A 57671-nucleotide genomic window follows, 5' to 3' on the forward strand; every position below is an offset into this window, starting at 1 on the left:
TGCTGGACATTATGATGCCCAACAAGAATGGGATAGACACCTGCAAAGAGATCCGCAAACTGCCCGAGTTTAAAGAAACCATGGTATTGTTCCTCACCGCCCTGAATGATGAGAAAAGTGAGATAGAAGGGTTGAATATGGGAGCAGACGATTACATTGCCAAACCCATTAAACCCAAGTTGCTGGTGAGCAGGATCAATGCATTGTTCCGCCGCCTCAACAAAGTGGAAGAGCAGCAGATGCATTTGGGCGACCTGATCATTGACCGCGAAAAATTCACCGTTACTTATAAAGGTGTAGAGATCATCCTCGCTAAAAAAGAATTCGAACTGTTACAATTACTGGCATCCAAACCGGGCAGGGTATTCCTCCGCAACGAGATACTCAACCAGGTATGGGGTACAGAAGTGATCGTAGGAGACCGTACCATTGATGTACACATCCGTAAGATCCGTCAGAAATTAGGTGTTGACCTGATCACAACCGTTAAAGGTGTAGGTTATAAGTTCGAAATGTAATACCCCTTCTTCTTTCTTTCTGTTCTTGTGTGCAGCTCTCCCGGGGCCGGGTGATAGTGTTTGATTATGGCAAATAAAAAATTTGAGTTAATTTCCCGGTATTACAATCTTTACTCACTCTGGAGTATGTTCAAAGCAAAAAATCTTTCACCGCAAAAGCTTGCTGCCTTTACAGCACTTGTGCTTTCACTTATCATGGGATTAGGTTGCCTCATCCTGGAGGTAGGTATCCGGGAAACCCTGATCGCTTTCGGCCTTACCTTCCTGATAGCTTACTACCTGTATCTCTATACGTTACAGAACTTTATTTACCGCAAGATCAAACTGATCTATAAATTCATTTACCAGACCAAGGCATCCAAAAGGGAAGACTTCTTCAACAAGAACATCCTGCCCCTGAAAACGATAGACGAGGTAAGTGAAGACGTGGAAAAATGGGCATCCCAAAAGAAGGAAGAACTGGAGAACCTGCGCAAGAACGAAGCGTTCCGCAAGGAGTTCCTGCTGAACCTCTCCCACGAACTGAAAACCCCCATCTTTGCCGTACAGGGTTATATCCACACTTTACTGGACGGCGCTATAGACGACCCCGCCGTGAATAAAATGTTCCTGAAGAACGCCACCAAGAATATCGACCGCCTCTGCAGGCTGATAGACGACCTGGATGAGATCTCCAAGCTGGAAAGCGGGGAAATGACCATCAACAAGGAAGTGTTTGTGATCCAGGACCTGGTGAAGGATGTGTTTGATACCCTCTCCCTGAAAGCCAACCAGAAAGAGATCAAATTCAGCATCAAAAAAGGATGCGAAGCCCCCATACACGTTTCGGCAGACAAAGAAAAGATCCGCCAGGTGCTCATTAACCTGATAGAGAATTCCGTTAAATATGGCAAACAGGAAGGGCAGACCATTGCCAGCATCTACAATATGGACGGCAGACGGGTGCTGATAGAGATCTCGGATTCCGGCATTGGCATGGCAGAAGAGCACCTCCCCCGCGTATTCGAACGTTTTTACCGTACAGACCGTGCCCGCAGCAGGGATATTGGCGGTACCGGTTTAGGCCTGGCCATTGTGAAACACATTGTGGAGGCGCACGACCAGACCATCAATGTACGCAGTAAGATAGAAGTAGGCTCCACCTTTGGATTTACCCTGGAACTGGGCCGGGAAAGTTAATTTGTTCCTCCTGTAACTATTAGCCGGGCCGTTGCGTTTTATAGAACAATTCCAGCAGCTATGAATAGAACTTTATGCCTGGTGGCCCTGTCGTTTGTATTGCTCGCAGCCTGTAAGAAAGATAAGAAAACAGACACACTTCCGCCCCCTACCATTTACGATCAATGGATCCTGCATCTTACGGCACAGCCTTTTGCCACGGACACTACCTGGAAGCTGGTGAGGTTCCCGGCGGAAGTCACCTCCTTTGTGCTGACAAACAATGGCAAATACATTACGCAAAAGTATCCTGATAAAATAACGGAAGGCACTTATACCATAGCTGATTCTGCGAATACCAATATAAAAGTACTCACCATCTCCAACGAAGGCGAACCCATTAAACTCTATATTCAACTGCTGCCCTCCGGCGAGCTGCAAATGGACGATGAATCGATCAAAAATATGGCACCCGGATACGTCCGCAGGAGGTTCGGAAGGATTAAGGTGTGCAGTGTAACGCTATAAGTATGAAAAAGATCTATTATTTAGCCCTCAGTGCCCTGCTCTTTGCAGCCTGCTCAAAAGATGAAAAGGAGGCCCCTCCGCAGCCACGGGTTAACAATACCATATATGGTCAGTGGGACCTACTGGCTACCACACAGCCTTTTTCCGCAGATACTGCCTGGAAATACATCAGGCGGGCGGAAGACCTGACTTCTCTTCTTCTTTTCGAAAATAAAAACTACATTTCTTATAAACATCCGGACAAACAGATCCGGGGCAGTTTTACTGTCAGCGATTCAGCAGGTACGAACATCAAAAAGGTAACCCTCTCAAATGAAGGTGAACCCATCACCCTGTATCTTCAATTGTTTGAATCCGGGTTGTTAAAAGTAGATGATGAAACGGTAAAAAATGAAGCACCGGGATATGTGAGCAAGCGGTTCGGGCGCAGGGTGTTTTGTACGATCCTGCAATAATACAAGCATTCCCTATGAGATCTATTTTACTTTTTACCACGCTGCTATTCATAACAGGCACTGGCTGCAAAAAATCTAAAACCGCGGGGCCGATGGATATCCTGCCGGGGAACTGGGAACAAAAAAACGAGTATTTCCGTTTTGAGCCGGCAAATATTGTTTATAGTTTCAGGATAGACAAGTTCTTTACCCGTAAAATAACCGGAAGCACGCAGCGTGAGCAATCCGGCACTTTCCGGGCACACTACATCTCTGATGACCACAAGATCATAGAAGTGATCCTTACCGGCGATCAGGGCGATGTTTTAGATTCATTTACGCTTGAAATGGTTTCGGTTAATGAGTTCAAGTTATACCGGATCAGTACAGGCCCCGGCCCCTCGGCACAATCCATACTGTTACGCGCAAAATAATCCCTTAAACCAATTATATGAAACACATTGTACTATTTGCTACGTTCCTGATCCTTGCCGGCACTGCCTGTAAGAAATCTAAAAAAGACGTAACATCCGATTTCCTGCGTGGTAAGTGGGAAGACGGGTTAATGTCCCTGGCTCCGCAGGCAGCCTACACTTTCAGTTCAGGCAGTAGCTATACCTGGTTTCCCGGAGGAACTGCTACAACAGAAACAGGTACTTACCAACTCAAAACAACCACTACCCAGAATGTTTTTGAGTTACGCTTAACAAAAACAGGCACAACTACTCCTGATGTGGGAACACTGGAAAAGATTTCCAATACCCTCATCAAAGTAACGGTAAACAATAAAACCAGAACATTGATGCGCCTGCAATAATTTGCGCTCCTAAATTACGTGTATGAAACCTCTTTTACTCTTTATGCTGGTTGTTGCAGGTGTTTCGTGCATTGCCTGCAAAAAATCTAAAAAAGCTGACCTGGTAACGCCTGACACGCTCCTGGGCGTTTGGCAGCAGGCTTCCGTTGGTATTATCTTCCGGGCAGACAGCACTTATACAGAGAATCATGGAGGTTTTGTGGGATCAAAGTACGGAAAATTCAGCACCCGCATTACAGACAGCTCTGCGCATATACTGCAAACGATCGTTACCTGGAATGGATATGGCACCAGGGATACCTTCCTCATCAGGATCGCTTCCTCCAACAGGCTGGTGATCACTCATGGGCCATCAACCATGGAGTATACGCGTTACCAGTAATGTTAAGTTTAAGAATTAATGTAACTCCCCAATAAATAGCCCGTTTTAAAGTGGTATCAATAAACCACTTTATGAAAAGGAACTTACTCATAGTTCTGATTGCTTTTGCTGCCTGCAAAAAAGATAATGCTACTTATGATGGTTCTCTCAACGGACGTTGGGAATTAAACGCATTGTCTGAACCTTATGCCATAGACAGGGCCTGGAAGCCGGTTCCAGCTGCTGACAGCAGTATACTGATCCTTAGATCCAATGCTACTTACTCCTTTACCAGGGGTAATTATTATGCATCCACAGGAACTTTTACAGTAACGGATTCAACCGCAAATATTAAGATCCTCAGGTTAACGGGCGACAGTTTGTTTATTGACCGGGGAAGGCTCTTTATTGAAAGGTTATCCGCTAAGGAATTCAAAATGGATTATAACCCCGGATGGTGTGGAACAGGTTATACCAGCAGGAAATATGAAAAGAAGGATTAGAACCGGTATTGCAGCCGGGCTGTGAATACATTATCATCCACATCAGAAGTGAATCCCTCCAGCGAGGTACTTTCGTTCCACACCCTGTCGAACCAGAAAGTGGCTTTCATGTTCTCATTAAAATATAACACATAACCAGCGCCAAAGGTATCGTAACGGATATCCGAAGCGCTGATGTGTGTACCGGGATGCCCGATCAGTTTTCCTTGGATATGCGTGTTGGGATCATACCAGTCGTATTTCAATACCAGCTGATGTTTGGCGCTGCCGAGGTGTTGCAGGAAGCAAAAATAAGCGCCATCAAAATCCCTGATATATATCGGTGCTAAAACATTCCGTTCCATGGGGATCACCCCCGGTGTTTCCGTAGTGCCGTAGGTTGCTGTTTGCGTACCTCTGATGTATTCCGCTCTGAATTGCGTAGAACCGTGCGTGTTAGGGATCAGCAATTGTGCGTCTGCACCATAATAATGCCGGGGCGCTATCCTCCCTACATTTGTTTCCGCGGAATCTACCGTAAAATCATCTTTCACATCCACCATGGTATATCTCACTTTGGTGAACTGCTCCATGCCGCCGTACAATACAGAAGCGCCTGCAGATAATAACCAGCCGCTGTGATTAATATCCATCGGCTTCAGGGCTACTCTTGCTATCAGGTCCTTATGACTGTCAAAGTCTGCGGGTCCGGCAAGGCCCTGGCCATTGAACATACCTATATCCACTTTGAGTAAATGTAAGGGATGTGATTTCTGGCGGGGTTCAAAGGTGAGCATGGCTCCCATGTCCCGTTCGCTTTTCATGAGGATCTGGCTCATGCGGCCACGTTCCGGCGCTTCCCTGTCTCCGGAAGAAAGGTTCACCTCATATCCGAAAGGCCGGGCAAACATCCCCATGGTCAATGCCGCCACATCCCATTTTCCATCAAACACCCGGCCCCAGAAGTCCCGGATGTTCACGCCCCTCTCCGTGCCATCAAACTGGAATACGAACTGTACGGTAGGGAGGTTCCTTTTATTGAAGTGGGCATAGTCGAAACGCACGCGGCCGCGGCGTAACATAAAGCGGTTGTTCACTTTAGCTGGGAAATCCCCGCCGGCATAGCTTTCAATCCCTTTGCCGGAAGCAAACTGGAACTGGGGTTGCATATATCCGCTGATCCTCAGATGGTCAAATTTCTTATAGATGGAGATCATGCCTTTGCCCAGGTTGGTAGTGGTATCTATCATGTCCATCAGGAACTGCCCGCGGGCTGCAGACGCACACATTATAAGAAAAATTACCCCCAGGAAGCGGACTTTCAGCATGAAAAAACCATTTAGAAACGGCAAAAATACGTTTCCTGTGCTAAAAAGAAAAAACCGTTCCGGCATATGCCGGAACGGTTAGAATCAATTATTGCTAAACGAAGTGTACTTACAGCAGATTAGTAAGACGCGTTCTTAGGATCGAAGTTAGTCCAGGTGTTGATCCAGGTATCAGCTACATCCAGTGCACCAGCGTAAGTTACTTTGGTGAAGAATGCATCAGTTGATTTACCTGCAGTGAAAGCACCTTTTCCGATCAGCGGAGAACCAGCAACAGGGCGAACATCAATATCCGCGTAGCTCGCAGCCAGGCCGCTTACTTTTGCAAATTTATATTGATCAACAGTATTGTAAGTTGTATCATTCACACGGTCAGCAGTCATGAACCAGGTTTTGAGATTGAGGGTGCCGGCAACCAGTTTCACTTCCAGTTTATTAGCAGAAGCAACACCTACGAAAGTATTACGGATATCCAGTTCTGCAGCAGTAGCCAGCGCAGATTTATCACCATCTATCAGGATACCGGTAGGGAAACCAGCGATCACAGAGTTATAGATAGACAGGCGGGAGTTCAGGCGGATATGTGCACCACGGCGGAACACGTTATTGGTTGGAATGTCCGTACCGTTATTGATAGCCCATGGTCCGAGGAAAGTGAAGTTAGAGAAAACAGGTGCAGTGAAAGGTGTATTATCTGTACCGTTTGCATCGTTATCAGATTCGAAACCATTGGAAGCGCCTGAAGAGTTGTCTTTATCAGAGATGTCCTTATCGCGGATAGAGATACCGAACTGTACACGGCCGGTAAAACCATTATCTGTATCAAAATCATCATCCAGGCCACGGAAAGCGATCAGGTGTTTTGCATTCACGTTACCACCGAACCACTCGAAAGAATCGTCGCCACCATATGAACATTGGATATAATCGATCACAGTTCCTTTACCAACACCTACAAAAGTAAGACTGTTGAGCTCTGAGTTGGCTATGCTGGACAATGCGATACCTGCAAACTCGATACGAACATATTTCATCACACCGGAGTTATCGTTATCATCATCGCCACCACCAACGATATCATCTTTCAGGGTAGCTACTTCATCAGGGCTGAAACCTTCCAGCAACCTTCTGTTAGCTACACCATCAATAGAAGTGTTCACTTTTGCTTTACCTAATAAAACCACACCACCCCAGTCAGCATAGTTCCTTGCACCTGCAGCCTGGTTAGAAGTAAATACGATAGGTTTTTGAGCAGTACCTTCAGCCATGATCTTAGAACCGCGGGTGATGATCAATACTGCTTTGGTACCTTTAATACCTTTGATAACCACACCTGGCTCAATGGTCAGTACAGCTGAATTCTTTACTAATGTAGCACCGGAGATGTAATAGGTTTTACCGGTTTTCAATGTTCTGTTGGCTTTGATCTCGCCTCTCAGTGTATCAGATTCTCCACCGCCCGGGTTAGGAAGCGGGTTATTGTTTTTTGAACATGCTGAGATGATCAATGTTGCAAATACTGCTAAAGCAACCAGGCTTTTTTTCATAATAATTTCTTTATTTAAAGTTCAAAAGTCCAAACGGCAGATTACTTCAATGTTAACTGTTCTTTAAGCTTGTGTTAACAAACCGGATCAGAATTTATAGCTGAAAGACACGCCCAGGTTGGTTCCGAAGTTAAATTTATTGATAACCAGGTCCTTTGATGCGTCATATTTCTTATCTCCGTTACGCTCCCAGTAGTAGATGCCTTTGCTGCTCAGGATATCTGATGCGGTCAGTTTCAGGTCTGCATTTTTGAAGATGCGTTGTGTGATCTGGAAGTCAAGCAATGGGCGTGGGTTTTCCCAAACATCCGGGAAGTCTGCATTACCTACCTGGGCAATACGTTTGCCGATCACGTTGAAGAGAACAGATGCATTGGTACCTGCTTCAGGTGCATCAAACTGGATACCGGCATTCACTACATAGGGGCTCTGGCCCTGCATTGGCCTGTTCCTTGTGCCTACAAATCCTGCAGGAAATTTCACTTCACTCTTGATCAATGCGGCGTTGGAGAATACAGTCAGCCTTTCCAGGAAACCACTTTTGATAAAGCCCAGGTTCTTACGGAAATCCAATTCAATTCCAAGGCTGGTAGCGCTCTTGGCATTCTGGTAAGAGAAGAAAGGCGCACCTTGTTGTGTTTCGTAGTTTGTTTCTATGGGAGTATCAAAATATTTGTAGAACACACCTAAAGTAAGCACCTCTCCTGCTTTAGGATAGATCTCATAGCGGGCATCCACATTGGTGATCTTGGAACGGGTAAGATCAGTACGGCCAAATACCAGACCGTTCCTTTCAAAATCGTAGAAACTGAAAGGAGAGATCTCCCTGAACTCTGGGCGTGCTACTGTTTGAGAAGCAGATACCCGGATGTTTGTTTTACTATTAAGGAGATAAGTAAAGTTCAAAGAAGGCAATACATCTGTTGAGGAGTTCTCAACAATCGGAAGATTGGGAGACTGCAGGTTCTGCAGGAAGTATTCTACCCTTGCACCCCATACCAGGCGGATCTTTTCACCGATCTGGTTATCGAACTGAAGGAAACCTGCACCCAGGTTGGAATAAGCATTGTAGCTGTCTGAATTACTGGTCAGATCGTCCAGGTAAAATTTATCGGCACCATAGTTCTCTTTAGCCAGGATCTTATCCGGGCTCAGGAAAACGAGGTTATCTGCTGCACTACCACGGATAATGGCCAGGGCCCTTGCGCGGAAGATCCTGTCTTTCCGCTGGAACAATCCGCCCACTTTGATCTGCTGCTGGTTACCGCCCATTTTGAATGTTTTCGCGATATCTGCAGAACCTCCAAATGTGTTCTCATCCAGGTTGGAGTAAAAACGGCCGGCATTACGGGGAGAACCTGTATTTGCGGGAATGTTGGCGAAAAATTCACTGCCATTCACAGATGAATATTTTAACCTTCTCAGATCAGGCACGTCCTGGTTCAGCAAAGCTACGTTTGCATTCCACCGGATACGGTAATTACCTGCTCTCAGGAAGTGATCCCCTATCAGTTGTGAGTTGTATAAACGGTTAGATGTAAAGGCTAATTCCTGGCTCCTGATCAGGTTACGGGCATCCGCATCAATATCCGCACCGTTACGCAGTGTTGTCTGGTCATTACTGTTGATGCTGTAAGAGTTCTTCCAGCTGAACTTTGATTTACCGATCCTGTAAGTAAGGTTGGCGATACCACCCAGGAGGGTATTCTGCGTGCTTACGAGGTCGTTATATTCAAAACGGGGAGAACCATCCAGTTCATACAGGTTACGGTTGATGTCTATCAAACGGTTTTGTTTATTGTAGCTGATAGAGAATACGCCACCAAATCCTTTTGAAGAACTTTGCTTACCTCTGAATCCTGCGCTCACCTGGAAGTTGGTGTTCATGGGAGCATTTTTGCTATTGGCACTCCATGTATCATTCAGATACTGGCCAAATTCCGCTCTGGCCGCTGCTGTGTAAGAACGCAGGTCCGCTGTGCTGGGGAATGCGGTGTTCAACTTACGGGTACCATCATCCAAACCAAAGATATCCAGGCCACCTCCTTTATAAGTGTGGAAATCCTTACCAATGGTTTTAGTATTAAAACCGCTTCCGATGGTGAAGTTCACGAAGTTATCGTCCGGAACATCTTTTGTATTGATCTGTACAAGGCCACCTGCAAATTCACCAGGCATTTCAGGTGTGGCAGCTTTGTTGATCACAATGTTATCTATAATAGAAGAAGGGAAGATATCGAATGCGAAAGTTTTACGGTCAGGCTCTGTGCTGGGCAGCAATGCGCCGTTAATAGTAGCCTGGTTGTAACGATCCGCCAGCCCCCTTACTACCAGGAATTTACCATCCTGCATAGAAGCGCCGGAAACCCTTTTCAGTACCTCACTGGTATTGCGGTCCGGGGATTTTTTAATGGATTCAGCAGATACAACCTGTGCAACAGTGTTGGTATTCTTTTGCAGGGTTAGTAATGCATTCAATGTTTCAGTACGGGCAGAACCCTGTACTACAAATTCTTTCAGGTCCTGGGATTTAGGTTCATCCAGTACAACATCCTGGTTGGCGGCAGCTCCGTTTTTAACAACCACATCCGCAATGGATTTGGTTTGGTAGCTCATCAGCTTATATAATAAGGTATAGGTTCCGGGAGTAAGATTAATGGTATAACGTCCCTCAACATCTGTAACACCACCCAGGCTTGTACCCTGAACTAATACTGTTACCCCTATCAGCGCCTCTCCTGTTCTTTTGTCTGTAACTTTACCGGTAACTCTTCCACCGGTTTGGGCTGAAACACCCATACAAAGTAATAACAAGGCTAATACCTGTACAACGATAATATTACGTTTCACGTGCTTTGATTTATGCCGCAAAACTACCGTGGGGTTATTACGCCAATGTTAAGCCAGTATTACCAGAATGTTAAATGTTAAGAAATTATTAAAGAATTATTAACAACGGCAAGCGCCTTATAGGGTGCGATATGGTGAACAACAATAAGCTATAAATAATGAATTAATTGAAGATATGGTTTCCGGTGTTTTATCAGTTTGGTAACATTGAAAACTAAACCGCGCGGTTCTGTTGATTAGATCCTCTTGCCTGTTTAGCCAGCAGCTCTAAAGAAATATCCAGTTGCTTTCCTGTTTCTCCTTCACTGCATGGCGTGATCTGGAATAAACGGATGCTTTTATTCGTAAATGGTTTGGAATCTTTGTTGCACAGTTCCATGGAAAAGTTGAATTTCTCTTCCAACTCTTCTTCGAACTCCCGTAAACTGAGTGTTTCATCGATCGGGTGTTCAACCATGGCTTCATTTTCCAGTCCAGCTTCTTTTAAAGTATCAAACGTATTGGCCAGGGAGTGGTGGATATATACCGCCACATTACAATGGAGCAACCGCTGAATCTGCATCTGTAACAAGGAAATGGTCATTAATGGATGTAACTTGAGCGTCTTCATCATATATTCTTACTGGTTCCCCAAACTTACTGTTTAACGGTTAATTAAACATTAATGAGAGGTTACGTTATTGTGAATTAAATATTAACAACTGATTGACTATTAAGGCATAGGACTGCGACAGGGTAGCATAGGTATCCATTATATATAACCTTGAGAATTAACTTGCAGGGAAAGTGATCACGCGGGCAGCTCCCCAATCCAGTATACCTTCTTCCTCTTCTTCAGTAGCTGTTACTTTTTTATCTGCGTGCTGGTAAAGCGTCCATGCCCCCTGGTTGTATTCCAGCGAGGTAAGGTTTTCCACCCAGTCTCCCGAGTTCAGGTAAGTAACGGTTTTACCATTCGCCGCCATCTCTTTAATGATCGGCTGATGGATATGCCCGCAGCAAACCACATCAAATTCTTTATCCGCTGCAATATCCGCTACGGTCTGCTCAAAATCTGATATGAACTTCACGGCCTGCTTTACACTATCCTTCACTTTCTTTGAAAACGACATCTTTTCCCGGCCCATTCTTTCCAGCAGGTGATTCACCAGGCGGTTGAGGATGATCAGGATATCATATCCCTTTCCTCCGAGCTTGGCGAGCCATTTGGAGTTTTTCATGGTCACGTCATATACATCCCCATGGAAAAACCAGTGGCGTTTACCATCCACATCCAGGATCAGTTTATTATCGATCACAAAATTGCTGAGGTTGAAACCGGCATATTTCCGCAAAGCCTCGTCGTGGTTCCCGGTGAGGTAATACACTTCGGTGCCCTTTCCGATCATTTTCAGGATGCGGCGGATCACTTTGGTATGGGATTTTGGGAAGAATCGCTTGCTGAATTGCCAGATATCGATGATATCACCGTTGAGGATGAGGATCCGGGGATCTATTGAATCCAGGTAATTTACCAGTTCCTTTGCGTGGCAGCCGTAGATCCCAAGGTGTACATCGGAGATCACGACTATATCTAATGGGCGTTTATCGGACATTTTTCTGTTATAAGTGAACCACTTGCACCGTTTTCAAACTATTTTGATATATAATTGTTAGATTATATGAAAAAGCTAAATTTCACGGTATAGGAGGTGTTGTAGGCAATTGATTTCCTTATGCAAAGGAAAATTTGCTATATTACTTTTATATTAATACAGTGTTACCAAATTATTAATTCTCACTTTTTTTTGGCTCCTATACCTGCTGAAGGCTATTTTTGCGGCAAAATTTTCAACTAACACACAAACATATGGGAGGCTTTAATTCTATCGTTAAGTTGTTCATGCCTAAAGACAGGGTATTCTATTCTCTTTTTGAGGATGTGGCAGCAAACCTTGTGGAGATGGGCAAAGTACTGGTAGAACTGGTGGAGACCAAGGATATGCAGGTCCGCAAGGATAAAGTGCATCTCATAGAACGCCTGGAGCATAAGAACGACGATTACACACACCGTATTTTTGTTGAATTAGGTCAGAACTTCATTACTCCTTTTGACCGGGAGGATATCCACTATCTGGCTTCCACGCTTGATGACGTGGCGGATTACATCCATGGGTCTGCAAAAAGGATAGACATATACAAAGTGGGTGAGATCAACGACAGTGTAAGAAAACTGGCTGATCTCATTAACCAGGGCGTACAGGAACTGGCACGGGCCATTCCCGAACTGCGTAATATGAGCAATATGCGCGTTATCACAGATGCCTGTGTAAAGATCAACAGCCTGGAAAACCATGCAGACGATATTTACGACAGGGCTATTGCCGATCTGTTTGAACAGGAAAGCAATGCTGTGGAGCTGATCAAGATGCGCGAGATCTATCAGGCTTTGGAAATCGCTACTGACAAGTGCGAAGACTCCGCCAATGTGATAGAAACCATCATCATCAAATACGCATAGTAGCGGTTAATTTTTTACTCCCATGGTCTTTCTGGTTATAATTATTATACTGGCTTTCATTTTCGATTATATCAATGGTTTTCACGATGCTGCCAACTCTATTGCTACCATCGTGTCCACCAAAGTGCTCACTCCTTTCCAGGCGGTATTATGGGCAGCGCTCTTCAACTTCGCGGCATTCTTTATTTCCAAATATGTTTACGGGGAGTTCAAAGTAGGTAATACCATTGCCAAATCCATTTTTGAACAATACATTACGCTCAAAGTGATCTTTTCCGGGCTGGTAGCCGCTATCGCCTGGAACCTGCTGACCTGGTGGTATGGTATTCCATCCAGTTCTTCCCATACGCTGATAGGTGGTTTTATTGGAGCAGCCGTAACAAATGCAGGCGGTTCCTTTGATGTGATCAACTATGCCAAAGTATTGCCTACCGTATATTTCATTGTGCTGGCTCCCTTTATTGGTATGGTGGTGGCCTTTATTATTACGGTGATCATTGTAAATATCTGTAAAAGGGCTAACCCTTACAGGGCGGATAACTGGTTCAAACGGTTGCAATTAGTATCTTCTGCAGCATTCAGCCTTGGCCACGGCGGTAACGATGCCCAGAAAGTAATGGGTATTATCGCTGCGGCCATGGTGGCTCACGGAGGTATTGAAGGTGTACATACCCTGAAAGATATCCCGTCCTGGGTACCATTTGCCTGTTTTACCTGCATAGCGCTGGGAACGCTCAGTGGTGGCTGGAAGATCGTTAAAACAATGGGGACCCGCATCACGAAAGTAACGCCGCTTGAGGGTGTGAGCGCTGAAACGGCAGGTGCCATTACGCTGTTCCTTTCTGAAAGCCTGGCTATTCCTGTAAGTACCACACATACCATCACAGGTTCCATCATTGGGGTAGGTGCTACCAAAAGGCTCTCTGCCGTTCGTTGGGGTGTTACCGTAAACCTGCTCTGGGCCTGGATATTGACCATCCCCATCAGTGCCTTGCTGGCTTCTGTGGTATATTTTATCGTAAGTATCTTTATCTAAGCATCATGTGCTTTATATACAGGAAAAGCCCCCGCAACTACGGGGGCTTTTCTTTTTTTACAAATCAAATTATGGCAAGTAAAGAAGACCGCCTATTTTTGTGCCTCCAAAAGATTGATTTTCCATGAAAGGAATTATCCTCGCAGGCGGTTCAGGGACCAGGCTGCACCCCATTACATATGCTATCAGTAAACAGATCATGCCGGTGTACGACAAACCGATGATCTATTACCCCCTTTCCACCCTGATGCTGGCTGGTATCCGGGAAATACTGATCATCAGCACCCCGCACGACCTTCCGTCTTTCCAACGCCTGTTTGGCGATGGCAGCCAGTTTGGTCTTCAATTGTCTTATGCGGAACAAGCCATTCCCAATGGACTGGCACAGGCTTTTGTGATAGGAAAGGAATTTATAGGAAAGGATAATGTGGCGCTGGTTTTGGGAGATAATATCTTTTACGGAGCCGGCCTGGGCACCCAGCTGGCCAATAATGCCAGTCCTGAGGGCGGGATCGTATATGCATACCAGGTATCGGACCCGGAACGTTATGGTGTGGTAGAATTTGATGCCAGTATGCAGGCAGTATCCATTGAGGAAAAACCGGCTAAACCTAAATCCAGCTATGCTGTGCCGGGTTTATATTTCTATGATAATGCCGTGGTGGACATTGCAGAAAAGCTGCAACCCAGCCCACGCGGGGAATATGAGATCACAGATGTGAACAGGGAATACCTGCGCAGAGGTAAATTAAAGGTATCCATCCTGCCACGCGGCACCGCCTGGCTGGATACAGGAACGTTTGATTCACTGATGCAGGCTTCCCAGTTTGTACAGGTGATAGAACAAAGGCAGGGTATTAAAGTAGCCTGCATCGAAGAGATCGCTTATCGCAAAGGGTTCATTGACAGAGAACAACTGGAAAAGCTCGCAAAACCGCTGGTGAAGAGCGGTTACGGGGAATATTTAATGAACCTGGTAAAATAAATTGGCTGTATTACTTTTATCTCATCTAACATCTAACCAATAAGCAATGCAAAAAGTCCTCGTCACAGGAGGTTGTGGATACATAGGATCCCATACCATCGTAGATCTGATCAATAATGGATTTGACGTTGTTTCCGTAGACAGTAATATCCGCAGCACCCCGCAACTGCTGGACGGCGTGGAAAAGATCACCGGTAAAAAGGTACGTAACTATAAAGTGGACCTTTGCAACCTGGAAGATACCAATGCCGTGTTCCATGAAAACAGGGATATTGTGGGCGTTATTCATTTTGCCGCCCTGAAAAGTGTGGGTGAATCTGTTAATGATCCTTTATTCTATTTTCAGAACAACCTCACTTCCCTTGTAAATGTGCTGAAATGCATCAAGGAATATAAGATCCCCAACTTCGTATTCTCTTCTTCCTGCTCCGTATACGGCAATACCACTGCCTTACCTGTAGTAGAAGAAACCCCGCTGGGTGAAGCTCAAAGCCCATATGCACGTACCAAACAAATGGGCGAGCAGATGATCGAGGATTTCAGCCGGGTAAACGATACACAGAATATCCTGCTCCGTTACTTCAATCCTGTGGGCGCACATGCTTCTGCACTGATCGGAGAACTGCCACTGGGCAAACCGGATAACCTGGTACCTGTTATCACGCAAACTGCTATCGGCAAACTGCCCAAGGTAACGGTTTTTGGCACCCAATACCCTACCCGCGATGGTTCCTGCATCCGCGATTACGTACATGTAAGTGATATTGCCAACGCACATACAAAAGCACTGCAATACCTGATCGATAAACGTAACAGCGAAAAATGCGAGGTGTTCAACCTGGGTACCGGAGATGGCGTAACCGTACTGGAAGCCATCAAGGCATTCGAAAAGATCTCCGGCGTAAAACTGAACTATGAGCTGGGTGCTGAAAGGCCCGGCGACGTAATAGCCATCTATGCTAATAATACCAAAGCAAAGGAAAAACTGGGATGGGCGCCCCAATTTGGCATCGACGATATGATGCGCACCGCCTGGCAGTGGGAGATAGCGCTGCGCGACAGGGTTTTAAATAATTAATTCTTTATTTTGCTAGCTTTGCGGCACAAATCTCAGGCATAATGGTAAAAGATATACAAGTATTGAACGAAAAGGAAACCCGTGGAGGATTCGGTGAAGGTATCCTGGAAGCGGGAAAAAGGAACCCTAACGTGATCGCGCTCACTGCAGACCTGTTAGGATCCATGAAATTGCAGGCCTTTATCAAAGAATTCCCGGACCGCTTTGTACAATGCGGTATTGCAGAAGCCAATATGATCGGGGTGGCTGCCGGTATGACCATCGGCGGTAAAATTCCATACACTACTACTTTCGCTAACTTTTCCACTGGCCGTGTGTACGATCAGATCCGCCAGTCTGTTGCCTATTCCGGCAAGAATGTGAAGATCTGTGCTTCCCACGCCGGTTTAACTTTAGGTGAAGATGGCGCTACCCACCAGATCCTGGAAGACATCGGCATGATGAAAATGCTGCCGGGTATGACCGTGATCGTACCATGTGACTTCAATCAGACCAAAGCAGCCACCATCGCTATTGCTGATTACGAAGGACCGGTATATCTCCGTTTTGGCCGCCCAAAATGGCCCAATTTCACCCCTGAGAACCAGGAATTCCAGATCGGAAAAGCCCAGGTACTCAATGAAGGTACAGATATCACCCTCTTTGCCTGTGGCCACCTGGTATGGAAATGTATTGAAGCCGGCCGCATCCTCGAAGAAAAAGGATACAGCGTGGAACTGATCAACATCCACACCATTAAACCACTGGATGAGGAAGCGATCATCAAATCCATCAAAAAAACAGGTTGTGCTGTAACTGCAGAAGAACACAACGTGCTTGGCGGCCTGGGAGACAGCGTTGCACAGGTGGCAGCCCGTAATTTCCCTATCCCCATTGAATACGTTGGTACCAACGATACTTTCGGGGAAAGTGGCAAACCAACAGAACTATTAACAAAATATGGCCTGGACACACCGCATATTGTTGCAGCGGCTGAAAAGGCACTTGCCCGTAAAAAGGCTAAATAATCCAGGAAGATTAAACTTCCGGGCAAAAAAACCATCCTAAGGATGGTTTTTTTCTGTTTTAGGGATATTGGTTATATTTATTTTACAGGAGTATATACTGTTTAACCGCCTATGGCTGTAACGCAAGAAGATAAAGAGTTAATAGCACTATATGGACAGCCGGATACAAAAGAGAAGGGATTCACGCTCATTGTGCGGAAGTACCAGGAACGATTGTATTGGCATATCCGGCGCCTGGTGATAGATCATGAGGATGCAAACGATGTATTGCAAAACGTGTTCATTAAGGTTTGGAAAAGCCTGGATTCCTTCCGGGAAGATGCCCGCCTGTATACCTGGTTGTACAAAATTGCCACTAACGAAAGCCTTACTTTCCTGGATCAGCAGAAACGTAAATCAGCCATCTCCCTGTCTGATGTAGAAACCGGCCTAAGCAATAAACTGCAGGCAGATACCCAATACGATGCTAATAAGGTGGAATGGAAGCTGCAAAAAGCCATCCTCAGCCTGCCGGAAAAGCAGCGGGTGGTGTTTAACCTCCGGTATTACGAAGAAATGCCATACGAGGAAATGAGCAGGGTATTGGAAACATCCGAAGGGGCGCTAAAAGCATCTTATCACCATGCTGTGAAAAAAGTAGAAGATTTCCTTAAAAACAACTGATTAAACCATAGCAGATAAATATCGTCTTATTAATATGCACAAAGGGAAAGACATAGTGGATGAATTAAAGGAGGTGGCCCCTTCTTTAGAGGTTTTGGGAGATTCCCCGGCTTATTCCGTGCCTTCAGGGTACTTTGAAACATTTCCGGCAAGCCTGATGGCGGCCATTCATGCTGCAGACAATAAGCAGGATGTAGCGGAGGAACTGAGCGAACTGTCTCCTCTCCTGGCTTCCATGCCAAAACAAACACCTTTTACGGCGCCGGATGGTTATTTTGAGGGATTGGGCCATGAAGTGACCGTTCGCAGGAATGAATCACAGCCCGGCAGGATCGTTACCATGGGCCGCAGGGTGAAACTATTCAAAAGATGCCTTGTTGCAGCTGCTGTTGCAGGTGTGATCAGCATAGGCGCCGTGATGTTGTCCAAATCTTATAAGGACAATTCGCTGGACAGGCAGCTGGCCCAGATCAGCGACCAGGAAATTATAGATTTCCTCCAGTCAAATACAGATGCATTCGATAATGAGAATATCTTTACAAATGTTTCTTTAGAAGAAGAGGCCCCCTCCGTATTACCGGAAGAACTTTCTGAAGCTGAAATAGAAAGTTACCTGGAGGATAACCTTTTAAAAGAACTGCCGCTTAATCAATAATGAGCATGAAGAGAAGAAACCTGATATGGCTGATAATGGGATTTTTAAGCATGGTGATGGTACCTGTGCGGCATGCTATTGCCCAGGATGCCGCACAGGAAGATGCTGCCGCCAAACAGGATAAGATCAAAGCACTTGAACTGCTGTACATTTCCCGCGAGCTGGACCTCACTTCTGAAGAAGCAGAGAAGTTCTGGCCGGTTTATAAGAAATATTCGAAGGAAGTAAATGAACTGCTGGCAGAACGCAAACGTAAAGCCAAGGAACTGAAAGGCCAGCCGCGTACGGATGCCGTAGCGGAAGAAGCCTTGGATAAAGAACTGGGATATGAACGCAAAATGCTGGAAATAAAAACCCGTTACAAGCAGGAGTTCATGAAAATATTACCTGCCCGTAAAGTGGGAAATATTTACAGGAGCGAAAGGGAATTCCGCGCTATGATGATCCGCCAGCTGAAAGAAAGGAAGGATAACCGGATGCTGCGGAAGAGACCGTAATGCTTACTGCTCTTTATAATGCGCCCTTACCTCTGTAATTTTTCCATCTTCATTCAGCACCATCATTTCTGCTGCCAGCCTGTTACCTACACTTTTATAGTATAGCACCTGGGAGTCCACTCCTTCCAATACATGGTATAATTCAAAATGAAGGTCTGTGTAAACAGACAGTGCGCGTTCGAAGTATTCACGTAAAGCCTTTTTACCGGTAATGCGCCCGGAGACCTCGTTATTTACTTTTTTGATAAAGGGAGAATAGAAAACAATGTTTTCCGAATAATGTTCCATGATCTGGTCGAGATCATGTGAATTCCATGCCTGCAGCCATTCGTTGGCGAAATTACTCATATATAGAATTTTGTAGTGGGTTGCTTTGTATCGTGATAGAACAGGAAGGTCCAATCTTCCTGCTGCCCTCTTTCCATATACTCCTGCCGCAATTCCATGGTACGTTTACCATCGTAATCGTACTTGGCAATGAACCGGCTTTTCATTTGTGAGATCTGTGGAGCCACGTCGCCGCCAAAGAACACCTTATCTTCTCCATCGTCTATCAGGAACACCTGGTGATAAGGGCAGTGGCCACCTGTTACTTCATAATGTATATATCCATCAATAGTACCATTTCCTTCTGTAAGCACTACGTTATCTCTTTTGGGTAAGAGGTCCACTTCTTCCTTTAAATAAGATTTGCCATCGTTGGCAAATGCGTAATCCAGCTCCTGGCGGTTCACGTAATAAGTGGCATGCGGAAAGCTCAGGCTGCGTTCTCCTGTAATGAGGTCCTGCACACTGATGCCGCCGGCATGATCTTTATGAAGATGGCTCATCAACACCTTGGTTACTTCCATGGGGTTGATGCCTTCGTCTATGAGGTTCTGATGTAATTGTAATACGCCATTGGCATTGCGGAAACCGAGGCCGGAATCCAGTAAAAGGATGTCCCGGTCCGTGATCACCAGGAAAGGTTGGATCTCTACAAGCAAAGAGCCTGTAGTTCTGTCTTTCATGGAATCCTTATGATCATCAAAAGGGAGGAATTTCTTGGTCCCGTCTACTGTAAAACTTCCTTCTGATAAAGGTATGATTCGTGCCATGTAACAAAAGTAGGGCTTATCGTAATACCATTTGCCTGTCCGCATCCAATCTTAACATAATAAATATGAGCATGGTAAAGGTCATCAGGGATGAACCACCATAACTCACCAGCGGTAGCGGAATCCCTATCACAGGGGCAAGACCGATGGTCATGGAAATATTAATAGCAAGGTGGAAGAAGATAATACTGGCTACCCCGTACGCATACACGCGGCTGAAAGTAGACCGCTGTCGCTCCGCAATAAAGATGATCCGGAAGAGCAGGGCAACATATAATCCAATAAAGATGATGCTTCCTACAAATCCAAAATCTTCCCCGATGGTACAGAAGATGAAGTCTGTACTTTGTTCCGGAACAAAGTCGAAACGGGTTTGTGTGCCTTTCAGGTAACCTTTCCCCCAGAAACCGCCGGAACCAATGGCAATCATACTCTGGCGGGTATTGTAGGTGGCCTTGGGATCATTCTCTTTACCCAGCATTACTTCAATACGGCGTACCTGGTAATCTTTCAGCACTTTGGTGAAAGCAAAAGGCACTACAAAAAGTACGAAGGCAGAACAGAAAGCCCAGATGGACAGGATCATGGCCAGCCGCGATTTCTTACGCCTGATCTCTCTCCTTGAAAAGTAGATCACCAATGCGGCGATACCGGTGAAGATGTATAAGAGGATGAATTTATCTACAAGCAGGGCAGATAACACCAGGATGATACCTGAAAAAGCAATGACCAGCAGCGCAGCGGGTAAACCTTCGCGGAACATCACCAGGAAGAAACAGAAATATACCAGGGCAAGACCGGTTTCGTCCTGCAGGATAATGATGGCACAGGGAACCAGTACCATAGCTGCAGCAATCAGTCGGGAACGCATTTTGGAGAAATCCGTTTCCATGGAAGAAAGGTATTTCGCCAGGGCCAGGTTGGTACATAGTTTTGTAAGCTCTGCAGGCTGAAAACGGAAACTGCCCAACTCCAGCCAGGAGTTGGATCCCTTCACCCCGGTACCGATCGCCAATACGATCAGGAGTAACAACATCCCGAACGCATACCACAGGTTCGCTGTAGCCGTGAAGAACTTACTATCCGTTAACCAGATGCCGGTGGCCAGGAACATGGACACACCCAGCCAGAGTACCTGGCGGGCCCAGTTCTTATTCTGGCTAAGCAGGTTGCGGATCACATCATCCCCCTCCCTGTACTCAGCAGCGAAAATAGCCATCAGGCCAATTGCCACCAATGCCAGGTACAGCCCAAAAATGGGCCAGTCAATTCCTGCAGTAAGTTTCGCTTGTGAGCGGTTCATTTTTATCGGTTAATTTGATAGGATCTTTTTCAGTAACTCTTCCCCGGCAGTAGCAGTATAACTTACACTGTTGAGGGAATCCACTTTTGATTTCGCGCGCATCGGGGCAGACATGGTAACGGTTTCCATCATCCTTTGCAGGATAGGTCTGCGTTTTACAGAAATGGTATCCGTCAGGTACTTCTCCATCAATATACTGGCAATAGGTACTGCATAGGTAGCCCCAAAACCTGCATTCTCAACGATCACGGCAATAGCGATCTTAGGATTGTCCTTCGGCGCAAAACCTACAAAAAGTGAGTGGTTGGGCTGTTTGGTCATCACCCCGTTCACCCTGGCGTAGTTTTCTGCCGTACCTGTTTTTCCGCATACGGCAACCCCTTCTATCTGCGCACCTCTTGCCGTACCACTCGTTACCACATCTTCCATACCCAAAATTACCTGGGAGAAAGCATCGGCGCTGATATGTGTGGCCACATCGCGTTTCTCTTTATATTTTTTGAGCAGGTCAGACTTATCGTTATCTATACTTTCCACGAAATGTGGTACGTAATAAGATCCCCTGTTGGCAATGATGCACATAGCATTCGCCAGTTGCAGCGGCGTAAGGTCCAACAGCCCCTGCCCCATTCCCACATATACTTCAGAGCAGGAATTCCAGCGGCCGGTATAACGCCTGTTCATCCTTGCCGTGTCTGGTATAATGCCTGGTTTTTCGTTCGGGATATCAATTCCCAGCCTGTGGCCAAAGCCCATGTTGCCGAGGTATTCCGTCCATTTCACCTGTCCTTTTGTAGTACCGCCCCATTTGTTGTTATCTACAGACAAGCGATAGAGGTGCATGAAATAAGAGTTACAGGAATTGGCCATAGCCACCCGGAGGTTTGCTGCGTGACCCGGATTTTTGTGGGTACAGGCGATGAACCTGCCACATTGCACATATCCGCCATGGCAGGGATATCCGAAAGAAGGTGTGATCACACCTTCGTCCAAAGCGATCAATCCCGTTACAGGTTTGAATGTGGAGCCCGGAGCATAGGAAGCCTGGATAGCCCTGTTCAGCATCGGGGAGGTAGTATCCACCAAGAGCCTTCCAAGGTTGAGGGCTTTATAGGAGCCGGATAATAAGTTCGGGTCAAAGGTAGGACCGCTAACCATGGCCAGGATACCTCCTGTTGCAGGATCTATCGCTACAATGCTGCCTACTTTTCCTTTCATCATCTGCTCGCCCAGGATCTGCAATTCAATATCCAGAGCCAGGCGCAGGTTTTTACCCGCGATGGCCACGGTATCAAACTCTCCATTCTCCAATGGTCCCTGTGGCCTGTTCAGGTTATCTTTTACGAGGTACTGGATACCACGTTGCCCCATGAGTGTACTCTCATAAGTGTTTTCCAATCCTGTAAGACCCAGGTAATCGCCCTGCTGATAAGCGCTGTAAGCTTCTTTCTTGAGCTGGTCGGGATTGATTTCTCCGATATAACCGAGGAAGTTGGCGCCTGCGCCATAAGGGTAAGAACGTACGGGTCGGAGTAATAATTCAAATCCGGGTTGAAAGAGGTACATGCTTTCCTGCAGCTTACCGTAAGTTTCCGGCGGCAGCAAACTGGCAAATACAGACTGGCGTACACGCCCTTCTCTTTTGATAGCATTGGCAATTCGTTTACGGAATTCTTCCATGTCTATCTTCAATATCTCACATAAATAAGCGGTATCTATCTTTTTAACACTGGCAGGGGTTACCATCAGGTCGTACAAGGCCTCGTTACGCAGGATACTTCTCCCTTTGCGGTCGTAAATGATCCCCCGGCTGGGATAGATCACCTTCTTCAATACCGCATTGGCATCCGCAAGTTTGGAGTATTTAGTTTCCACTACCTGCAAAAAGAACAACCTTACCACGATGAGCGACACCATGCCAAGGATGATCAACTGAATAACTCTTTTTCTGGGCTGATTATAAACAGACATGCAGGTAACTAAATTAAATAATTATACGCTTATTTCCTGCTAAAGAACAACAGCTCGTATATCAATACCAAAAACAGGCTGACCACTGTTGACAACAGGATCTTCAGCAACAGGTATAAGGGATCGGCAAAGCTGAAAACGGACAGGCAGAAATATACGATGTTGTGTAGCAGTACTAGAACGGAAACATAGATAGCATATTGCGAAGCTCCCATACTTGTTACAGAAGGGGTCCGCTGGGTTACTTCAAAACCGCCCTGCGGGGACAGGATGTTGAGAATAAAAGGGCGCAGATACGCGATGAACACACAGGCCGCGGCATGCAGGCCAAAGGTATCTGAAAACATATCGAGGGTAATACCCAGTAAAAAACCCAGGAGCTGTAAGGCCGGCCGGGGAAGGTTAAAGGGCAATAACAAAATGAAGAGCATGTACAGGTAAGGATTTACATGCTGCTCGATCAGGATATGATCTAACACCACTACCTGGAACAGTATCAGTAGTATAAAACGGATAATATTTCTTAACAGTACGCTCATTTTAGCAGGTTGCGTGTAGAATCTTCCAACCGGGTTTGCTCATCGCGCAGCAGGTTTTCGATCACATACACATATTGCAGGTTGTAAAAGTTGGTAGCAAATTTCATCCGGATGCTGTAGGCGGTGCTGGACTTGTCTGACAGCCGGAAGGTATCGATATAGCCTACTGCTATATTTTCAGGGAATACGGCGGAGAATCCGCTGGTAATGATGGTATCGCCCTTATGCAGTTTGGCACTGCGGGGCACATCTTTCATATAACCATAACCACCACTGGCGCCATCCCAGTAAACCGTTCCAATTTCCCCGGAGCTTTTCAGCTTGGCACTGAAGCCGAAGTTGGAGTTATTGGCGGCCCCGGATGATTTATATAACAGCGAGATCACTACGGCGTAGTTTTCGCTCACACTCCTTACCACTCCCACAGCTCCGTCAGGCCCAATTACCCCCATGTTCGGACGTATACCGTCTTTACTGCCACGGCGGATAGTGATGGTATTGATCTCGCGGTTCACGGAGTTGTTGATCACCTTGGCTTCCCGGTAAAGGAACTTACGCATTTCGGTGCTCAGCAGTTTGCGGGCCGTATCATTACTGTATTTCCTTAATGTATCGAACTTAACGAAGGTTCCTGTATCGCGGGTATCAAAGCTGGAGGCCAGCTCGTTGTGCAAACGGACGTTTTCCTTTACAAGGCTATCGTTGGTAGATTGAAGATGGAAGTAGTATTGTACACCATTGTATTTAGTGTACAGCTTGCCGCTGATGCTACTGGCGGAGTTGAGGTATACAGTACGCTGGAAGTTGTTATTCCTGAATACGAATATAAAGCAAATCACTTCCAGCAGCAGAAACAGAAAGAAGTTGAAATACCGCCTTAAGAAAATGATCAGATTTCGCACTTGATTCGAGTCTTAGGATTCCGGATTTTTCAATCCCGGCAGATTAGATCTGCCGGGACTGTACTAAGTTTATTGCATCAGGAATGGATACTTGCCAATATGTTTCAGGGCAATACCTGTACCTCTTACTACGGCGCGCAGCGGATCGTCTGCAACATGCACCGGCAGTTTGATCTTTTGGCTCAAACGTTTATCCAGGCCACGTAATAATGCACCACCACCGGTGAGGTATAAACCACGGCGGTAGATATCTGATGCCAGCTCCGGCGGCGTTGTTTCCAGCGCTTTCAGGATAGCTTCTTCTATTTTAAAGATTGATTTGTCCAGCGCTTCAGCGATCTCCTGGTAAGATACCATGATCTGCTTGGGGATACCGGTTACAAGGTCACGGCCATTCACGGGGATATCATCCGGTGGGTTATCCAGTTCTTTGAGGGCAGAACCAATGCCGATCTTGATCTGCTCGGCGGTCCTTTCACCGATCAGTAAACTATGATAGCGGCGGAGGGCTTCCATGATATCTGCAGTGAATTCATCACCTGCTATACGGATACTCTGGTCGCACACGATACCAGCCAGGGCAATTACAGAGATACCGGTGGTACCACCTCCGATATCAATGATCATGTTACCTACGGGTTCTTCTACGTCTATACCTATACCAAGGGCAGCGGCCATTGGTTCGTGGATCAGATATACTTCTTTTGCACCTGCCTGCTCAGCAGAGTCGCGCACTGCACGTTTTTCCACCTCTGTGATGCTGGAAGGGATACAGATCACCATCCGCCAGCTTGGCGCAAACAACGGCTTTTTAGGGTATATCATTTTGATAAGCTCACGGATCATGCCCTCGGCCGCATTGAAGTCTGCGATCACACCATCTTTCAATGGACGGATCGTACGCAGGTATTCATGCGTTTTCTCGTGCATCATCATCGCTTTTTTGCCTACAGCAACGATCTTGCCACTGGCTCTTTCTATAGCAACAATGGAAGGCTCGTCTACTACAACTGAGTCATTGTGAATGATCAGTGTATTGGCAGTTCCAAGGTCGATTGCAATCTCCTGAGTTAAAAAGTTAAAGAAGCCCATTGTTTGATACGGTCAAAAATATTTGAATGCAAAAATGAATAATTCTAACGAATATACGATGCAATTATTGGATTTTCTTATCTATACAGAATACAACACGAAGATGTTAACTAACAAATTCATATCCAATATCTCTCCTGTAATACTTACCATCGAATTGAATGCGCTCTGCAGTTTGCCTCGAATGAGCCAACGCTAACTGCAAATCGCTTGCCAAAGATGTAATAGCTATCACACGGCCACCGTTTGTAAGTACCTGATCCCCATCTGCTTTAGTACCTGCATGGAACACCAGCTGGTCTTTTGCCGGGGCTGGTATCTCTGTGATCACCTTTCCTTTTTCATAGGATTCAGGGTATCCTTTGCTTACCAGCATAACAGTAGCTGCTGCACGAGGATCTTCATATACCGTCACCTGGTCCAGGGCCTGTTGTTGTACGGCTGTGAACAGTTCCAGCAGATCGTTCTGCAGGCGCGGGATCACTACCTCTGTTTCCGGATCGCCCATCCTGCAATTGTATTCGATTACAAAGGGTTCTCCTTCCACATTGATCAAACCAAAGAATATAAAGCCCTGGTAAATAATGTTCTCTTTAGCCAAACCTTCTACTGTAGGGCGTATGATACGGTCTTCCACCATTTTCATAAAAGCCCCCTGTGCAAACGGAACAGGTGAAACAGCTCCCATGCCGCCGGTATTCAAACCGGTATCTCCTTCTCCTATCCGCTTGTAATCCTTTGCAGTAGGCAGGACCTTATAGTTCTTACCATCTGTAAGTACGAACACGGAAAGTTCTATACCCGTCAGGAACTGCTCTATCACTACTTTTTTACCGGCCTCTCCAAATTTGGCAGAGCGGATCATTTCTTCAAACTCCTGTACAGCTTCATCATGAGAAGAGGTGATCACTACGCCTTTACCTGCTGCCAGGCCATCAGCCTTCAATACAACAGGTACGGCATGCTGGCGGATATAAGCTACGCCCTCTTCAAAATTCTCCTCACTGAATTCCCGGTAAGCAGCGGTAGGGATATTATGCCTTTGCATAAATAACTTCGCAAAAGCTTTACTGCCCTCCATTTGCGCACCTTCTTCAGAAGGGCCGATCACCGGGATATGCTGTAATGCTGCATCTGCCTTGAAGAAATCATAAACGCCCTTTACCAGCGGTTCCTCGGAACCGGGTACCAGCATATCTATCTTATTGTTCAGGCAGAAATCTTTTATCTTCTCAAAATCACTTACGCCTATGTTCACATTGGTGCCATACGCAGCTGTTCCTGCATTTCCAGGGGCAATGTACAAGTGTGTACATGCAATGCTTTGTGCTATCTTCCAGGCCAGCGCGTGCTCCCGGCCACCACTTCCTAACAGTAAAATATTCATAATGGATTGAAACGTAATGTTATGAGGGGAATCCCAGTTGTTATACCCGTTGTTTAACCAGCGGAAAATTTTTGCAAAGTACGGTCAAAAAAGCCACTTTTTTCATGCAGATGTCTGATTTTCTTTATCTTTCAGCGCAAAATTTATATTGATACTGCTTATCGTCAACTTATCGTCACAGAAAAACAGCAAAATTTAACTGACCATTTATGAATTCACCAGCTACTCCAAAGGGGCACCCGAAAGGGCTTTACGTGTTATTTGCCACTGAAATGTGGGAGCGTTTTAACTACTATGGAATGAGGGCCATCCTGATCTTTTTTATGACGGATGCCTTACTGTATTCAAAACCCTTTGCCTCTAACTTATATGGTGGCTATACCGGGCTTGTATATCTTACTCCCTTAGTTGGGGGATATATAGCCGACAGATATTGGGGAAACAGGCAGTCTATTATTATCGGAGGCCTTTTCATGGCGCTGGCGGAATTCTTCTTATTTGGCTTTGCCAGCTATTACACAGAACTGCGGGAATCCCCGGAACTAGCCAGGCTGCTGTTTTACGTAGGACTGGGGCTGATGATTGCCGGAAATGGTTTTTTCAAACCCAATATCTCTTCCCTGGTTGGACAACTGTATTCCAACACTGATACCAGAAAGGATGCAGCCTATACTATCTTCTACATGGGTATAAATGTGGGAGGCATGCTGGGGCCCTTTATTTGCGGCCTTGTAGGAAACACAGGCAATCCGGCTCATTTCAAATGGGCTTTCCTGGCAGCTGGCATAGGCATGTTGCTCAGTGTGATCACCATGAAATTATTACAGGAAAAATACCTTGTATCGCACGATGGCAGACCGGTAGGGGTTATCCCGGAACACATGGATGGTAAAAACCATTTCCTTAAAAAAACGTTCTCCCTCAATTCTGTGATCTTTATATTGGCCATAGCCGCCGCTGCAATAGGTCTACTTTATCTGCATGCTGATCAGATCGTGGATATCTCCATCCTCCTGATAGTGGGCCTGGTCATCATACTGGTAGTTATATTTTCAGACAAAGGACTGAGTACCATTGAAAGGAAACAGGTGGGGGTGATCCTGATCGTATCCTTCTTTGTAATCTTCTTCTGGAGCGCATTTGAGCAGGCCGGCGCTTCCCTGTCCTTCTTCGCCAATGAGCAAACCGACCGGTATATCCCACTACTGAACTTTACAGTACCGCCATCCTGGTTCCAGTCCCTGAACTCTGCTTTTGTGGTGATCTTTGCACCATTGTTTGCAGCGATCTGGCTTTTCCTGGGCAAGCGTAAAATGGAACCCAACTCTCCTACCAAAATGGCCATCGGCTTACTTTTACTGGCTATAGGTTTCCTGGTGATAGCAATTGGTGTGAAAGATCCGCAGCAGACAAAAGTAAATATGATGTGGCTCACCAGCATGTATGCTTTGCATACCTGGGGCGAGTTATGCCTTTCTCCTATTGGCCTTTCCCTGGTAAATAAACTGGCCCCCGTACGTTTTGCATCGCTGCTGATGGGCGTGTGGTTTATGGCCAATGCCGCAGCTAACGTACTGGCTGGTAAACTCAGTGCCCTGTACCCGCCTCCGGGTGAAACCACCCGTTTCCTCGGTTACACCATCACTTCTCTCTATGATTTCTTCATGTTATTCGTTGTGATGGCGGGTGTAGCCTCTCTCATCCTCTTCTTCCTGACCCGTTTCTTAGGCAGATGGATGAACGAATCAAAATAATTCTTAACCTGTATATTGAAGGGACACAAGCAAACTTGTGTCCCTTTTGATTTATTATTACTATATTTAATAATTATCAACCGTTCTTATGTCAGACAACAAATTTAAACCCTTCGTTGCGCCTGAAGTGAAGATGAAAGAATTGACCCTCAAGTCCATCCTCCTGGGATGCCTTGCCGGTGTGATATTTGGCGCCGCAACTGTATACCTGGCCCTCAAAGCAGGTTTGACTGTTTCCGCGTCTATCCCTATTGCCGTGATCGCTATCACGCTGGGCCGCAAGTTCTTCAAAACCACCATTCTCGAAAACAACATTATTCAAACAACAGGTTCTGCGGGTGAATCCATTGCCGCAGGCGTGGTATTCACTTTACCGGGATTCCTCTTCCTTTCCGCCAATGAAATGGGCGTAAGCGGCGGGGAGTCCTATTTCGATTACCTGACCATCCTGATACTGGCCATTTTCGGAGGTATCCTGGGCACCCTCATGATGATACCGCTCCGGCGTTCCCTCATTGTGAAAGAGCATGATACCCTTCCCTATCCTGAAGGAACAGCCTGCGGTTCTGTATTGAAAGCAGGTGAAAAAGGCGGGGAGTTTGCCAAAACGGCCTTCATGGGCCTTGGCTTTGCATTGGTATATGCCATCCTGCAAAGGGTATTGCACGTGATCGTGGAAACCCCCACTTTCCTGACCAAACAAGCTAATAAAGTATTCCCTTCCGCCAGGCTGAGTGGAGATATTACACCGGAATACCTGGGGGTGGGTTATATCATCGGGCCGAGGATCGCGGGGGTATTGGTAGCAGGTGGCGTACTTTCCTGGCTCTGCCTCATTCCTTTACTGGCATCTGTAGTACCCGGTGAAGTGATTGCTTCACAATTGGTGAAACTAGGGCTCCTGGCCAGTTTGGACACTCCAGGCGGGAGTGGGAACTGGGACCCTCTTACCCGTACTTTCGGTAATTACTCCGGAGCCATTTACCAGGCATATGTGAAACAGATCGGTGCCGGCGCTGTGGCTGCAGGTGGTATCATTACCCTCATCAAAACCATCCCTACCATTATATCTTCTTTCAAAGACAGTATCGGCTCCCTGAAAGAAAAACAGGAAGGTGGTGCAGAAGTACCAAGAACGGAAAGGGATATCTCTTTCAAGTTCGTGATCTTCGGCAGTCTTGCCCTGATCGTGCTGATGGCATTATTACCACAGATCCCTGGAGAATCTATCTGGAACAAACTCCTGATAGGCCTGCTGGTAGTGATCTTTGGCGCTTTCTTCGTAACCGTGAGCAGCCGCATCGTAGGTTTGATCGGCAGCAGTAATAACCCTATTTCCGGGATGACCATTGCCACCATTATGGGTACCTGCCTGATCTTCATGGCAGTAGGATGGACCGGGAAAGTGTATGAACCCATGGCCCTGGTGGTAGGAGGTATGATCTGTATCGCCGCAGCCAATGCAGGGGCTACTTCACAGGACTTAAAATCAGGATATATCGTTGGCGCCACACCAAAGAACCAGCAAATTGCGTTATTTATCGGCGCGATCGTTTCTTCCCTGGTGATTGGCTGGACGGTGCATATATTGGATACCCCCACCACGGAAATGGTGCAAAATGGCATCCACCACGCCATCGGAACAGAAAAACTGGCGGCTCCACAGGCTACTTTGATGGCCACCCTTATTAAAGGTATCCAGGGTAACAACCTGGATTGGCAGTTTGTGCTGGTAGGCGTGTTCATTGCCATTACACTGGAACTCTGCGGCATAAAATCTTTGTCTTTTGCCGTAGGGGTATATCTTCCACTCGCCACTACTTTGCCTATCTTTGTAGGAGGTGCCATCCGTGGATTGGTAGAATGGAAACAGAAACGCTCTGGTATTAAACAAACTGCTGAAGAAGAGGAACTGGGCAAGGGCAATCTCTTTGCCACAGGGCTTGTAGCAGGAGGTGCAGTTGCCGGGGTACTTGTTGCCGTGTTATCTGTAAATGAAAACGTAGCGGCTTCGCTGCAATCCATCAGTGCGGAACATGGCCTTTCCAATGTGCTAGGCGATGGTGGTTACCAGGTACTGGGTGTACTCTTTTTCGCTGTCATGGGTTATGTGCTGTACCGGATAGGCAGGCAAAAACAGGCGCCAATAGACAATATTTAAAATATCTTTCCTATGCCAAAGAAATTAACCCTGTTAGCCGTAGCTGCATTTGCTTTACTGCTGGCAGCTTGTAAAGACGACACGGATGTTACGCCAAAGCGTAAATTCATCTCTTTCAAGATGGATAATAAGGTAATGCTCTCCGAACAGATCCACCGGGCGTTCTATTCTCCCGGCGATCTTACAGACGCTGACCCTACCAACGATCATTCAGAGATGCTGATCACGGGTTACAGCTATAACAGGGATGTTATCAATCTCCGGATCACGTCTCCGCTTCCGCAACTAACACCCGGCATTTATACGAATGCTGAGTTCGGCACGGAAATGATCATGGAAATGAATCCCTCGCTGGAGCTGGTAGGCGCAGATTATAACTTTGGCGACCTCTCTATCACCATCCACAGTATGAAGGATTCTGTAGTGGTAGGTGAGTTCAATGGCACCCTGGTGAGTATGGACGATGGATCGCTGAAAACGATCTCGGATGGATACTTTAGAGTGATCTACAGGAATTACCCATAAAAAAAGAGCGGTCATCCATGGTTCGTCAGGGATGACCGCTCTGCTTTTAAGCCGCTTTTTTCTCTGTGGGAGTTACCCTCAGTTCCAGTAAACGGTTCTGCCGGATCACGCGGATGTACTGGAATTGCCCGATCTTCTCCCTGTCCAGCTGACGGAATAGTGCATCGGATGTTTCTACCGGAAGATCATTGAAAGACACGATGATGTCCCCATCTATGATCCCTGCTTTCCCTGCCGGACTTCCAGCCTCTACCCCTGCTACAAAAAGTGCGCTCTTGTTCCTCAGCTCCAATCCACTGCGCAGTTTCGGAACCAGGTTGATCTGCTGCAACATCATACCCAGGTAAGCCCTTCTCACTTTGCCGGACTTCATCAGTTCTGCCGCTATCACCCGGGCTGTGTTAATACTGATCGCAAAACACAATCCCTGTGCCCCGCGGATCATAGCTGTGTTCACACCTATCACTTCTCCTTTATAATTGATCAGCGGCCCGCCGGAGTTTCCGGGATTCAAAGCCGCATCCGTTTGCACAAGGTCATCCATCAATCTGCCGGTTTCACTTAATAAGGAACGGCCCAGGGCACTTACCACGCCTGCAGTAACAGTATGTTGAAAGCCCATGGGGTTACCAATGGCAATCACCAGCTGACCGATCTGCAATTCGTTGGTATCGCCAAGCTGCGCTGCCTGAAAATCGTAAGCGGTAGATTTAAGGATGGCAATGTCTGTATCCGGATCTTCTCCCGCCAGTGTAGCGGGATAAATTGTGCCGTCGTGCAGCATTACATTAAAGAAGCTGCCGTTGTGCACCACATGAGAGTTTGTAAATAAATAACCATCAGAAGAAAAGAAGAACCCCGAACCGGTTCCGGTCACTTTCCTTTGCGCATCCAGCCGTTCTATCTTAACAACTGACCTGCTTGCAGCTTCCACTGCGTGATGGATGATCTCAGAATATGCATCCATATAACCTCCTTCTTTATTCCCCTGTTATCGCATAAAACAAGCCACATGAAAAACTTGCCAAAATGACAGCAAAACGAATGAATGTTATCGTTTAACTTCCCTTTTCAAATACTACATCCATGAAATTCACTGTATTATCTGCTGCAGCCCTATTGATACTGGCCGCATGCCAAACGTCTGTAACCCGTTCTACCGCAGATGATTCCAAACTCCGCCAGCAGATCGCCGGAATAGCTGCTACCATAGATGGACAAGTTGGCGTATCCATCCGCAACCTCGATACCCGGGATACGGTCACGTTTAATGATTCCACCCATTACGTGATGCACAGTGTTTTCAAATTCCACATTGCCATGACTATCCTGCACCAGGTAGATCAGGGCAAACTTCAACTGGAACAAAAGATCTATATCGATAAAAAATGGATGGTACCTGATACCTGGAGCCCGCTGCGGGATTCATTCCCTGCCGGCAATGCAGACGTTCCTTTATCCAAACTGCTAAGCCTGATGGTTTCACTAAGCGATAACATTGCCTGCGATGTGCTGATAGATCTGGCCGGAGGAGAGGGAGCCATCGATGAATATATTCACAGCCTTGGCGTGAAGGATATTGCCATTAAGGCCAGTGAAGCTAAAATGGCTTCTTCCTGGGATGTACAGTTCACTAACTGGAGTACCCCTACTGCTATGATTGAACTGCTGGAGATCCTGAACAAAGGCACTGCTTTGTCTGCAACCACCAATGCCTTCTTATGGAAGATCATGAAGGAAACCTCTACAGGGCCGAACAGGCTCAAAGGCCTGCTGCCAAAGGATGTGGTAGTGGCACATAAAACAGGAACTTCAGGTACCAAAGATGGTGTGCATGCTGCAACAAATGATGTAGGGATCATCTTCCTGCCGAATGGGCAAAAGCTGGCGATTGCAGTGTTTGTATTAATGAGCAAAGCAGATGATGCTGCGCGGGAAGGGGTGATCGCAAAGATTGCAAAGGCAGCGTATGATGATGCAGTAGCTAAGAAGTAGCGTAACACTATACATCAAGAAGCCGCCCCAATGATGGGGCGGCTTCTTTTTTCATAAGCATTATTCAAGGTTTTTCAACAAATTATATGAATGATAAATGTTCGTATTGTTTCTTGAGGATAGCCTGATCATCTGCTCCCAGCCACTTCTTCAGCAGCGTAGCATACACGTTCTTAAAATCCACTTTATACTGCAGGTCCCCATCCTGCAGATTACCCAGGTCCGGCCCCTCATTCAGCACTCCTTTCTGCTGCAATCCACCACCAATCAGGAACATATTGTTCGCTGTTCCATGATCTGTTCCACCACTCGCATTCTGCCCTACACGGCGGCCGAATTCAGAGAAGGTCATCACCAGTACATCCTTAAAACGATCATTCTTTTTCAGATCAGTAGTGAACACCTGCAATGCATCGCTCAGCTGCTCAAACAATCTTTGCTGCTGTTGCTGCTGCCCTACGTGCGTATCAAAACTACCATGTGAAACATAGTAAACACTGGTATTGATATCCGTCATGATCAGCTCCGCAATGGTTTTCATATTGCGGCCTAACTCAGTGGTGGGGTAAGATTCTTTGCTTTTATATGTTTTGAACTGTTGCTGGATGTATGCTGCAGAAGAAATAGTTTCTGCCATTGTTTTGTAAAGATAGCCCACATTCTGATGTTCATCATCATGCTTCTGCTTATCCAGCAGCTCTTTGAAATAACGGTCGTTACTGGCGCCGAACAAACGTTGCGGATCAGTGAGTGCCAGCCCTTTTACAGCATCTCCTTTTAAAGCCATGCTGAGTGTATCATCTATTTCCAGTGCCTGCGTGGGTTTATCACATCCTTTACATTGCGCATCCAGGTAACGGCCCAGCCAGCCGGTGCCCCAGTAATCTTTGGAATCACTGGCACTTTGCCAGATATCCATAGAACGGAAATGTGAGCGGTCCGGATTAGGATAGCCTACGCTATTGAGGATGCCCAATGCACCATCATCATACAGGGCTTTAAAACTTTTCAGTGCGGGATGGATACCCAGTTCATCGTTGAGCGCCAGAGCCTGCTCTCTTTTGATGCCAAGGGTAGGCCGCATTTTATAGTAAACATCGTTGCGGTATGGGATCACGGTATTGAGCCCATCGTTGCCGCCGGACAGCTGCACAACTACCAATACTTTGTTGCCGGGAGGGACAAGGTTGCCCTGCTCCATAGCCTTCAGGAATTTAGGCAGCATCAGGCTGGCTGAAGCGAGTGAGCCTACTTGTAAGAACCTGCGTCTGTTAACTTGCATAGTACTATGGATTTCGTTTAACACAATTGGTATTCCGGTGTGCTCATTACATCAATCGTAACTGTTTTGATGTAATTCTCACGGGTGGAACTATCCGAATATTTTTCCAGTAATTGTTTATTGATCGAAGTGTTTTTCAGCAACAGGGACTGCGCGATCTGATCTGCGAGCTGCTCTCTCGGCGTATCTGCAAATTCCTTCAGGTAAGGGTCCCAGTCTACTTTCGCATTCACCCTGCGCGCATATTGCTTCTTGAGGAACTCATTCACCTGCATCGTCATTTTATAGTTGGAGCCCTCTCCCATTTCCGGTGTGATCTCTTTAGGACGGATATTAAATTCCTGCGAATACAAAATGATCTGTGGCACCCGCATGCGGAACATCAGGCTTGAACTGTCTATCCAGCTGCGTCCTCCAGGCCAGCCGGCTACGTTGGGAGGATAGAATAATACCTGGCCCATCACACGTTGAAACACCAGCATGGCCTCTTCCTGTTCAAATTGCATGGGAATGGATTTACGCAATCCTACCAGTAATTCAACGGGAGATTTGATCTTACTGCCAATGTTCTTTTCTTCGTAGAACCAGTCCGCTAAAAAGATCTCCTGCATTAAAGCACGCAGGTCGTAATTAGAATGATAGAATTTATCGGCGAGTTTATTTACATGCGCTTCGTTCACTTCTTCGTTTACGAAGTAGCGGTAGATCTTGGTGGTGATGTATTTTGCAGTTTGCTTTTGTTCCAGCAGAATGGCAATTACATCATCCCCATCAAACTTACCGGTTTTGCCCAGCAGGGTTTTATCTCCTTCATCATGGAAATTCTTCCTGAACTTAAACTGCCCTACTTCATCATACCCCCAGCCCGTAAAAGCCCTGGCCGCTTCTTTCACATCTGTTTCCGTATAATTGCCACGGCCCATGGTGAATAATTCCATCACTTCACGGGCGAAATTTTCATTCGGTTTTTGTTTACGGTTCTGCTGGTTATTGAGGAAGGCCAGCATAGCAGGTGTTTTAGATACTTCCCGCAGCAGGTCCCCGAAATTGGACAGTCCATGCTGGCGGATCACCTGCAGCAATTGTTGATTGTACAACACATTCTGGGTACGGCAGGCAAAATGGCCGTGCCAGAAGAGCGCCATTTTTTCCCTTAGCGGGTGTGGGTTATTGATCATAGAATGCGTCCACATCACATTCAGGTCTTTGATGCCGTCCGTATTCATACGCTGTACTGCCCTGCGTTCTTCAGCACCCATATTACGCTGGCGCTGGTAATCCGGCAGGTCTGTTTCATCAATCACTTTTACGGGATCGAGTGCAGCAGCTTCAGGGCCAAGGATCAGTTTTCGTACTACTTCCTTCCTTTTTTTCTTTGCCCAGGAATTGATCACGGGGAGGCTTTCGCCAAATCCGGCTCTCCAGGCAAGGTGCTGCAATTGTGTTTGTTCTGAAACAGCCATATGCAAAAGAATTTATAGATAGTGAGACGTACTAATGCATGCAAAGTTTAACCGGGGCGTCCCGATTACACTAAAAAGTACAAAATTCGTTCCAGAGGGGTGGGAAATTTAATAAACGTTCATGTTCCTGTCGATCTCCAGCGCCCAGGCATGGATACCGCCGGTTACATTAAATACCTCGTTAAAACCAGATTGCACTAACTGCTGTGCCACAGCTTTGCTGCGCATTCCATGGTGGCAGATCACGGCAACGGGTTTCTTTTTGGCCAGGCCGGCAATGGAAGCTTCGATCCTGCGCATAGGGATATGGAGCGCCCCATCTATATGGCAGATCTCCCATTCTTCTTTTTCGCGTACGTCTACCAGTTGAAAATCAATGCCCTGCTCCAGCCATTGTTGTAACTCTTCCACAGAAAGGTGCTGCATATGCTGCGGATCGCAAACACTATCGCCATAACTTTCCTGTAATTCGCTGATCTTGTGGTTGGCGGGGATATTCTGAAAAGTAAAGATCTGATGGGTATTATCCAGGATATTGATCGTTAACAACTGATTGGCCAGCGGCTCCCCGATATGGCAGATCACTTTTACAGCTTCATTAGCCTGGTAGCAACCTACTATTCCGGGTAATATACCTAATACCCCCACTGCATTACAATCGGGGGCAATACCTGGTTCAGGGAAAAGACAGCGGTAAGTGGCACTGCCCTGGTAATTGAATACGCTCACCTGCCCTTCGAATTCGAAAATAGCCCCGGAAACAAATGGGCGGCCTAAGATCACGCAGGCATCATTCACGAGGTAGCGTGTACCGAAATTATCGGAACAGTCTACCACCAGGTCGTACTGCGCTACTATGTCCAGTGCGTTAGCGGTCGTAAGAAAAGTATTGTGGGGGACTAAATTCACCTCAGGATTAAGCTCTTTCAACCGGTTAATGGCGGTTTGCAGTTTCGGCTTTCCATCATCCTCGGTACGGTATAAGACCTGGCGATGAAGGTTGGTGAGTGAGATGGCATCCTGTTCAATGATCCCTAATTTTCCTACCCCCATTGCCGTAAGATATTGCAGCACCGGCACTCCCAGCCCTCCTGCTCCCACTACCAAAACAGCAGCTTCCCGGAGTAAATCCTGTTTATCAGGCCCAAAACCATTAAGGCGAATTTGTCGGTCGTATCGGTTCATATGATGTATTCTCTACTCTAATTTCGGCATTTTTTTAACAGCTGTCAATAGTCTGTTTTTAATTGCTTCCAAATATCCTGAATAGGGCCAGAAACCGGCATGGGAGCCACTCCAACAAGTTTGCTTTTTACGTATTTTACCCGGTTATCCAGGTCGGGATGACTGCTTAACCATTCTGAAGTAACACTGCCTGAACCGGAATCCTTTTTCAGGGTATTGAATAACCAGATATATCCTTCCCCGTTAATGTTCCTTTGTTGCAGCAATTGCAGTCCATTCAGGTCCGCTTCCTTTTCCAGTTTGCGGGAGTATTCCAGGCTTTTGAGTGTATGCGCATTTTCCAGGAATACTGCCCCCAGCCCTGTTACATCACCAAACACCATGGAGATCATAGCATAAGTGCCTACACTCTGTACAAGGGAACGGGTGGTATGCCGCAATTGCACATGCGAATATTCATGTGCCAGCAATGCCGCCAGTTCCTCCGGATGTTGCATTTGTTGCAATAATCCGCTGAACACCACAATGTGCCCGCCCGGTATGGCAAATGCATTCGTTTCTGTTTTTTCCACCACGGTTATTTTCACCGGGTAAACGGAGGATATGTTCAGTTCTTTATAGAACTGATTAACCAGTTCCGTTTGTTGGGGTAATATCTTAAAATCTTTGATGAGCGCGTTGTAGGATTGCTCTCCGAACTTCACTTCGTATTCAACCGGTAATGCATTGGCTACACGGCCGGCAGCATAGGGTAATAACCAGAACCAGGCTGCCGCTATCAGTGCAATGATAAAAAGACCAATGCCTGCGATGGTCATTAATGGATTAGAGGGTCTGCGTTTAGTGCGTTGCAGTACAATTGCGGCGAATTCATAGGAAGGAACATGTAGTGTTTGTAATGGAAGGCCTGTATGATGCAACGTGTTTTGCTTTCCCTGTACTACATTATACCAATACCAGAAAACAGTACGCGGGTTACCATCTGCATCTTTCAGATGGATCTCAATTCGTTTGCTGGTAACCGTTACTTCTGCGGGTTGTACATTATCCGGAGAATCGTAAGAATATGTTCCCTGGTAGGATTGCATAGGTATTAATATTTGATCCGTTTACTCATCACCACCAGGTCTACCCAGCTTCCATTCGTTTGCTGAAGCCCCTGTGGTATGCGGCCATGTTCAATAAAATTAAAATTGCGGTATAACTGAATGGCCCTTTCATTAGTGGCCAGTACTTCAAAATGTATCGTAGTAATGTGGGGATGTTCTTCCACCCAACGGATGGCGGCTGTTAACAGCCGGCGCCCGATGCCCATGTTCCAGTATTTATGTAATACGGCAATGCCCAGCAGGGCCATGTGTTTTTGTTTCTGAAAACGGGCCTGGTTCAGGCTCAGCGTACCTACTACTACTCCATCCGCTTCTGCTATCAGGAAGAGATTATCAGGATGGTCCTTGTAAGAACGGATGAAAGCTTCTTCTGCAGCAAGGTCAAACCGCTTTGCTTCCTCATGGGTATACAGCAGAAAATCTGTTTCCTGCGTTAATTGCAGGAAGCAATCCAGGCAAGCCTGCGCATCCGAAACTTCCGGCGCGCGGATCACCAGCTTTTTGCCATTGGGAAGAAAGTGCTGCATGTTACAAATATAATAGAAAAGGCGACCGTAGCGGCCGCCTTTCAAAATCAATTAGTTTACAACTCAGGATGCTTTTGCATGTTTGGTCACAAAAGCCAGTACAGCAGATTTTTGGTCATCAGTGAGTTTTGCTTTGCGCGCCATTCTGTCGATAATTCCAGGCCATTGACCAGCGGTTTTCGTTTCAGGGATCCTGTAACCATGGCATTTTGCGCATTTCTCGCGGAAGATGGTTTTACCTTCTGAATCTTCGTACTTAGAAAATGCTGCTTCTACTTTAGCGGTGTCATTAGGATTGATGCCTTTGGCGCATCCCCATAACACCACTGCAATCAGAAAGAGTTGACCGAGTGTTTTCTTCATAATTTGCATTTTTGGACCTGTTAACAAAATAAAATAAAAAGCGCATAAGAAAACCTATGCGCTTTAAAATTTAATCTAACCGTTGCTTATACGGTCGCTTCCAAAATATCGTTGTAGCGCTTCCGGTATGTTAATACCTTCAGGTGTTTGATTATTCTCCAATAAACAGGCCAGAATTCTCGGAAGTGCCAGGGAACTGCCGTTCAATGAATGTAACAGCTGGTTCTTCCCGTTCTCATCTTTATAACGGATCTTCATGCGGTTGGTCTGGTAGTTTTCAAAGTTAGACACAGAGCTAACTTCCAGCCATTTTTCCTGTGCTGCGGAATACACTTCAAAATCATAGGTCTGTGCAGCTGTAAAGCCCATATCTCCTCCGCAAAGGTTTAAGATACGGTATGGCAGCCCCAGGGATTGTATGAGTTTTTCCACATGTACCACCATCTCTTCCAGTACGGCATAAGATTGATCAGGGCGGACCAGTTGTACCAGTTCTACTTTTTCAAACTGGTGCAAACGGTTCAGGCCGCGTACATCTTTACCATATGAACCAGCCTCTCTGCGGAAACAGGGAGTATAAGCCGTCATCTTCACGGGCAGGTCTGATTCTTTCAGGATCTCATCCCGGTAAATATTGGTAACGGGCACTTCCGCCGTGGGGATCAGGTAGAAGTTATCCTCTGTTACAAAATACATCTGCCCTTCTTTATCCGGTAACTGGCCGGTCCCATAAGCAGATGCTTCATTCACCATATAAGGCGGCAGCATTTCTACATATCCTGCAGCCGTGTTGAAGTCGAGGAAATAACTGATCAGGGCACGTTGTAAACGGGCGCCTTTGTTTTTATATACAGGGAATCCGCTGCCGGTGATCTTGTTACCCAGTTCAAAATCTATGAGATCGTATTTCTTAGCCAGGTCCCAGTGCGGTACGGAACCTTCTGCCAATACAGGCTTCTGGCCGCCGCCGCGCACTTCCACATTATCTTGCGGCGTTTTACCCACAGGTACATTAGCACCCGGCAGGTTAGGCAGTTTAACCAATGTATCCTGTAATGATTTTTCTACAGATGCCAGCGATTCACTGATAGGGCCAAGGGCTTGTTTGAAAGCAGCTACTTCCTGCTTACGTGCTTCCGCTGCAGCTTTATCGCCGGATGCCATCAGTTTTCCTATCTCTTTGGAGGCCGAATTTACTTTCGCCTGTGTGTCATCATATTCCAGCGTCAGCTTCTTGCGCTGATCATCTAATGCCAGTATTTCTTCTACCAGTGCGGGTTCTGAAAAATTTTTCACACCCAGCCTTTCCAGTACCAGCTCTTTGTTTTGACGAATAAATTGTACCTGTAACATCTGTATTTTCCTGTTGGATTTGGACAAAGATAACTTTAACTCAAATATTTCCCTACGATCGGTACACGGCGTCCTACACCAAAGGCTTTGGAAGACACGCGGATAATGGGGCAGAATTGGTTGCGTTTGTATTCATTGGTATTCACCATCTTCAGGGTACGGGCCACCAGCGCAGCATCGAATCCCTGTTCTATGATCTCCCGGGGTCCCTGGCGGCGTTCTATATACTGGTACAGGATCTTGTCCAGCACGGCATAATCCGGCAGGCTGTCGCTATCTTTCTGATTGGGCCGCAGCTCTGCAGAAGGAGCTTTGTGAATAATATTAGGCGGGATGATCTCCTTCTCCCGGTTGATATATTCCGCAAGGGCATATACCTGCATCTTGTAAACGTCGCCGAGTACGGAAAGCCCTCCTGCCATGTCTCCGTATAGCGTACCATAACCTGTGCTCAGCTCACTTTTATTGGAAGTGTTCAACAGGATATAGCCGAACTTGTTAGACAAAGCCATCAATAGATTTCCGCGGATGCGGGACTGGGTATTCTCCTCTGCCACATTAAAGGGCAGGCCATGGAAGAAGGGATCCAGCGTATCCAGGAAGGTTTCGTAAATATTATTGATGCGGATGATGTCGAAAGGGTTCTCCAGGTTTTTGGAGAGCGCAACCGCATCATCTACGGAATGTTCTGTTGAATAGGGGGAAGGCATGGCCACGGCCCTTACATTGTCTTTACCTAAAGCAGTTACTGCCAGGGCTAATGTAACAGCACTGTCTATTCCCCCGGAAGAACCCAGGATGGCTTGCTTGAAGCCCATCTTCCCGAAATAATCCTTTATCCCTAATACAATAGCATCGTGGATGCGGTGGATGTTATGATCAAATTCCAGTGCCGTGATATCTGAAGTACCATGGAAAGGTACCGCGGTGGCGATGTCTGCTTTTGCCAGCGTATCCAGGTTCACACCTGCCATCGCTTCTTCAAAATAAGGCAGCTCTTTTACGATGTTACCCTCCCCGTCAAAGATCAGCGATCCTCCGTCAAACACAATCTCCGTCTGCGAACCTACGGTATTACAATAATACATGGGCAGGCGGTATTTGCGCACGTTCTCCCGGATGATCTCTTTCCTGCTTTCATCGTGATCATAATCGAAAGGAGATGCAGAGAGATTTAACATCACATCGGGCGACTGTTCCATCAGGTGATCCATGGGGCAAACGCGGTATAATGGATTGTTGCCGAGGTTCCAGATATCTTCACAAATGGTCACTGCCAGTTTCTTTCCTTTGAAAGGAACTATATTCCATTCATATGCCGGCTCAAAATAACGGTGTTCATCAAATACATCGTAGGTGGGCAGTAAGGTTTTGTGAATGACCTGTTTCACTTCTCCTTCATAGAGGAACCAGGCTGCATTGAAGAGGTCTTTCCCTTCCCTTACAGGGTTCCTGTGAGGTGCTCCTACCAGAACTGCGGTTTTGGTAGTATGTACTTTGATCTCGTCTATAGCCGCATAGCTCTTTGCAATAAAATCCTCAAACTCCAGGAAATCCCTCGGTGGATAACCACACACACACAGCTCAGAGAACACTACAAGGTCTGCCCCCTGCTGCTCTGCCTCTTTAATGGCAGTAATGATCTTTGCTGTATTCGCTTCAAAATTCCCGATGTGGTAGTTCTGCTGGGCTAAAAAGATATTCATCCGTTCATTTTTACACTGCAAAGGTACGGTTAAAAATAAACCCCTAAACGCACTATAAAGCTGTTGATGTTTACTTTACCATCGTTCCATTTACCATTCTTTGTGGCATCCACAAAGCCGTTCTGGAAGTTGAAGCCAACTATGCCCGTGAGTGTTTCCGTGAGCGGATATTCAATACCGGCGCCTAAAAGCAGGCCAGCATTTATGGGGGTGATATCGCGTAGTACGTTTTCTTTATCAAATTTTTGCAGGCCGCTGATCACATTGGCCCTGGCCCTTACCGGGAAACCGGCAAAACCTCCGAACTGGCCCCAGATGCCTATACCTGAGTTGGTATTGGTTTTAAGCTTCAGGGCAAAAGGTACTTCTACATATTGTAAACGAAGGTCGTATTCAGTTGGTGCGGCTTTGAATTTATCAAGTCCTTTGCCGGCATCGTACATCAATACACTCCCCATATGGCTGATCTGCAAACCGGAAGCAATGGCATAATTACCTGATTCATCCAGGAAGAAGTCTGCCATTACCCCGTAGCTGAAATAAAATTTACCCCCGTTGCGTTCTATACCGTTTTCCTGCGGGCGCATAATGGAAACGCCCGGATCGACCTTAAAGCCAAAACGTACCTTGCGGCCGATATCTCCGGAAACCCGGTCACTGAATGTTTGCGCGTTTGCCTGCATGCCTGTGGCTAAGCAGATAAAGAAGATCAAAGATTTCAATAATACGTTCTTATTCAATATTTTTACCATTTCTAAAGTTTTAACAGGCGATGCAAAATTACTCGAATAATAATATCCTGCGTGGCATTTTAGTAGTGTTGCTGTTCTCCGGCTGCAGTACAGGAGTGAAAGTCCCGGACGTCAGCCATATTCCCATCAATGTTACCATAGAAAGATTCGACGAGCAGCTTTTCCGCATTGATACCAATAACGTTTTGAGCGGTATAAAATTGCTGGATAGCACCTATCCTGATTTCATGCCTGTTTATATCAAAGAGATCATGAACTTCGGGCCACTGGCAGATACCAACCTGCTACTGGAGCCGCAGATGCATCAGTTCCTTACCAATAAAGACTTCCGGGGCCTTCAGGATTCCGTGGAAGCACATTTTGCCAATATCAAACCACTGGAAAAAGACCTCACACAGGCCTTTCGCCTTACTAAATATTACCTCCCTGCTTTTCATGCACCAAGGGTGATCAGCTTTATTTCAGCTATCGGAAATTATGCGGCCTTCACCGTGGATTCCATATTGGCCATTGGGCTGGATATGCACATGGGAGCAGATTTCCCGGTTTATCGCATGTTGCCTGATTATCCTGATTACGTGATTAGAAAATTCACGCCGGAAAATATCACCACCAATGTAATGAAGGTATTACAGCAGAACTATTACCCCCTGCGGGATGAAAATGTGAAGCTGATAGAGCGTTTTATAGACCTTGGCAAGCAGCAGTACTTCCTGGAGAAAGTATTACCGGAAGTACCGGAGTATATCAGGCTGGGCTACACGAAAGCGCAACTGAAATATTGTGAAGAGAACGAGCAGATGATCTGGCAGCATTTTGTGCAGAACAAATTATTGTATTCGGGCGACTGGCAGGATGTTGTGCGTTATACAGCAGAAGGGCCATCTACACAGGGATTGCCAGGAGAAGTTCCCGGTCAGATCGGTGCATTCACAGGATACCGCATTGTAAAAAAGTTCATGGAAAAACATCCTGATGTAACGCTGGAGAAGCTATTAGGTACGAAGGATGTGATACAAATATTCAATGAGGCGAAATACAGGCCTTAGTTCATTTTGAAGGGAACTACCATCTGGAATTCCGGGATCTTTACTTCAAATATTTTCTTGTTCAGCTGGTTTTCCATTTGATAGGTGCCATACATTTTGCCGATCTCTGTACGCAGGTTGGAGCCTGAAACATACTGATAGCTTTCTGATGGTGCCAGCAGTGGTTGAACCCCTACTACACCTTCTCCCTCCACTTCCCGGTGGGAGCCATTTGAGTCGATGATATACCAGTGGCGTCTCAACAGCTTGATCGGAAACGTATTGTTATTCTCTATTGTGATCCGGTAAGCAAACATAAACTCGCTGCCTATAGGATTAGAATAATCAGGTTGGTAAAACGTTTCCACGCTGATGGTAATGCCTTCGGTGACTTTCTTTACCATAATGATCAACCTTTAACGTAAAAATAAGGAAAATAACCGCGTTGTAACTTTTTTTTCCACTAAGGGTTTCGTTTTAACGAATCTTTAGGTTATTTCTACGCCGTCCAGTTCCCGAACATTGCTCTCCGCAAGCCTGGCGGCCTTTTCAAAGCGATTATTATGGTATCCCACCCTCATCCAGTCCAGCACGTACTGCCATAAAAAGCCCCAAAAGCCATTTTCCCTGTATTGTTTTACATGGCAAACCTCATGCCGTACCCATCCGGTATGGGCCAGGAACTGTTCCCGGCTCACGCCATATAAATGGATCACATGCCCAAAAACGATAGCCATCCTGGGGCTCTTCATCCTCCAGGCGGCTATCCGGGCTATAGTTGAGTTTTCTTTGATCCGGCAGCGAATGGTATCCATTCCTGCAATTTACTTCCCACCCAGAGAAAAACGGCGGGAAATATTGAATCCCCATCTGAACTGGCCTTCAAGCCAGGTAGACGTGGTTTCCGGGATAAATTGATTTTCCAGGATGGCGGTAGAATTGGTGAAATTCACGCTGAATACGTGTCCGCCGGTTTCGATCTCCAACCCTACACCCAATGGATTATAGAATTTAACCCCGCGGCCCTCAAAGTAATCTTTGCTGGCCTGCTCACGGAACGGCAGGAAGTAATCCACCACCAGGGCCAGCCGTTTGGAAAAGCGCAAACGCCCTCCCACACCTACTGCAAACATATCATTCACATCCATATGCACTACCCGATTACGGTGAACATAAGTTGGCAGCACTGCGAGGGACAGGATGTTGCCGAATTTGCGGGAAAGGATCACCTGCCCGGTATAGCTCATACGGCTGCTGAAATTATCAAAATAAGCAGCATCCGATTCTACCGTACTGCTTTTCATAGAGGTTACCACGGCGTTTCCGAAAACGGCGATGCCCAGCGGGATACGGTTATCTATGGTTTGCTGTAATATTTTAAACTTGGCCAGCCCCTCGTACATCTGGGAAAAATTACCACTTCCCTTGGCACGGCTGAGCCCCACCATCAGACGATCGGTAATTCCATACTCAAAAGCAATGCGGATGTCCGTAGAATTATCTATCCCAAAGAAGGTCTTGGAACCACCTGCCTCTCCGCCCAGATCACCAAAACGGTGTGCTACGCGGAAATCCAGTTCTCCTTTTTTAAGGGTTTCGTTGGACTGGCCATTGATAATACGGGTACTTTTAAATGTAGCTATCACGGGGCCCCTGCTAACGGAATCTTTTCCGAACATCTTACTAAGATCGTCCTGCGCCATTACTGCCGGCGCTACAAGCAAAAGGGCTGTGAGCATGCGGATCTGCAACATATTGTTGGTTTGAATTTATTTAGTAACTGGTTGATAATCGGCATTCACCGTAACTTCTACTACCTCGGCAATGTTCTTCACTACCAGGCTGGGGATCTTTATCTTATGATCGGCCACCGTAACATTAAACCTGGAGTTCACATTGAACTTGCCATCCCTTACTGTGATGGTCCCTTTTCCTTTATAGGATTTTTCCACGCCATGCAGGCTCAGTACACCTTCCACGGTTACAGGATAAGTGCCGTTCTTTGAAAAATCCACGTCTTCTGCAAACTTGCCTTTGTATTCAGCAAAAGGGAACTTTTCACTTTCTACATAGTTCTCATTGAAGTGTTCCTGCATAAGGGCTTTCTTAAATTGAAAAGTATTCATGGGTACTTTGAAATAGATCGCCTTTGTTTTGATATTAATGGCAGAAACACCCCGTTCGCTGGAAGCGCTGATATCTTCCAGCGGCGCGCTGGAAAAGAAGCTGAGCTTGGGTGCTTTGCAGGAATAGATCTCCTGCCCCATGCCAGCCAAGCACGTCAGCAAAAAGGTGCTCAGGAATAATAATTGTTTCATACAGCTTGGTTTGGTTTCATCAATCCGGCATGCCTTTTCCTATCCAGCAGGCAATGGAATCCCTGGTGGCACGCGAAAGTGCAGGATAGGCCATCACTTGTGGCATATCCGCATTGGGGCCAGTTACCCGCAGACGGAACATGGCCTCATTGCCGTTGACGTACGTTTTTAATCTGGCAAGGGTGGAAAAGTCCGCAACCACAGGAGATCCTGATCCGGGATGGCAGGCACGGTTGGTACAGTTCTCCTGTATGATGGCATACATACGGGCGCTGGTGATCACAGCCGTGTTGCAATCGACCTGATTGCTCGCAGGGGCAGGCCCCTTTTCTGAAGTACAACCGATGCAGAAAATAAAAACCAGGCCGGTCAATAATTGTTTCATAGACTGTTGAGTTGGTGAATACAGGTTTTCATGGATTTAAATACGCAACTATATAGAGAACGGTTGCCTTTCACGAAAGATAATAATTATTTTTGCTGCCAAACATACCGGCCGTGAATATTGAACAGTTATACCAGATCTACCTAAAGCACCCCAACGTGCAAACAGACACCCGCAAATTACAACCGGGCGATCTTTTCTTTGCGCTGCGCGGGCCTAACTTCAATGGTAACCAATATGCGGCAGCAGCATTGGCGGCCGGGGCTGCTTATGCAATAATAGATGATCCGGCCTTTCATACAGATCCGGAGAAGATGATGCTGGTAAATGATGTACTGCAAACCCTGCAGGAGCTGGCCCTGCATCACCGGAAACAATTTTCCATACCTTTTATTGCCATCACCGGTACTAACGGTAAAACCACTACGAAGGAAATGATCCGCACCGTTTTGGGAGCACAATACCGTACCTGCGCTACCGTAGGTAATCTTAATAATCATATAGGCGTACCCTTAACCATCCTCAGCATCCCCCGGGATGCAGAAATGGCTGTTATTGAAATGGGCGCCAATCACCAAAGGGAAATTGCAGGGTATTGCACCATTGCACTTCCTACCTTCGGCCTTATCACAAATGTTGGAAAGGCCCACCTGGAAGGCTTTGGCGGAGAAGCAGGTGTACGCATTGCCAAAGGAGAATTATATGATCACCTGAGAGAAACCGGCGGCACCGCTTTTGTTTGCAGCGATTATGATTATTTGCTGGACATGAGTAAAGGCATCAGCAACATTATCACCTATGGCCAGGGAGAAGCGGATTATACCGGCAAACCCATTTCCGGAAAGGCTTTCCTGGAACTGGAAACTACAGAAACAGGGCATATCAGTACTCACCTGGTAGGAGATTATAACTTCCCGAATGTAATGGCAGCTATTGCCATCGGCTTACATTTTAAGGTACCCGCAGAGAAGATCAAAACGGTTATTGAAGGATACATTCCCTCCAATAACCGCTCACAGGTTGTGCATCGTGGCAGTAATGTATTTATCATGGATGCCTACAATGCTAACCCATCCAGTATGAAAGCTGCCATTGAAAACTTTGCAGGCATCCATGCAGAACAGAAAGTACTCCTGCTGGGCGCTATGAAAGAATTGGGAGAAGATAGCCTGAAAGAACACCAGGCACTGGTAGATCAGTTACAACGTACACACTGGAAAGCGGTGATATTAGTAGATGGGGATTTCGCCAAAGTGAACCACCCCTATATCTTCCTGCAAAATGCAGAAGAGGCAAAAAAATGGGTCCGCCAGCAGGGTCTTGAGAACACTTATTTCTTAGTGAAGGGGTCACGAAGTGTAGGAATGGAAAAGGTTTTACCGGAATCCTAAAGGGGTAAAAAAATAAACCTGCGAGTTAAAAAACCCACAGGTTTTCATAACCTATGCCAACTTTAGAGTATTATAAAGCCTTGTGGCTTGCATTCTTTCTCTAAATGAAGTAGGTTTCCCTACTTACTCTAATACAACATGTACCAAAGTAAAAAGGTTTAAAGGGAAAGCGATTTTTTAGGAATTAAAGTTCAACTGCCTGATTATCACAGCTGAATTTCTTGTGTAAGTTCTACCAGTACGCCATTTGTGCTCCTGGGATGTAAGAAGCAAACCAGTTTGTTGTCTGCCCCCTGTTTGGGTACTTTATGGATCAGCTCAAAACCTTCTCCTTCCAGCCTTTTCATTTCGGCATGAATATCAGCTACTTCAAACGCAATATGGTGAATGCCCTCTCCTTTCTTCTCCAGGAACTTTGCAATAGCGCTATCCTCCATCATTGATTCCAGCAATTCTATCTTGGTTTCTCCCTGCTGAAAAAAAGCGGTGGTTACGCCTTCCGAGCTTACTTCTTCTTTCTTATAACATGGGGCATTCAGCAGTTTTTCGAAGAGCGGGATAGAAGTTGCAAGCGATCTTACAGCAATCCCGATGTGTTCTACTTTTAACATAGCTATTATTGATGGGCTTATAGAGAGCCCCAAAAGTAGAACTTATATCGTAATTTTGTGGTATGCTGAAATTGCCTGTATATCTGGATTATAATGCTACCACTCCTTGCGATCCAAGAGTGCTGGAAGCGATGATCCCTTACTTTACAGCTCATTTTGGCAATGCGGCCAGTCGCAGTCACAGCTATGGCTGGTCTGCAGAAGAAGCGGTGGACGTAGCCCGGGAACAGGTAGCCACGTTGATCGGAGCAGATAAAACAGAGATCGTTTTCACCTCAGGTGCCACCGAATCTGTGAATCTGGCCATCAAAGGGGTATTTGAGACATATGGCAGCAAAGGCAACCATATTATCACAACGGAAACAGAACACAAAGCTGTGCTGGATACCTGCAAACACCTTGAAAAGCAAGGGGCAGTTATCACTTACCTCCCGGTAGACCATAACGGGATGCCTGAGCTCCAGGCCCTGGAAGCTGCCATCACAGAGCAAACTATCCTTATCGCCGTGATGTATGCCAATAACGAAACAGGGGTGATCCATCCCATTCGTGAAATTGGTGCCATCGCTAAAAAGCGGGAAGTATTGTTCCTGACGGATGCTACGCAGGCTGTTGGCAAGATCCCTGTAAATATGCTGGAGGACCATATTGATCTGCTGGCATTATCCGCCCATAAACTCTATGGTCCCAAAGGGGTGGGTGCATTATACGTCCGCCGCAAACAACCCAGGGTGAAACTGATCGCCCAGCAGGATGGCGGAGGTCATGAAAGAGGCATGCGCTCCGGTACTTTGAACGTTCCGGGGATCGTAGGACTTGGCAAAGCCTGTGAACTGGCAGGTGCCGAAATGGCAGCCGAAAGCAAAAGGCTTTCTGCCCTGCGGGATAAACTGGAAAAAGCCCTGCTGGCGCTCGAAGAAACCCGTACAAATGGGTCCATCACCCACAGATTGCCACATGTCTGCAATATTTCGTTCAAATATGCGGATGCCAATGGCCTGATGATGGGTTTTAACAGGCAAATTGCCGTATCTTCAGGCTCAGCTTGCACTTCAGCCACTGTAGAACCCAGTTATGTGCTGAAAGCAATGGGGCTGAGCGATGATCTGGCACACTCTTCGCTACGTTTTGCTGTAGGCAGGTTCACTACAGAAGAAGAAGTGGATTTTGCCATCCGGGTAGTGACAGATACCGTACATACTTTAAGAGAATTGAGTTCGTTAAATAGTTAAATGGAGAAGACATGATTTTCATAAGCGATAAAGCAAAGGAAAAAGTAGAAGCGCTCAGGGCAGAAGGTACACTGGGATCAGATTCCTTCCTGCGTGTTTCCGTAGTAGGCGGAGGTTGCTCCGGCCTTAGCTACAAGCTGGATTTCGACAGTGAAACCAAGCCTAAAGACCAGGTTTTTGAAGATAAAGGCATTAAAGTGGTAACAGACCTGAAAAGCTTCCTGTACCTCTGCAACACCACCCTGGAATTCTCTGATGGCCTCAATGGTAAAGGGTTTTATTTCAACAACCCCAACGCCAGCCGCACCTGTGGATGCGGAGAGAGCTTCGCAGTATAGTTTTTGTAGCATACATTTTATTAGTAATAAAGCCGCCTGGATACTTCCCGGGCGGCTTTTCCATTGAATATATTTTTTCTTTAACATAATTTTCTCCCTGACGGCCATTATATTTGCTGCATTGACCGCCTTATGTTAGCAATATTTAAAAAAGAGATCCACCAGTTTTTCAGCAGTATCACCGGCTACCTGGCCGTCATCCTGTTCCTGCTGGCCAATGGCCTCTTCCTCTTCGTATTCCCGGAAACCAGTTTGCTGGATGCCGGTTATGCCAACCTGGACGGGCTTTTTGAGCTGGCACCCATGATATTCCTCTTGCTGATACCCGCTATTACCATGCGGAGCCTGGCGGACGAGTTCAAAACCGGCACCATGGAACTGCTCAGCACCAAACCTATCACCTGGTGGCAGATCGTTTGGGGTAAATTCTGGGCCGCCGTGCTGATCGTACTCATTGCATTATTACCAACCCTGGTCTATTATGTAGCCATGGCGCAACTCTCCGCTTCCAATGCCGGCCTGGATAATGGCAGCATTATTGGCTCTTACCTGGGGCTGTTCCTGCTCGGCAGTACTTTTACCGCCATCGGTATCTGGGCCTCCTCCATTACCGGCAATGCCGTGATCGCTTTCCTCGTAGCTATTTTCACCTGTTATATATTCTATAATGGTTTTGACGCGTTAAGTAAAGTACCTGTATTCAGCGGCGGAGCAGACTATTATCTGCAAATGGCTGGGATCCGCTATCACTATAACTCCATCAGCCGTGGGGTGATAGATAGCAGGGACATCATTTACTTCTTAAGCGTAACGGGGCTGATGCTCTATCTGACTAAAATTTCGCTGGAACGCAAAATATGGCAGGGATAATTATGGAAGCAACAAGAACGGATAAACGAAAGAAATACCTGCAACGTACCCTGGGTATTGTGGCATTACTGATAGCAGTGAATATTGCCGCTTCTTATTTTCACGGCCGCTGGGACCTTACAGCTGAAAAGCGCTACACCCTTGCTCCTTCCACCCGCGCACTCTTAAAGGACCTGGATGCGCCGGTTACCATAGAAGTATATCTCAAAGGAAATTATCCCGCCGGTTTTCGCCAGCTGGCTGATGCTACGCGCGAATTGCTGGAGGAATTTCAGCAGTACGGAGGTAATAATATCCGCTTCTCTTTCGTGAATCCCGGAACGGAACTGCCAGACTCTATGCGTATGCGTTACCAGGATACCCTGATGTCCAAAGGCATACTTCCCTTTAACCTGCAGGTACAGGAAGATAGCAAGGATGCTTATGCAGAGCGGCTGATTTTCCCCGGAGCATTGTTAACTTATAAAGGCCGGGAAAATGGCATCAACTTGTTAAAAAGCCAGGGAGGCCTGGATCCCATGCAGGCACTCAACAGCTCAGAAGCATTACTTGAATATAAGTTCGCCCATGCCATCTACCAGTTACAACAGCCGGAACGCCCGCTGGTAGGATATATGCTGGGACACGGAGAACCGGAAGGCAATAATGTATATGATGCGCTCAAAACCCTCCACGAGATCTACCAGGTAGATACCATCAACCTGAAAGTAGATGCCTTTATTCCCCGGGAGTTTACGGCCATTATTTTTGCCCGCCCCCTGGAAAGCTTTACTGATGAGGATAAGTTGAAAATAGACCAGTATGTTATGAACGGCGGTAAAGTGATCTGGTTCCTCGATAACCTTACTGCTGCTACAGATAGCTTAAGAGGCAGAAGTTTTATGGCTTTACCCCGTGATCTGAAGCTGGAAGACCTCCTCTTCAAATACGGCGTACGCGTAAACCTCGACCTGGTGATGGACCTGCAAAGCGATATGATCCCGCTGGTAGTAGGCAATATTGGCGACAAACCACAGATCCAACCCATCCCCTTCCCTTATTTCCCCCTGCTGGCTTCCACGAACGCACATCCCATCGTCAAAAACCTGGACCTTGTGATGAGCCGTTTTGCGAACTCCATAGATCTTATTAAAGACGAAAACATCAAAAAAACCGTGCTGCTCAGTTCTTCGGAACATAGCAAAACAGTGAACGCCCCGGTAGAGATAAGTCTTGAAAGTGTTCAGCAGCAGCCAAATCCAAGGGAATACCGCATGCGGAACATCCCTACAGCCGTTCTGATGGAAGGCCGTTTCCCTTCTCTTTTCAATCATCGCCTGGGAACAGCAGAGCAGCAAGCCATACAATCCTTATCCGGCGTACCTTTTAAAGGAATAGCCGATACCGTTAACAGGATGATCGTAGTGAGTGATGCGGATGTTATTTTCAATGCTTTCTCACAGAAGAACGGTCCTATGCAGATGGGCGTTAATGAGTTTAATCCTCAATATGTGTTTGCCAACAAAGAGTTCTTCCTCAACAGTATGGAGTACCTCACCAGCAAAGCCCCCATTATGGATACCCGGAATAAAGAACTGACGCTCCGGCTATTGGATACGGAAAAGGTTAAAAAGGACAGGACCAAATGGCAAATGATTGCCTTTATAGTGCCCATAGGGGCTATCCTGCTCTTTGCCATGGTGTTCCAGTTCATCCGCCAACGCCGGTACGCAGCATAAACACTCGTTTTCCCCGGAAAAGGATGTTATAATATATTATCTTTGCAGTTCAATAAATTTTCCTCCTTTCATGACATCGCAACAATGGACGTACATCGTTTTTGGTATTGTTATCGTCTTGGCCCTTATTTTCGACCTTGGATTGCTTAGTAAAAAAGGAGAAACCGTCTCCATAAAAAAAGCATTAGTCCAAACTTCATTCTGGGTTGCCCTGTCACTTGGCTTCTTCGCATTTGTATGGTATGAAGATGGCAGCCGCTTAGCGGTTGAATATCTGAGTGCCTACTTAATGGAATGGTCTTTGTCTATCGACAACATTTTTGTTTTCATCCTTATTTTCGGTTTCTTCAAGATCAAAGAAACAAGTTATGCCCGGGTACTGTTGATCGGTATCCTCATGGCCATTGTTTTCCGCGCCATCTTTATTACAGTGGGTGTGGCCCTTATCGCACAATTCGGCTGGATCCTCTATGTGTTCGGCGCCATCCTGGTTTACACAGGTGTTAAAATGTTCATCGTAGATCAGCACGAAGAATTTAAACCGGAAGAAAACTTTGCCTACCGCTTTATGCAGAAGTACATGCGTATCTCTCACCAGGAGCCCAATGGCAGATTTACAATAAAACACAATGGCAAAATATACCTCACCACACTTTCCGTAGTGGTAGTAATGCTGGCTGTAACAGATATCATCTTTGCATTGGATTCCATCCCCGCGGTTTTTGCGATCTCAAAAGAACCACTGGTGGTGTACACATCCAACATCTTTGCCGTACTGGGTTTGCGCTCACTGTTCTTCCTGCTGCGTGGTGCAGTGGATAAGTTCGATTACCTGCAACAGGGCATCGCGATCGTACTGGTGTTCATCGGTTTGAAGATGCTTGCGGAGATCGTCAACTTCCATTTACCGGTATGGGTATCGCTGGTAGTGATCGTAGCCTGCCTGGCAGGGTCTATCGTTTACTCCATTTATCACGACAAAAAATTACCTGTTAAGCCTGAGGGCGAGTTCGAAAAATAGTTGATCCGAAAGCGTTCAGGAGTAGAGTCCCTGAACGCTTTCCTTTTATATAAAAAACCATATAAAGTTGTATACAGCAGAAAGTATCAGCAAGATCCTTAAGGGGGAATTGCTGCAACAGACCGGGAATGCGGAGATAGAACATATTTTGCTGGACAGTCGCAAATTGCTTATTCCAGAAACCTCATTGTTCATCCCCCTTGTTAGCGAAAGACGAAATGCCCACCAGTACATAGACGAAATGTACCAGAAAGGCGTCAGTAATTTCGTGGTCAGTGAACCTATGTCCACTGCCCAATATCCAAAAGCCAACATCATCCTGGTGAAGAATTCTCTCCAGGCGCTGCATACGTTGGTAGCATATCACCGCCATCAGTTCCAGATACCCGTAATAGGTATCACGGGCAGTAATGGTAAAACCATCGTAAAAGAATGGCTGTTCCAGTTACTGGAAAAAGATTACAACATCGTACGCAGCCCTAAAAGCTATAATTCGCAGATCGGTGTACCACTCTCCGTGTGGCAAATGAAACCGGAGAACCAGATGGCTATTTTCGAAGCTGGCATTTCCCAACCCGGTGAAATGGTGAACCTCGAAAAGATCATCCGCCCCACCATTGGTATTTTCACCAATATCGGCGAAGCGCATAACGAAGGGTTCCTCAACATCCGGCAAAAGGTGAATGAAAAGCTCATCCTCTTTATGAAGAGTGATGTGCTCATCTATTGCAAAGATTACCTGGCCCTCAATGAATGCGTGAACAATTTCCATAACCTCGTAGGGAAAAGGGAAATTGATAACGATCTGCAGCTCCTCACCTGGAGCCGCAAAACAGATGCAGACCTCCGGATAATCGGGGTAGACAAAAATGATAATCACACCCGCATAGATGCGTTGTACAAACAGGAACCGCTCTTCATCCGCATCCCTTTTGTAGACGAAGGCTCCATTGAAAATGCCATTCATTGCTGGGCACTCATGCTCTACCTGGGTAAATCACAGGCGGTGATCCAGGAACGCATGAACCTCTTAGGCAATATTGCCATGCGCCTGGAAATGAAACAAGGCATCAACAACAGCACCATCATTAACGACAGTTATAATTCTGATCTTGGCTCCCTGGCCATAGCCCTCGAATTCCTCCAACAACAACGCCAGCATCCGCAACGCACCGTGATCCTCAGCGACATTTTGCAAAGCGGGAAAAGCGAAGGTTCGCTGTATGAGGAAGTAGCCGGCATGCTGGAAAAGAAAGGCATTCAGAAGCTGATCGGTATCGGCAAAAATATTTCCCGGGAAAAACAAAGCTTCTCTAAAATAAAGAGCAGCTTCTACCCCACCACGGAAGATTTCCTGAAAGAAGTGAACCCTGCAGATTTCCAGAATGAGTCCATCCTCGTGAAAGGTGCGCGGGTCTTCAAGTTTGAACGCATCGGTAAATTACTGGAACAAAAAGCGCATCAAACCATCCTCGAAATAAATCTGAGCGCTATCGCCCATAACGTAAAACAATACCAGGCCTTGTTAAAACCCGGTATTAAGTTAATGGCTATGGTAAAAGCATTCTCCTATGGCAGCGGAAGTTTTGAGATTGCAAGCCTGCTGCAGTTCCACGGTGTAGATTACCTCGCAGTGGCGTATGCAGATGAAGGGGTTGAACTCCGCCGGGCCGGAATTACCCTGCCTATTATGGTGATGAACCCGGAACCCAGCACTTTTGATGCTATCCTGCAATGGAACCTGGAACCTGAATTATATTCCATGCACATCCTCGAACAGTTTGAGGAAGTAGTTCGGTATGCGAATAAAACAGATTATCCTGTACATATTAAACTGGATACCGGCATGCACCGCCTGGGATTTGAACAGGCGGACCTGGATCAGTTAGCTATCCGGTTGAAAGAAGATGGTTTATTCAAAGTACAATCCATTTTCAGTCACCTTGCAGGAAGTGAAGACCCTGCCATGGATGCCTTTACACGTAAGCAGGCACAGCTTTTCACGCAAATGAGCGCATTATTACAGCAGCAGCTGGGTTATGCAGTGATCCGCCATATTGCCAACAGCGCTGCTATCCATCGCCACCCGGACCTGCAGCTGGATATGGTACGGCTGGGTATTGGAATGTATGGCGTAGATAGTACCTCTTTCCAGGATAAACTGCGGAATGTCAGCACCCTGAAAACTACGGTGGCACAGCTCAAACGCATACCGGCAGGGGATACTGTGGGATATGGCGGAAAGTGGAAAGCAAAAGTCCCTTCCCTCATCGCCACCGTTCGTATAGGCTATGCAGATGGATACGACAGGAAGCTGGGTAACGGAAATGGTAAAATGATGATCCGCACAAAGTTAGCACCTGTTATCGGCGTGGTGGCCATGGATATGTTAATGCTCGATGTTACACATATCGCTGATGTTCAGGAAGGTGATGAAGTGATTGTGTTTGGCGAAGAACTGACCGTACAGCAATTGGCTAAATGGGCGGATACTATTCCCTACGAAATACTCACCGGAATTTCACAAAGAGTGAAAAGGGTATACTTCCAGGAATAAAAATCATAACATGTTACTGTTATCATCTTTCAAATAATACGTTATTTTTGAGAAAACTTGAAATTTTGAAATACCGTCACGTTGTCTTTATCGTAGTACTGATCCTTCTGGTTGACCAGGTGTTGAAGTTTTGGATCAAAACCAATATGACCATTGCGGAGCAATTCGCTGTTATACCCAATTTTTTCTACATCCATTTCATCGAAAATGAAGGGATGGCCTATGGCCTGAAGTTTGGCGGAGAATTTGGCAAAATTGCCCTTACCCTCTTCCGCCTGGTAGCTGTGGTACTTGGTTTCATCTACATGAAAAAATTAGTGAAAGAGCAATATCACAAAGGTTTACTGATCTGTGGCGCGCTGATCCTAGCCGGAGCTGCGGGAAACCTGATAGATAGTATGTTCTACGGCCTGATATTTTCAGAAAGCACCCGTTACGAATTAGCACAATTCCTGCCCGCTGGCGGTGGTTATGGCACTTTTCTACATGGCAACGTAGTAGATATGCTCTATTTCCCCATTTTTGACGGCACTTTCCCTAAATGGGTACCTATCTGGGGCGGCGAACATTTCATTTTTTTCCGCCCTGTATTTAATATAGCAGATGCTGCCATCTCCGTAGGAGTGATCACCATTCTGCTTTTCCAGAAAAGATTCCTGCATAAGAAAGCAGATGACGCCGCGCCTTCCATTGAAACCGGCGCCGTAGTAGACGATCGGCAACAGGTAATGTAATTATACAGGGAGGCGCTTTAACGAGCGCCTCTTTTTTTGCTCATTGGGAACCAGCATATGGTTCTTTTTTCAGCCGCCGTTGTGTCACTCACTTCATATTTTTGTTCGCTGTTCAGCTAATCAGGTATCCCCACTGCTAAAGGTCCGCACCATATAAAAAGGCATCACACAGCATTTAGGCACCTTATTCCAAAAAAACTTGCAAATTCCGTATTCTCATTTTACATTTGTCCACCAATTCTATAGACTAATAGGATTGGTATATCAAATGTCAATCAATATGAAAATTAAGCGTTATACCCTTAGATCTACTTTACTATTATCCCTCTTACTCTTCACTGCAGCAGCTTTTGCGCAGGAAAGCAGCATCGTACAGATCACCGGCCAGGTAAAAGACCAGAATTCCGGAGAAACCCTTCCTGGTGTAAGCATCCAGATCAAAGGAACCATTTCCGGCACAACTACAGACAGTAAAGGTGTTTTCACACTTAAAACAAGGTTGAAATTCCCATTCACACTGGTGTTCTCCAGCCTTGGTTTCTCTCCGCAGGAGTTTGA

General features: G+C 46.3%; 59 protein-coding genes (2 of these 59 running past the window's edge). 30 read left to right on the forward strand and 29 right to left on the reverse strand.

The window, feature by feature from the left end:
• The 8 genes from BUR42_RS18695 to BUR42_RS18730 all read left to right on the forward strand — a co-directional run.
• Window positions 1-518: the 3' portion of a response regulator transcription factor gene (locus BUR42_RS18695; RefSeq protein WP_200798323.1), read on the forward strand. Its footprint begins 172 nt before the window's first position; 518 of the gene's 690 nt are visible here — the last part of the coding sequence; its start codon lies off the left edge, out of view; its stop codon occupies window positions 516-518.
• Between the two features lie 126 nt (window positions 519-644).
• Entirely contained in the window at window positions 645-1697 is a 1053-nt protein-coding gene (locus BUR42_RS18700; protein WP_074240947.1) for a sensor histidine kinase, read from the forward strand.
• Window positions 1698-1757: 60 nt separating this feature from the next.
• Entirely contained in the window at window positions 1758-2204 is a 447-nt protein-coding gene (locus tag BUR42_RS18705; RefSeq protein ID WP_074240948.1) for a hypothetical protein, read from the forward strand.
• A gap of 2 nt (window positions 2205-2206) precedes the next feature.
• Complete coding sequence (locus tag BUR42_RS18710) at window positions 2207-2659, forward strand: hypothetical protein (protein WP_074240949.1); 453 nt, start codon at window positions 2207-2209, stop codon at window positions 2657-2659.
• Window positions 2660-2673: 14 nt separating this feature from the next.
• Window positions 2674-3072, forward strand: a complete 399-nt coding sequence (locus tag BUR42_RS18715) for a hypothetical protein (protein WP_074240950.1) — start codon at window positions 2674-2676, stop codon at window positions 3070-3072.
• 17 nt (window positions 3073-3089) lie between these two features.
• Window positions 3090-3455, forward strand: coding sequence for a hypothetical protein (locus tag BUR42_RS18720; protein ID WP_074240951.1), 366 nt, complete (start codon window positions 3090-3092; stop codon window positions 3453-3455).
• Window positions 3456-3477: 22 nt separating this feature from the next.
• On the forward strand, window positions 3478-3837 hold the full coding sequence (locus BUR42_RS18725; protein ID WP_074240952.1) for a hypothetical protein: 360 nt from the start codon (window positions 3478-3480) through the stop codon (window positions 3835-3837).
• Between the two features lie 71 nt (window positions 3838-3908).
• Window positions 3909-4319, forward strand: coding sequence for a hypothetical protein (locus BUR42_RS18730; protein ID WP_074240953.1), 411 nt, complete (start codon window positions 3909-3911; stop codon window positions 4317-4319).
• On the opposite strand, the gene BUR42_RS18735 is transcribed toward BUR42_RS18730, so the two are convergent.
• The 5 genes from BUR42_RS18735 to BUR42_RS18755 all read right to left on the reverse strand — a co-directional run bounded on the left by BUR42_RS18735 (window position 4316) and on the right by BUR42_RS18755 (window position 11618).
• Window positions 4316-5587, reverse strand: coding sequence for a porin (locus tag BUR42_RS18735; protein ID WP_234979715.1), 1272 nt, complete (start codon window positions 5585-5587; stop codon window positions 4316-4318). The genes BUR42_RS18730 and BUR42_RS18735 overlap by 4 nt on opposite strands.
• A 158-nt stretch (window positions 5588-5745) precedes the next feature.
• Window positions 5746-7173, reverse strand: coding sequence for a hypothetical protein (locus BUR42_RS18740; protein ID WP_074240954.1), 1428 nt, complete (start codon window positions 7171-7173; stop codon window positions 5746-5748).
• An 87-nt stretch (window positions 7174-7260) separates the two neighbouring features.
• Window positions 7261-10023, reverse strand: coding sequence for a TonB-dependent receptor (locus BUR42_RS18745; RefSeq protein ID WP_143197515.1), 2763 nt, complete (start codon window positions 10021-10023; stop codon window positions 7261-7263).
• 214 nt (window positions 10024-10237) lie between these two features.
• Complete coding sequence (locus BUR42_RS18750) at window positions 10238-10636, reverse strand: hypothetical protein (RefSeq protein ID WP_143197516.1); 399 nt, start codon at window positions 10634-10636, stop codon at window positions 10238-10240.
• 157 nt (window positions 10637-10793) lie between these two features.
• Window positions 10794-11618, reverse strand: a complete 825-nt coding sequence (locus tag BUR42_RS18755; protein WP_074240957.1) for a UDP-2,3-diacylglucosamine diphosphatase — start codon at window positions 11616-11618, stop codon at window positions 10794-10796.
• Between the two features lie 254 nt (window positions 11619-11872).
• On the opposite strand from BUR42_RS18755, the gene BUR42_RS18760 reads away from it, so the two are divergent.
• The 8 genes from BUR42_RS18760 to BUR42_RS18795 all read left to right on the forward strand — a co-directional run bounded on the left by BUR42_RS18760 (window position 11873) and on the right by BUR42_RS18795 (window position 18444).
• Window positions 11873-12523 carry a DUF47 domain-containing protein gene (locus BUR42_RS18760; protein ID WP_074240958.1) on the forward strand — a complete coding sequence of 217 codons (651 nt, stop codon included), beginning with the start codon at window positions 11873-11875 and terminating at the stop codon, window positions 12521-12523.
• Between the two features lie 22 nt (window positions 12524-12545).
• Window positions 12546-13559 carry an inorganic phosphate transporter gene (locus BUR42_RS18765; protein WP_074240959.1) on the forward strand — a complete coding sequence of 338 codons (1014 nt, stop codon included), beginning with the start codon at window positions 12546-12548 and terminating at the stop codon, window positions 13557-13559.
• A 124-nt stretch (window positions 13560-13683) separates the two neighbouring features.
• The gene (rfbA, locus tag BUR42_RS18770) at window positions 13684-14544 is read left to right on the forward strand and encodes a glucose-1-phosphate thymidylyltransferase RfbA (protein ID WP_074240960.1); all 861 of its coding nucleotides are present in this window, start codon (window positions 13684-13686) and stop codon (window positions 14542-14544) included.
• Between the two features lie 46 nt (window positions 14545-14590).
• Entirely contained in the window at window positions 14591-15622 is a 1032-nt protein-coding gene (gene galE, locus BUR42_RS18775) for a UDP-glucose 4-epimerase GalE (RefSeq protein WP_074240961.1), read from the forward strand.
• Window positions 15623-15663: 41 nt separating this feature from the next.
• Window positions 15664-16629: a transketolase family protein gene (locus BUR42_RS18780; RefSeq protein WP_074240962.1), complete on the forward strand. Its 966-nt coding sequence runs from the start codon at window positions 15664-15666 to the stop codon at window positions 16627-16629.
• Window positions 16630-16740: 111 nt separating this feature from the next.
• Window positions 16741-17292 carry an RNA polymerase sigma factor gene (locus BUR42_RS18785; RefSeq protein WP_074240963.1) on the forward strand — a complete coding sequence of 184 codons (552 nt, stop codon included), beginning with the start codon at window positions 16741-16743 and terminating at the stop codon, window positions 17290-17292.
• Between the two features lie 34 nt (window positions 17293-17326).
• Window positions 17327-17947: a hypothetical protein gene (locus BUR42_RS18790; RefSeq protein WP_074240964.1), complete on the forward strand. Its 621-nt coding sequence runs from the start codon at window positions 17327-17329 to the stop codon at window positions 17945-17947.
• A 5-nt stretch (window positions 17948-17952) separates the two neighbouring features.
• Entirely contained in the window at window positions 17953-18444 is a 492-nt protein-coding gene (locus BUR42_RS18795; protein ID WP_143197517.1) for a hypothetical protein, read from the forward strand.
• A 3-nt stretch (window positions 18445-18447) separates the two neighbouring features.
• Here the strand turns inward: BUR42_RS18795 and BUR42_RS18800 are convergent, their stop codons facing one another.
• From BUR42_RS18800 to purD, 8 genes are all read right to left on the reverse strand, one after another.
• Entirely contained in the window at window positions 18448-18792 is a 345-nt protein-coding gene (locus BUR42_RS18800; RefSeq protein WP_074240966.1) for a nuclear transport factor 2 family protein, read from the reverse strand.
• The gene (locus BUR42_RS18805) at window positions 18789-19541 is read right to left on the reverse strand and encodes an MBL fold metallo-hydrolase (protein WP_074240967.1); all 753 of its coding nucleotides are present in this window, start codon (window positions 19539-19541) and stop codon (window positions 18789-18791) included. Before BUR42_RS18805 ends, BUR42_RS18800 begins: the two co-directional genes overlap by 4 nt.
• Before the next feature lie 16 nt (window positions 19542-19557).
• A complete protein-coding gene (rodA, locus tag BUR42_RS18810; RefSeq protein ID WP_074240968.1) occupies window positions 19558-20844 on the reverse strand; it encodes a rod shape-determining protein RodA in 1287 nt (428 codons plus the stop codon).
• Window positions 20845-20853: 9 nt separating this feature from the next.
• Window positions 20854-22815: a penicillin-binding protein 2 gene (mrdA, locus tag BUR42_RS18815; protein ID WP_074240969.1), complete on the reverse strand. Its 1962-nt coding sequence runs from the start codon at window positions 22813-22815 to the stop codon at window positions 20854-20856.
• A gap of 29 nt (window positions 22816-22844) precedes the next feature.
• Window positions 22845-23354, reverse strand: coding sequence for a hypothetical protein (locus BUR42_RS18820; RefSeq protein ID WP_074240970.1), 510 nt, complete (start codon window positions 23352-23354; stop codon window positions 22845-22847).
• On the reverse strand, window positions 23351-24256 hold the full coding sequence (gene mreC, locus BUR42_RS18825; protein ID WP_074240971.1) for a rod shape-determining protein MreC: 906 nt from the start codon (window positions 24254-24256) through the stop codon (window positions 23351-23353). The genes BUR42_RS18820 and mreC overlap by 4 nt, the downstream gene beginning before the upstream one ends.
• 69 nt (window positions 24257-24325) lie before the next feature.
• Window positions 24326-25348 (reverse strand): rod shape-determining protein, encoded by a 1023-nt coding sequence (locus BUR42_RS18830; RefSeq protein WP_074240972.1) that lies wholly within the window; start codon window positions 25346-25348, stop codon window positions 24326-24328.
• Between the two features lie 106 nt (window positions 25349-25454).
• Window positions 25455-26735: a phosphoribosylamine--glycine ligase gene (purD, locus tag BUR42_RS18835; RefSeq protein ID WP_074240973.1), complete on the reverse strand. Its 1281-nt coding sequence runs from the start codon at window positions 26733-26735 to the stop codon at window positions 25455-25457.
• Window positions 26736-26944: 209 nt separating this feature from the next.
• Here purD and BUR42_RS18840 point away from each other — a divergent pair, with 209 nt between their 5' ends.
• The 3 genes from BUR42_RS18840 to BUR42_RS18850 all read left to right on the forward strand — a co-directional run bounded on the left by BUR42_RS18840 (window position 26945) and on the right by BUR42_RS18850 (window position 31175).
• Window positions 26945-28489 carry a peptide MFS transporter gene (locus tag BUR42_RS18840; RefSeq protein WP_074240974.1) on the forward strand — a complete coding sequence of 515 codons (1545 nt, stop codon included), beginning with the start codon at window positions 26945-26947 and terminating at the stop codon, window positions 28487-28489.
• An 88-nt stretch (window positions 28490-28577) separates the two neighbouring features.
• A complete protein-coding gene (locus BUR42_RS18845; protein WP_074240975.1) occupies window positions 28578-30650 on the forward strand; it encodes an OPT family oligopeptide transporter in 2073 nt (690 codons plus the stop codon).
• A gap of 12 nt (window positions 30651-30662) precedes the next feature.
• Window positions 30663-31175 (forward strand): hypothetical protein, encoded by a 513-nt coding sequence (locus BUR42_RS18850; RefSeq protein ID WP_074240976.1) that lies wholly within the window; start codon window positions 30663-30665, stop codon window positions 31173-31175.
• 46 nt (window positions 31176-31221) lie between these two features.
• Here BUR42_RS18850 and BUR42_RS18855 read toward each other — a convergent pair whose 3' ends face one another.
• Complete coding sequence (locus BUR42_RS18855) at window positions 31222-32142, reverse strand: S1C family serine protease (protein ID WP_074240977.1); 921 nt, start codon at window positions 32140-32142, stop codon at window positions 31222-31224.
• A gap of 119 nt (window positions 32143-32261) precedes the next feature.
• Between BUR42_RS18855 and bla the strand changes: the two genes are divergently transcribed.
• Window positions 32262-33170, forward strand: coding sequence for a class A beta-lactamase, subclass A2 (gene bla, locus BUR42_RS18860; RefSeq protein WP_074240978.1), 909 nt, complete (start codon window positions 32262-32264; stop codon window positions 33168-33170).
• A gap of 82 nt (window positions 33171-33252) precedes the next feature.
• Here bla and BUR42_RS18865 read toward each other — a convergent pair whose 3' ends face one another.
• The 9 genes from BUR42_RS18865 to BUR42_RS18905 form a co-directional block, all read right to left on the reverse strand.
• Window positions 33253-34452 carry a DUF1501 domain-containing protein gene (locus BUR42_RS18865; RefSeq protein ID WP_074240979.1) on the reverse strand — a complete coding sequence of 400 codons (1200 nt, stop codon included), beginning with the start codon at window positions 34450-34452 and terminating at the stop codon, window positions 33253-33255.
• 17 nt (window positions 34453-34469) lie between these two features.
• Window positions 34470-35915: a DUF1800 domain-containing protein gene (locus BUR42_RS18870; RefSeq protein ID WP_074240980.1), complete on the reverse strand. Its 1446-nt coding sequence runs from the start codon at window positions 35913-35915 to the stop codon at window positions 34470-34472.
• 108 nt (window positions 35916-36023) lie between these two features.
• Entirely contained in the window at window positions 36024-37100 is a 1077-nt protein-coding gene (locus tag BUR42_RS18875; RefSeq protein WP_074240981.1) for a ThiF family adenylyltransferase, read from the reverse strand.
• Window positions 37101-37144: 44 nt separating this feature from the next.
• Window positions 37145-38188 (reverse strand): M48 family metallopeptidase, encoded by a 1044-nt coding sequence (locus BUR42_RS18880; RefSeq protein WP_074240982.1) that lies wholly within the window; start codon window positions 38186-38188, stop codon window positions 37145-37147.
• Between the two features lie 5 nt (window positions 38189-38193).
• A complete protein-coding gene (locus BUR42_RS18885) occupies window positions 38194-38736 on the reverse strand; it encodes a GNAT family N-acetyltransferase (protein WP_074240983.1) in 543 nt (180 codons plus the stop codon).
• A 63-nt stretch (window positions 38737-38799) separates the two neighbouring features.
• A complete protein-coding gene (locus tag BUR42_RS18890) occupies window positions 38800-39099 on the reverse strand; it encodes a hypothetical protein (protein ID WP_074240984.1) in 300 nt (99 codons plus the stop codon).
• Window positions 39100-39174: 75 nt separating this feature from the next.
• Window positions 39175-40452 (reverse strand): serine--tRNA ligase, encoded by a 1278-nt coding sequence (serS, locus tag BUR42_RS18895; RefSeq protein ID WP_074240985.1) that lies wholly within the window; start codon window positions 40450-40452, stop codon window positions 39175-39177.
• Between the two features lie 35 nt (window positions 40453-40487).
• The gene (locus BUR42_RS18900) at window positions 40488-42158 is read right to left on the reverse strand and encodes an NAD+ synthase (RefSeq protein ID WP_074240986.1); all 1671 of its coding nucleotides are present in this window, start codon (window positions 42156-42158) and stop codon (window positions 40488-40490) included.
• Window positions 42159-42187: 29 nt separating this feature from the next.
• Window positions 42188-42910: a porin family protein gene (locus BUR42_RS18905; protein ID WP_074240987.1), complete on the reverse strand. Its 723-nt coding sequence runs from the start codon at window positions 42908-42910 to the stop codon at window positions 42188-42190.
• A gap of 20 nt (window positions 42911-42930) precedes the next feature.
• Here BUR42_RS18905 and gldB point away from each other — a divergent pair, with 20 nt between their 5' ends.
• A complete protein-coding gene (gene gldB, locus BUR42_RS18910; protein WP_074240988.1) occupies window positions 42931-43959 on the forward strand; it encodes a gliding motility lipoprotein GldB in 1029 nt (342 codons plus the stop codon).
• On the opposite strand, the gene apaG is transcribed toward gldB, so the two are convergent.
• The 5 genes from apaG to BUR42_RS18935 form a co-directional block, all read right to left on the reverse strand.
• Window positions 43956-44342 (reverse strand): Co2+/Mg2+ efflux protein ApaG, encoded by a 387-nt coding sequence (gene apaG, locus BUR42_RS18915; RefSeq protein WP_074240989.1) that lies wholly within the window; start codon window positions 44340-44342, stop codon window positions 43956-43958. The genes gldB and apaG overlap by 4 nt on opposite strands.
• Before the next feature lie 84 nt (window positions 44343-44426).
• On the reverse strand, window positions 44427-44753 hold the full coding sequence (locus tag BUR42_RS18920; RefSeq protein WP_074240990.1) for a hypothetical protein: 327 nt from the start codon (window positions 44751-44753) through the stop codon (window positions 44427-44429).
• Window positions 44754-44762: 9 nt separating this feature from the next.
• Window positions 44763-45692 carry a DUF5777 family beta-barrel protein gene (locus BUR42_RS18925; protein WP_074240991.1) on the reverse strand — a complete coding sequence of 310 codons (930 nt, stop codon included), beginning with the start codon at window positions 45690-45692 and terminating at the stop codon, window positions 44763-44765.
• Between the two features lie 15 nt (window positions 45693-45707).
• Window positions 45708-46256 (reverse strand): YceI family protein, encoded by a 549-nt coding sequence (locus tag BUR42_RS18930; RefSeq protein WP_074240992.1) that lies wholly within the window; start codon window positions 46254-46256, stop codon window positions 45708-45710.
• A gap of 19 nt (window positions 46257-46275) precedes the next feature.
• Window positions 46276-46641 carry a hypothetical protein gene (locus BUR42_RS18935; protein ID WP_074240993.1) on the reverse strand — a complete coding sequence of 122 codons (366 nt, stop codon included), beginning with the start codon at window positions 46639-46641 and terminating at the stop codon, window positions 46276-46278.
• A gap of 92 nt (window positions 46642-46733) precedes the next feature.
• Between BUR42_RS18935 and BUR42_RS18940 the strand changes: the two genes are divergently transcribed.
• The gene (locus BUR42_RS18940) at window positions 46734-48032 is read left to right on the forward strand and encodes a UDP-N-acetylmuramoyl-tripeptide--D-alanyl-D-alanine ligase (protein WP_234979716.1); all 1299 of its coding nucleotides are present in this window, start codon (window positions 46734-46736) and stop codon (window positions 48030-48032) included.
• Between the two features lie 206 nt (window positions 48033-48238).
• On the opposite strand, the gene mce is transcribed toward BUR42_RS18940, so the two are convergent.
• Window positions 48239-48643: a methylmalonyl-CoA epimerase gene (gene mce / locus BUR42_RS18945; RefSeq protein ID WP_074240994.1), complete on the reverse strand. Its 405-nt coding sequence runs from the start codon at window positions 48641-48643 to the stop codon at window positions 48239-48241.
• A 62-nt stretch (window positions 48644-48705) separates the two neighbouring features.
• Here mce and BUR42_RS18950 point away from each other — a divergent pair, with 62 nt between their 5' ends.
• The 8 genes from BUR42_RS18950 to BUR42_RS30015 form a co-directional block, all read left to right on the forward strand.
• Window positions 48706-49875, forward strand: a complete 1170-nt coding sequence (locus tag BUR42_RS18950; protein ID WP_317044479.1) for an IscS subfamily cysteine desulfurase — start codon at window positions 48706-48708, stop codon at window positions 49873-49875.
• 11 nt (window positions 49876-49886) lie between these two features.
• Window positions 49887-50213, forward strand: coding sequence for a HesB/IscA family protein (locus tag BUR42_RS18955; protein WP_074240995.1), 327 nt, complete (start codon window positions 49887-49889; stop codon window positions 50211-50213).
• 132 nt (window positions 50214-50345) lie between these two features.
• A complete protein-coding gene (gene gldF / locus BUR42_RS18960; RefSeq protein ID WP_074240996.1) occupies window positions 50346-51083 on the forward strand; it encodes a gliding motility-associated ABC transporter permease subunit GldF in 738 nt (245 codons plus the stop codon).
• Between the two features lie 2 nt (window positions 51084-51085).
• Window positions 51086-52801 (forward strand): gliding motility-associated ABC transporter substrate-binding protein GldG, encoded by a 1716-nt coding sequence (gldG, locus tag BUR42_RS18965; protein ID WP_074240997.1) that lies wholly within the window; start codon window positions 51086-51088, stop codon window positions 52799-52801.
• A gap of 70 nt (window positions 52802-52871) precedes the next feature.
• Complete coding sequence (locus BUR42_RS18970) at window positions 52872-53822, forward strand: TerC/Alx family metal homeostasis membrane protein (RefSeq protein ID WP_074240998.1); 951 nt, start codon at window positions 52872-52874, stop codon at window positions 53820-53822.
• A 67-nt stretch (window positions 53823-53889) separates the two neighbouring features.
• Window positions 53890-56379: a bifunctional UDP-N-acetylmuramoyl-tripeptide:D-alanyl-D-alanine ligase/alanine racemase gene (locus BUR42_RS18975; protein WP_074240999.1), complete on the forward strand. Its 2490-nt coding sequence runs from the start codon at window positions 53890-53892 to the stop codon at window positions 56377-56379.
• A 65-nt stretch (window positions 56380-56444) separates the two neighbouring features.
• Complete coding sequence (locus BUR42_RS18980) at window positions 56445-57113, forward strand: lipoprotein signal peptidase (protein WP_074241000.1); 669 nt, start codon at window positions 56445-56447, stop codon at window positions 57111-57113.
• A gap of 280 nt (window positions 57114-57393) precedes the next feature.
• Window positions 57394-57671: the start of a TonB-dependent receptor gene (locus tag BUR42_RS30015; RefSeq protein WP_234979717.1), read on the forward strand. Its footprint extends 463 nt past the window's final position; 278 of the gene's 741 nt are visible here — the first part of the coding sequence; it begins with the start codon at window positions 57394-57396; its stop codon lies beyond the right edge, outside the window.

Source organism: Chitinophaga niabensis (genome assembly GCF_900129465.1).
In the GTDB taxonomy this organism is placed as follows: Bacteria; Bacteroidota; Bacteroidia; order Chitinophagales; family Chitinophagaceae; genus Chitinophaga; species Chitinophaga niabensis.

Coding starts and splice junctions, on each gene's coding strand:
- BUR42_RS18700 (WP_074240947.1), top strand. CDS start 645: ATGTTCAAAGCAAAAAATCTTTCACCGCAAAAGCTTGCTGCCTTTACA.
- BUR42_RS18705 (WP_074240948.1), top strand. CDS start 1,758: ATGAATAGAACTTTATGCCTGGTGGCCCTGTCGTTTGTATTGCTCGCA.
- BUR42_RS18710 (WP_074240949.1), top strand. CDS start 2,207: ATGAAAAAGATCTATTATTTAGCCCTCAGTGCCCTGCTCTTTGCAGCC.
- BUR42_RS18715 (WP_074240950.1), top strand. CDS start 2,674: ATGAGATCTATTTTACTTTTTACCACGCTGCTATTCATAACAGGCACT.
- BUR42_RS18720 (WP_074240951.1), top strand. CDS start 3,090: ATGAAACACATTGTACTATTTGCTACGTTCCTGATCCTTGCCGGCACT.
- BUR42_RS18725 (WP_074240952.1), top strand. CDS start 3,478: ATGAAACCTCTTTTACTCTTTATGCTGGTTGTTGCAGGTGTTTCGTGC.
- BUR42_RS18730 (WP_074240953.1), top strand. CDS start 3,909: ATGAAAAGGAACTTACTCATAGTTCTGATTGCTTTTGCTGCCTGCAAA.
- BUR42_RS18735 (WP_234979715.1), bottom strand. CDS start 5,587: ATGTGTGCGTCTGCAGCCCGCGGGCAGTTCCTGATGGACATGATAGAT.
- BUR42_RS18740 (WP_074240954.1), bottom strand. CDS start 7,173: ATGAAAAAAAGCCTGGTTGCTTTAGCAGTATTTGCAACATTGATCATC.
- BUR42_RS18750 (WP_143197516.1), bottom strand. CDS start 10,636: ATGATGAAGACGCTCAAGTTACATCCATTAATGACCATTTCCTTGTTA.
- BUR42_RS18755 (WP_074240957.1), bottom strand. CDS start 11,618: ATGTCCGATAAACGCCCATTAGATATAGTCGTGATCTCCGATGTACAC.
- BUR42_RS18760 (WP_074240958.1), top strand. CDS start 11,873: ATGGGAGGCTTTAATTCTATCGTTAAGTTGTTCATGCCTAAAGACAGG.
- BUR42_RS18765 (WP_074240959.1), top strand. CDS start 12,546: ATGGTCTTTCTGGTTATAATTATTATACTGGCTTTCATTTTCGATTAT.
- rfbA (WP_074240960.1), top strand. CDS start 13,684: ATGAAAGGAATTATCCTCGCAGGCGGTTCAGGGACCAGGCTGCACCCC.
- galE (WP_074240961.1), top strand. CDS start 14,591: ATGCAAAAAGTCCTCGTCACAGGAGGTTGTGGATACATAGGATCCCAT.
- BUR42_RS18780 (WP_074240962.1), top strand. CDS start 15,664: ATGGTAAAAGATATACAAGTATTGAACGAAAAGGAAACCCGTGGAGGA.
- BUR42_RS18785 (WP_074240963.1), top strand. CDS start 16,741: ATGGCTGTAACGCAAGAAGATAAAGAGTTAATAGCACTATATGGACAG.
- BUR42_RS18790 (WP_074240964.1), top strand. CDS start 17,327: ATGCACAAAGGGAAAGACATAGTGGATGAATTAAAGGAGGTGGCCCCT.
- BUR42_RS18795 (WP_143197517.1), top strand. CDS start 17,953: ATGAAGAGAAGAAACCTGATATGGCTGATAATGGGATTTTTAAGCATG.
- BUR42_RS18800 (WP_074240966.1), bottom strand. CDS start 18,792: ATGAGTAATTTCGCCAACGAATGGCTGCAGGCATGGAATTCACATGAT.
- BUR42_RS18805 (WP_074240967.1), bottom strand. CDS start 19,541: ATGGCACGAATCATACCTTTATCAGAAGGAAGTTTTACAGTAGACGGG.
- rodA (WP_074240968.1), bottom strand. CDS start 20,844: ATGAACCGCTCACAAGCGAAACTTACTGCAGGAATTGACTGGCCCATT.
- mrdA (WP_074240969.1), bottom strand. CDS start 22,815: ATGTCTGTTTATAATCAGCCCAGAAAAAGAGTTATTCAGTTGATCATC.
- BUR42_RS18820 (WP_074240970.1), bottom strand. CDS start 23,354: ATGAGCGTACTGTTAAGAAATATTATCCGTTTTATACTACTGATACTG.
- BUR42_RS18830 (WP_074240972.1), bottom strand. CDS start 25,348: ATGGGCTTCTTTAACTTTTTAACTCAGGAGATTGCAATCGACCTTGGA.
- purD (WP_074240973.1), bottom strand. CDS start 26,735: ATGAATATTTTACTGTTAGGAAGTGGTGGCCGGGAGCACGCGCTGGCC.
- BUR42_RS18840 (WP_074240974.1), top strand. CDS start 26,945: ATGAATTCACCAGCTACTCCAAAGGGGCACCCGAAAGGGCTTTACGTG.
- BUR42_RS18845 (WP_074240975.1), top strand. CDS start 28,578: ATGTCAGACAACAAATTTAAACCCTTCGTTGCGCCTGAAGTGAAGATG.
- BUR42_RS18850 (WP_074240976.1), top strand. CDS start 30,663: ATGCCAAAGAAATTAACCCTGTTAGCCGTAGCTGCATTTGCTTTACTG.
- BUR42_RS18855 (WP_074240977.1), bottom strand. CDS start 32,142: ATGGATGCATATTCTGAGATCATCCATCACGCAGTGGAAGCTGCAAGC.
- bla (WP_074240978.1), top strand. CDS start 32,262: ATGAAATTCACTGTATTATCTGCTGCAGCCCTATTGATACTGGCCGCA.
- BUR42_RS18865 (WP_074240979.1), bottom strand. CDS start 34,452: ATGCAAGTTAACAGACGCAGGTTCTTACAAGTAGGCTCACTCGCTTCA.
- BUR42_RS18870 (WP_074240980.1), bottom strand. CDS start 35,915: ATGGCTGTTTCAGAACAAACACAATTGCAGCACCTTGCCTGGAGAGCC.
- BUR42_RS18875 (WP_074240981.1), bottom strand. CDS start 37,100: ATGAACCGATACGACCGACAAATTCGCCTTAATGGTTTTGGGCCTGAT.
- BUR42_RS18880 (WP_074240982.1), bottom strand. CDS start 38,188: ATGCAATCCTACCAGGGAACATATTCTTACGATTCTCCGGATAATGTA.
- BUR42_RS18885 (WP_074240983.1), bottom strand. CDS start 38,736: ATGCAGCACTTTCTTCCCAATGGCAAAAAGCTGGTGATCCGCGCGCCG.
- BUR42_RS18890 (WP_074240984.1), bottom strand. CDS start 39,099: ATGAAGAAAACACTCGGTCAACTCTTTCTGATTGCAGTGGTGTTATGG.
- serS (WP_074240985.1), bottom strand. CDS start 40,452: ATGTTACAGGTACAATTTATTCGTCAAAACAAAGAGCTGGTACTGGAA.
- BUR42_RS18900 (WP_074240986.1), bottom strand. CDS start 42,158: ATGAATATCTTTTTAGCCCAGCAGAACTACCACATCGGGAATTTTGAA.
- BUR42_RS18905 (WP_074240987.1), bottom strand. CDS start 42,910: ATGGTAAAAATATTGAATAAGAACGTATTATTGAAATCTTTGATCTTC.
- gldB (WP_074240988.1), top strand. CDS start 42,931: ATGCAAAATTACTCGAATAATAATATCCTGCGTGGCATTTTAGTAGTG.
- apaG (WP_074240989.1), bottom strand. CDS start 44,342: ATGGTAAAGAAAGTCACCGAAGGCATTACCATCAGCGTGGAAACGTTT.
- BUR42_RS18920 (WP_074240990.1), bottom strand. CDS start 44,753: ATGGATACCATTCGCTGCCGGATCAAAGAAAACTCAACTATAGCCCGG.
- BUR42_RS18925 (WP_074240991.1), bottom strand. CDS start 45,692: ATGTTGCAGATCCGCATGCTCACAGCCCTTTTGCTTGTAGCGCCGGCA.
- BUR42_RS18930 (WP_074240992.1), bottom strand. CDS start 46,256: ATGAAACAATTATTATTCCTGAGCACCTTTTTGCTGACGTGCTTGGCT.
- BUR42_RS18935 (WP_074240993.1), bottom strand. CDS start 46,641: ATGAAACAATTATTGACCGGCCTGGTTTTTATTTTCTGCATCGGTTGT.
- mce (WP_074240994.1), bottom strand. CDS start 48,643: ATGTTAAAAGTAGAACACATCGGGATTGCTGTAAGATCGCTTGCAACT.
- BUR42_RS18950 (WP_317044479.1), top strand. CDS start 48,706: ATGCTGAAATTGCCTGTATATCTGGATTATAATGCTACCACTCCTTGC.
- BUR42_RS18955 (WP_074240995.1), top strand. CDS start 49,887: ATGATTTTCATAAGCGATAAAGCAAAGGAAAAAGTAGAAGCGCTCAGG.
- gldF (WP_074240996.1), top strand. CDS start 50,346: ATGTTAGCAATATTTAAAAAAGAGATCCACCAGTTTTTCAGCAGTATC.
- gldG (WP_074240997.1), top strand. CDS start 51,086: ATGGAAGCAACAAGAACGGATAAACGAAAGAAATACCTGCAACGTACC.
- BUR42_RS18970 (WP_074240998.1), top strand. CDS start 52,872: ATGACATCGCAACAATGGACGTACATCGTTTTTGGTATTGTTATCGTC.